The following is a 57,671-nucleotide window of genomic DNA, read 5'->3' on the forward strand; positions in this document are numbered from 1 at the left end:
AGTCAAAGAAGGCTTCAATAACCATGAGTCCGAAGACTTCGGCTTCTACGTTCAAAAAGGGTTGTTTGAAGAATACGCCGAATTTGGGCGTGGCCATGCGCACGACTTGGCTGACTTTGACGTCTACCACAAAGCGCGCGGTCTCCGCTGGCCAGTGGTTGATGGTAAGGAAACACTCTATCGCTTCCGTGAAGGTTATGATCCTTACGTTAAAAAAGGTGAGGGCGTTAAATTCTACGGTAAGCCTGATGGCAAGGCGAACATCATTTTTGCACCTTATGAGCCGCCAGCAGAAGTGCCAGACAACGAGTATGACCTCTGGCTCTGCACCGGTCGTGTGCTGGAACACTGGCATACAGGTTCCATGACGCAGCGTGTTCCAGAACTTCACCGGGCATTCCCGTCTGCTGTTCTGTTCATGCATCCGCAAGATGCACGGGAGCGTGGTCTTCGTAGAGGGCAGGAAGTCACTATCTCCACTCGTCGTGGTGAAGTGCTGACACGCCTGGAAACCAGGGGCCGGAACAAGGTTCCAAAAGGTTTGGTTTACATGCCTTTCTTCGATGCAAACCAGTTGACCAACAAGCTTACACTCGATGCCACTTGTCCGATTTCGAAAGAAACCGACTACAAAAAGTGCGCTTGTAAGGTGGAAAGCGCTTAGAGCAACCCTCTGAGCAGCAATGGATAAGAACCATGTCTGATCTCAAAAAGACAGGCCTCAGCAGTGCAAAGCGTCGCCAGTTTCTTGGCGACGCGGCCCGCACAGCGTGTGGCTGTGCTGTTGCTGCGACGTTTCTGACGGTCTATCAGGCGCAGGCTAAGGCTTTTCCTGCCGACGCCATCAGACCGCCCGGAGCTCTCTCTGAAGAAGAGTTTTTGAGTGCGTGTGTGCGATGCGGACTGTGTGTTCGCGATTGCCCATATGACACGCTGAAACTCGCCGAGCTTGGTGAAACTGGCCCGGCAACAGGAACGCCATACTTTACAGCCCGCGATGTGCCTTGTGAAATGTGTGAGGATATTCCTTGTGTTGCTGCCTGTCCGACAGGGGCACTGGATCATTCTCTCACCGATATCGACGATGCTGATATGGGTGTGGCTGTTCTGATTGACCAGGAGAACTGCCTTAACTTCCTCGGTTTGCGTTGTGAGGTTTGTTATCGGGTTTGCCCGCTGATTGATGAAGCGATCACACTCGAAATGACACCAAACACGCGGACCGGTAGTCACGCAGTCTTTTCGCCAACAGTCTATGCAGACGTCTGCACGGGTTGCGGCAAATGCGAGCAGTCGTGTGTGTTGCCGGAAGCTGCAATCAAGGTTCTTCCTCGCCGCATTGCCAGAGCTGAGAGTGCTGAGCACTACCGGCTTGGTTGGGAGGAAAAAGCCAAAGCAGGAAATGCGTTGGTTCCCGGTGTGATTGATCTGCCTGATCGTGTGCCGGATGCTGGTGGGTTTGAGCCCGTGTTCCAGCCAGGGAAGGGGCGGCCATGACCACTCATGCATTAGACGCTCATGTACCAAAAGAGAAGAAGAGAAGCTGGGTGCTGCGCAACAGATTTCTGTTGCTCAGACGGAGTTCGCAATTGCTCATTCTGGCTCTGTTCCTCGCAGGGCCGTGGGCAGGCCTTTGGATTGTCAAAGGAACACTGACCTCCAGCATGACGCTGGATATCCTTCCGCTGACAGATCCGTTCCTGCTGCTGCAGACGATGGTGACAGGACATTGGCCTGAACTGACAGGTTTGATTGGTGTTGCCATTGTGGTTGGCTTTTACGCCGTATTTGGCGGCCGGCTGTATTGCTCATGGGTTTGTCCCATGAACGTGGTGACTGATAGCGCCAACTGGTTGCACCGCAAGCTTGATCTGAAAAAAGGATGGCAACCGAAAAAGCACACCCGATATTGGGTGCTGGCCATGACACTGCTGGTTGCTGCCGGATCTGGCTCTCTTGCTTATGAGCTGGTCAATCCCGTGACCTTGCTGCACCGCGGATTGGTGTTCGGCATGGGGTTTGCCTGGGCTGCGGTGTTGATGGTGTTTTTATTCGACACCTTTGTCTCCCGGCATGGTTGGTGTGGGCACCTTTGTCCTATGGGGGCTGTCTACGGGCTGCTCAACACCAAGAGTTTGCTGCGGGTTTCTGCGAAAAATCGGGATGCCTGTGATGACTGTATGGACTGCTTCGAAGTTTGCCCCGAGATCCACGTAATCTCTCCGGCTTTGCGAGGCAAAGGGGATGATACCCCGCTGATTGTAAATCGAGACTGTACGTCTTGTGGTCGCTGTATCGACGTATGCGATCTGGATGTTTTCAGTTTCACCCATCGTTTCGATACTCAACTTATTCAACCTACTTCAATCGAACCGGGCCCCCGCGATCCGGTCACGACCAAAGCTATGGGAGGTCACAAATGAAAACGGGAGTGCCTTGGAAGGCTATCACCATTATGGCGGTTTTGCACCTTACCGGCTTTGCTGCCTTGAGCGCACATGCAGAGGGGGTAAAGTCATTGCGGGGTGTACAGGTTGATGAACCTGTCTTCGTCGAGCCGATTGCTCGCCCGCAAAACACTCGGGTGAACCGTGAGTTCCGTCAGCAACCACCATTGGTGCCACACAAGACTGAGGCTTATCAGGTCGACCTGAAAGTCAACCAGTGTCTGACGTGCCATGATTGGGCTAATGCAGGGGAGAAAAAAGCGCCAACCTTATCCATGACACATTATGCAGACCGTGAAGGACGTCAGCTGGACCGGGTTGCAGGTACACGCTGGTTCTGTACGCAATGCCATGTTCCTCAAGTCGATGCTGATCCGCTGGTGGAGAATGAATTTACTCCGTCAAGCGAACGCTAGATGGCACTTCTGACTGGAGGAAATTAATATGAGCAATCAAGGCGCAATTCCCAGTAAAGATCAGGGATCTGGCTTGTTCAAACGGATCTGGCGGTTTTTGAGACATCCTGCAACGACAATTTCTGCAGGCGCTCTGTTGCTGATTGGTGTTGTTGTCGGTGTGGTTTTTTGGGGTAGTTTCAACTGGTCCATGGAGATGACGAATACCGAAGAATTCTGCATCGGCTGCCATGAGATGGAAGCAAATGTTTATGCGGAGTATACCGAGACGGCCCACTATGCGAATGCATCTGGCGTACGGGCAACTTGCCCGGATTGCCATGTGCCGAAAGAGTGGGTGCACAAGGTGGTTCGCAAAGTACAAGCTTCCAGAGAGCTATATCATAAGGCTCTGGGCACCATTGATAGTCCGGAGAAGTTTGAGGAGAAACGTCTTCAACTGGCGACTAATGTTTGGACTGCAATGAAGAAAACTGACAGCCGCGAGTGTCGTAACTGTCATGAGTTCAACTCCATGGACTTCGTTCTTCAGGAAGGTCGTGCCTCTGCCGCTCACTCTGATGCATTCAAGGAAGGCAAGACCTGTATTGATTGCCACCAAGGCATCGCCCACAGCCTGCCAGCCAACGCGCTGGAAGCTTACAAAGAGAACGTCTCTGCTGTTTATGACTAAGCATCGCTTAGGCTAGTTGCATAGGGCGCTAGAGTAGTAACCCACCTTTGAGAGTTCTCGAAGGTGGGTTTTTCTTTACTCCTACCAAAGTAAGTGAGTCGAATCAGCCGTTGACGAAGCTGCTGATTGTCATCTGCCAGAAGCTCTTGTCTGTGTGATTGTTTGATCCAGATCAAATGAAGCAAGGAGAAGCAACATGAGATGTGTTTAAAATGACACAAATATGAGTATTATATTCATGTATTTTACTTGAGTGGCGGTTTTTACATTGATAGATATCTCAATCCAATAATATGAGTAATTAACTCATATTAAAGGTTGTAGGGATGTCCAAGGGTTTTGTCTCCGGCTTGATGACCGGAATCTGCTATCTCGCACTGCAGTCCGGTGCATATTCTCAGGAGCAAACAGAGCCACAAGAGCTCGGGCCAATTGTCGTCACAGCTTCGCGTAGTGAGCAAAGCCTGGATGAAGTAACCCGCTCCGTCGCTGTGATGGAGAGTGAGCAGATTGAGCGGGCTGTTGCAGATAGTGTAACTGAAGTTCTGCGTGATGTTCCTGGTATCAATATTATCGATAGCAACGTTGCAGGTATGAAGCGGATCAGCATTCGTGGTGAAGAATCTTCGCGAAATGTTGTGCTCGTAGATGGGCAAGAGATCTCTGATCATACTTCTTATGGTGCTGTATTTCTGATTTCTCCGTCTGATATCGAGCGTATAGAAGTGGTGAAGGGCCCGGGCTCGGTCCTGCATGGCTCGAAAGCTATCGGCGGCGTTGTAAATATTATCACTAAGAAGGGTGCCGATCGTGCCGTGCAGGTAGAGATCGGAACGGCCTTCGATTCCTCTACTGATGGTATTACGGGGTTCAGCTCAGCTGCTGGGACTATTGATCAGTGGGACTATCGGTTTTCTGCTAGCAAATCCAAACATGGTGATCGCGAAACAGCAAATGGCACGCTGGAAGGTAGTGCTTTTGAAAACCAGAGTGTAACGGCCTATGTTGGCTACACTGGTGACCAACATAAATTTAGTATCAAGGCTGAACGATTTGAGCAGGAAAGTGAGGTTTACACTGATCCTGCTGATATCGGGCTCGTGATGCGTCAGTTTGATATGGACTTGCCAAAGCGCGACCGTTCTAAAATTGGCATATTCTATGACTTTACCGATGTAAGTGAGAGCATTGCTAAGGTCCATTTGGATGGATACGTCCAGCAGATTGACCGTGTGGCTCTGGTAGACTATGAGCTGGCTCCTCCCCGTCTTGGAGCGCCAGTTATGAAGCGCGAGAATGAGACTGAGAGCAAACTGCTTACATTCGGCTTGAATGGGCAGGTTGATCTGACCCTGTTTGATAACGTATTGACCTCAATCGGCTTTCAGGCTGTCCAGGATCAGTTGGATAAAGATAGCTTCAGTACTGGTACGAATACTATCAGCGTTCCCGGACCTGTCATTCCAGTCAATATCATAGAGCGAGATGAGGCCAAACTTACGACTTTGTCTGCGTTCCTTCAGAATGAGTGGGATCTGAATGATGATCTTACGCTAACTGCTGGTGGCCGTTATTACTTCGTTGCGAGTGAGAATAAAGGCACTGCAGGTGATCGGGATGAGAGCGATCAGGCATTTGTGGGTGCTTTGGGTCTAAACTATACGGGCTTTGAGAATTTTGCGCTAAGAGCGCATGTGTCTCAGGGATATGTATATCCGACACTCCTCCAAAGCACGTTGGGCTCAGTATTCTCTCCTGCTGGAAAAATCTATGGTAACGCTGACCTTGATCCAGAGACGTCAATGACCGCAGAGATTGGTGCGCGTTTCGACAGGGGAAATTTGATTGTTGATGCGAGCGCGTTTTATACCGGTGCGAAGGACTACATCACATCGGTTGATTGTGATGCAGCAGTTCATGGTTCAAAGTGCACTGCAAACTCAGATATTTACGTGAATATTGATGCGGCTAAGACTTGGGGTCTTGAACTTGCTGCTTCCTATCAGTTTGCTGAGTTGGCGGTCACACCATATGCCAATATCACTTTGATGCGGCGCCAGTTTAGTTCCGGAGCAACCAACACCTTTGATACCGACACGCCGTTGGTATCTGGCCGTCTAGGCGTGATGAAGTCCTGGGCCTTTGATAACGGAGTTGAAGCCTATGCGGATCTTTACAGTCGCTTCTCCAGCGAGCATCGGCAGAAGGATAGCAGTGGTATCGATGAAGCGGACGGTTTTGCCACGCTTAACCTGGCAGGTGGCTTTTCCTACGATTTCGATGAAAAGCACAGGTTAAAAGTGCATGCAGCTGTCGAGAACATCTTTGACCAAGACTATAAACCGTCAGTCGAAGAACTCACTGCACCGGGCCGGGCGTTTAAAATTTCTGCGAGTGTCGTCTTCTAGTTCTCAGAGCCCTGCCGTAATTGCGGTGGGGCTGTTTTTAAAAGGATATCATCACATGAAAACCGTGCTTCTCATGTTTTTGCTGAGTTCAGCGGGGCCGAATGGTGAGGTGGGTGCTTCCTACGTTGAAAAAGATAGTGTTGGGGAATGTCAGCAAGGCATTGTCGCGTTGAAGGAAATTTTGGCGGAGCCGCGCTTTAAGATCCATTATGCGGGTTGCCATCAAAGCTCTGCTCATATCTCTGAGTTTGAACATCCGGGTGCTGATGATGAAGGCGATAAGCCGGAGCGTTTCGTTTATCTCAACAGGATTGAGAAAGGTCAGTTGCTTGTTTCTGAGGCTGATAGCCTTGCCAGTTGTGAGGCGAGTATAAACAAAAGCGAGAGCTGGTGTGCTGTGAGCACGCAGAAGTTGTTGCAGCAATAGCCAGACCTATGCTTTGCTCCTCCCACGGGAATTCTAATGTTGCTTTGGGGGGAGTGCGAATGACATCTCGAAAAAAGACTGTCTGGATTATTGGGGCAACTTCAGGGATTGGTGAAGAGCTCTGCAAGCTTTACGCAGATGATGGCTGGCAGGTTGTTGCGAGTGGCCGCCGGGTTGATCGACTTGAAGCACTGAAAGAAACATACACATCAGTGACGAGTTTACCGCTTGATGTAACGGATAATGAGCAGATAGCTCAAGCCGCCCACGATTTTGATGAAAATGCCAGCCTGCCTGATTTGACGCTTTATTGCGCCGGTGTTTTTCACATTGGTGGACTTTCTACATTGACCGAGGAAGTCTGCGTCAGTGCGATGGATACAAACTATTTTGGTGCTGTGCGGACCATACATAACTTGTTCCCATTGCTGAAAGAACGCGGCTCCGGGCACGTTGCCATCATTTCCTCGCTTAGTGGGTATGGAGGGCTGCCTTACGCTGCAAGTTATGGCCCTACAAAAGCTGCGCTCATCAATCTTTGTGAGGCGTTGAAACCGAGTTTTGATCGGGCGAACCTCTCTCTTTCAGTCATCAATCCCGGGTTTGTGAAGACCGCGATGACTGAAAGTAGCAAGTTGCCTATGCCCTTTATCGTGAGTGCAGAAGGGGCTGCCAAACGGATCAAGAAAGGCCTTGACCGTAAGAGCTTTGAGATTGCGTTTCCTTTCCCGCTTGTTACGGCTTTGAAACTGCTACGGTTTGTCCCTTATTGGGCATATTTCCGACTGGTTGGCCTTACAGCCGGGAAGCGCAGTTCTTCATAAAGATTAAATTAGGAAGGTTGGAGGTGGGACGATCTCTGACCTTCCTCAGTTTCTGTTGTATGTGTCATTGCTTGCTGCAACTCGGGTAGAAATGCCCAGATCTCACGATTGAGTTTCACAAGCTTCTCGATTGCATTTCCCATTTGGGTGATGCGCGCGTCGTCGACTGCCTTGATTTCCCCGAGCTGGATCTGTCCATTCTTGCGTTGAATGCGCATGGAATGGGTGTGGGTGATTTCGCCTTGCTGGTTCTGTTTGAAAGTTGCGTGGCTAAATTCATTTCTTAGCCGGGTACTTTCGTTGAAGATGCGAAGAATGCGGCGCAGCTTCTTTTTGAGGGCAACATCTTTTAGCTTTGCGTCTGCCAGGCGTTCTATCAGTTCCAGCCTTGCCCTCGTTGTGTTGAGAGTGCCGAAGACAAGAGTTGCGGTGAGTTCGTCGGTCTGCATGAGATGCTGCAGGATGTAGATGAACGTGCTCTCATTGTTGGACCAGCTGTAATTGATGTTCCCAATCAAAGCGAACAGGAGGTTTCGCCGCCCAGCCTTGTCGGGGGCAATTCTGTCTAGTTCGTCAAAGTCAGGTGAATGAGAGGTTTGATCGTGCATAAAGCGCGCCTGTCTGAGAATACTCGTTTTCCAGCCTATAATTACGTTTCTGACGCAAGGGTAGCAAAGCTAAAGCGTTATTTATAGAGCATGATGGACAGGTTTTGCTTGGCGACTCTTTGACTGGATGTCTGGGGAGTGTTGGTGAAGTAAATGAGGCTTAGTCTCGATGATTCCTGAGATTTAAAGGAGCATAAGCCACAGTGACTGAAGATATTCCTGAATTACCTGTGAAGAAATTTATGCGATCAGGAATGTGAGTTACTGGGCGGATTGTGTCTTTAAATTAGAGTATGGCGTTCTTTTATTAGTCGTCAAAGTTTGGTTATAAACTTATAACTTTTACACTCAAACAGTGTTTTAGCTACCTTGAGAATTCACTGCATATTACATAGGTCACCGAAAACCTATTTCTTGATCAGGTTGCTATGTGATTTAGATGACACTGTCATTATTGAGACCAATAAACACTTCCCTGTTAGGAGTGCTTAGTTGTTTTTTAGTAATATTTAAAACACTAATTTGCGAATACTAACGTTAACTCGCTATTAATATCCTAGATTGTCATAGTAATTATTATCTAGTTCAATTGAATGTATTGTTGATTATTACCAGATATTACTCTTGGTTTGTCTGTTTTTTAGGCCGTGGTATAGCTTCCGCCGCTTCCAAGAGGAATATTCTTTCTTCTTTACTGGAGGTTTTGTTTGGAGGAATGGAGTCTATTCGTTTTAGCAAGAGCATTTAGTTAGTAATTTAGCCAGAATTCCAGAACCAGCGCATATTTTATCGGTTACTTCGTTTTCTGAAGCCGACGTGTTGTTTAGCGTACAGATTTTACATTTGTGCGATCTGGAATCTTGTGTCCAAATTCGGGGTTATCCGAGTTTACAAGCCATTTGCTTGTTCTGATCTTTGATCAAAAAGCTAAATCGAAAAGACATCCTTCAAATCATGGAATGAAACATTTTTTCAATCCTCAGGAGAACCTGTGGCAACCAGCTGACGCAAATGATCGGCTTCTTGCAGGGCAGTTCTCCGAATATTTGGAGACGATATGTCTGGTTACAATCCATTTACTGATGGCACTGATACGCGTATCCGTGCGGAACAGGATAATACGCTCGGTGATAAGGATGTCGTTGAGCACAATGGTGATAGTAGCGCTGAAGTGTTTAATGACGGTTCGTTAGACCAAGAGGTCTTAGTGAACCGTGATGATCTGATTGATACAATCGCACAGGCTGGCGATGGCATTCAGGATATTAACGCTGCACTACAGATTGGCGACGACCTGACCATTGATGCGAGCTCTTCCGCTTCAGCTAATGGCCAGGGTGTTGCGCTTGCCTTTGATCAGGGTATCGCGACCGGTGCGAACCTGCAGAGCAACGATGTCTCCGGCAGTGTAACTGGCGGAAACTTTGATGCGTCGACCGTTGGTGGTGACGGCTCTGGTGTCAATGCGCATCAAGCAGGGGCGGCAGCAGCAGATAACGACACGGATACACTGGTTCGTGCAAACCAATCCAACTACGCGAATGACCTTGATACACTCAATAATGTTACCGTCACGAATGATGGTGATGCTGAGCAACGTGTAAAAGTTAAAGGTGGTGATGCTGATTCTGGTAATGGCATCATTGGTGCTGGACCAACTGATATTGCTGGCTCAAATGTTGGCGTTGGTGATGATGAAAGCATCACTGGTTCTACTGCTGCACAAGCAGATGCATCTGGTCTTGCACGTAGCTTCAACCAGACACTGCAAACTGGTAGCAATGAGCAGGGCAACAATGTTGATCTATCGATCACAGGTTCAGATGTAGATGTTTCTGGTGCTGGTGGATCTGGTGCTCAAGCTGTTGTCGGTGGGACTGACTACACTTCTGGTAACTCAGATACCAACACTCGTGGGCGTGTCACTCAGTCAAATGAACTGAATGATGGCGTTGGTGGTGGTTTTGGTGGTGGCAACATTGACGGTGCTATTGCAAATCCTGAAGTTGCCAATCTTGATGACTCTTTGCAGGTTGTTAAAGCCAAAGCAGGTAATGCATCTAGTGATGATGGCATCAATTCAATTGACCATATCGGATCTTCTGCATCTGTTGGTGGTGACGGAAGCGTAAGCGGTAGTGCTGTCGCATCTGCTTCAGCAAGTGCTGTTGGCGTTGGTTTCCAACAAGACATTTCTGCAGGCAGCAATGCCCAGGGTAACTCTGCAAGTCTTGACATTACAGGTACTGGTGTTGGCCAGGCAACCTCTGGTGAAGATGACGCGACTGCTGGTATTCAGGTCAGTGCCGATTGGAATTCATCTATTAATGAATCTGAAACAGGCACAAATGCTCGCTTTAACCAGTCTAACGAAGCTTACGATGCCGATGCAGTTCTAGAGCCAAGCCTTCATAATGACGGGCATTCCACTCAGAAGATTGAAGCCTACGGTGACGATGCGACCGCTGGTGACGGTATTGACATGAACGGTGGCCGTCTAGGTGCGGAACACGTAGTCGATGATGGTTCCATCACTGGTTCGACGCTTGCCAAGTCTGACGCTTTGGGTGTTGCCGCAAGCTTTGAACAGAAAGTCAGCACTGGTGGCAACTCACAAAGTAATGCCTCTGAGTTAGGTGTAACTGGAGCAAATCAGGTTACTGCTTCTGCTGGTGAGGACGGTGCCACTGCGTCTCTAAATGCTGACAACCCATCAGTTTACGGCGATCACAGAACTGGGACACGCACTGAAAGTAATCAGTCTAACGCGCTTGGCGATAAAGATGAGATTGATGATGCGAATGTTTGGAATGAGCATGACAGTACTCAAACTGTTGATGTAACTGGCGGCATCTCTAATGCTGGTAACGGTATCTCGTTTGATTCTGGTACTTCTGCTGCAGTGCATAGTAACTTTGACATGAGTGGATCTGCTGCGGCTTCTGCAAATGCTCAAGGTGTCGCACAGTCCTTTACGCAATCATTGACCACAGGCGGAAACGCCCAAGGTAACTCTGCTGAAGTCTCTGTGACTGGCGCAGAAATGACGGCCTCGATTGCTGGTGAAGACAATGCTGGTGCTGCTGCAGGCCCTGTTTCGCTTTTGGCTGGCAGAGGTGACACCAACACAAATACCCGATCCTTTCAGTCTCAAGAAAATGAGATGTACGAAGGTGACACTTTGTTCAGCCCTGATGTCATCAACACTGGTGGGGCAGATGCGGTGCAAACCGTCACAGTTGATGCTGGCAGTGCGACCGCAGGCAACGGTATTGAAGCTCTTGGTGGTAATCTCGGTCCTGATACCGTTGGTGATGATAGCTCCATCTCCGGCAGTGCTTCTGCAAGTGCGAATGGTGTAGGCGCTGCGATCAACTTTGGGCAAACACTCAAAACTGGTGGCAATGCTCAATCAAACTCCGTCGATGTCGATATTACTGGTGGTAACAAAGCTGTTGCAGCAGCTGGTGAGAGCGGAGCTACTGCTGGGTCTGAGCCGATTGCACCTGTCGATCATGACACCACAACAACCTCGTGGAGTGATCAGAGCAATCAGCTTGGTGATGTTGATGAAATCGAGCATGCGGACGTCACTAACTGGGGCCATAGCACTCAGAGTGTTGATGTAGACGGTGGAACTGCTTCCTCTGGAGCTGGTATTGTTCAGACTGGTGGTAGCTCAACCAACATTGATGGAAATGAGAGCATCTCAGGCTCCAGTTCAGCATCTGCTGACGCGACAGGTGTTGCTCAGTCCTTCACTCAGACGCAGTTGACAGGTGGTAATGCTCAAAGCAACTCTGCATCTGTTTCTGTCACAGGCGCAGATGTAAATGTTGCTTCTGCTGGTCAGGACGTCGCGGAAGTAAACGGTACTTGGGTTGGAACTACGAACACCGATAGTTTTTCAGGTGGCCTACAAGGTAACACTGCTTACGATGGCGATACCATCTGGGATAGTGATGTTCGTAACTTCCATGATTCCACTCAAGATGTGACTGCTACTGGTGGAACTGCAACTGCTGGTGATGGCATTGCATCCAGTGGGGATGGTCAAATTGGTGCTCAAGGTGCTCCTGGTGTTGCGGAAGACAGCAGCATAAGTGGCCTTTCCAACGCTGGTGCTGATGCTACGGCTTCTGCAGCATCGTTTGAGCAGGTTCTTAGTTCAGGTAGCAATGGACAGAGCAATTCTTACGATGCAAGCATTGTAGGTGCGAACTCTGGCGTTGCTGCATCTGGTGAAGACAATGCAACACTTGGTCAGTTTGGTCAGGCAGCAGCTGCCGGTCAGTCTGATACCGACACAGCAGCTGGTGCGTGGCAGGAAAACACGCTTGGTGACAAGGATACCATTTCTGATGCTGATGTCGTGAATCGCGATATGGTTGATCAGGATGTCTCTGCTTCAGGCGGAACAGCCACAAGTGGTGCTGGCATCAGTGTTGCCGACTGGGATGGAGATGTGGGGGCTGCGAGTGTTGGAGATGACTCTTCCATCACTGGTGTTACGCAAGCAACTGCGGATGCGTCTGCTTCTGCGTCTTCCATGAACCAGAAGCTGTTTTCTGGTGGTAATGCTCAGAGTAATGATCTTGATCTGAGCGTAACTGGTGGAAGCAGTAATGTTCAGTCTGCCGGCGAAGACTCCAACGTAGCATTTGCATCTGTAACTGGTACTGGTCCAGCTAACAACGGCGGTGTAGATTCAACCGACTCCCTCCTCGGCGGGTATCAGAGCAATACCATTTATGATGGTGACAGTATTTCTGATGCGGATGTTGTTAACTACTCTAATGTTGAGCAGGATGTTACCGCAACAGGTGGTACTGCGAGTGCTGGTGTTGGTTCCGGTGGTATTGATGGCACAGATGTGAAGGGTGCGTTGAACGTTGGTGACAATGCATCTCTCACAGGTAAAGCCTTGTCGTCTGCTGATGCTGTTGCGGAAGCCTCAGCATTCAACCAGGTAATATCTACCGGTGGCAATGCGCAGGTAAACTCTGCAGATGTCGAGATTGTTGGAGACAACAAGAATGTCATCTCCGTTGGTGATGACAGTGAGGGTGGGGCTTCGAACTCAATTCGATCCGGTACCGTTGCTGGCAATGCTGACAGCCTTGCCTTGTTCTCACAAAACAACACTGCTGGTGACAACGACCAGATTGATGAAGCCGATGTCGAAAACTTCGATGAGCTAACTCAGACTGTTACGGCAACTGGTGGTGATGCTGACTCTGGTGACGGTATTACCGATCCAGTGAGTTCGTTCGTTGCTAATGGTTCTGTTGGTGATGACTACACTGTAACTGCGGAAGCTGTTGCTTCTGCGGATGCTACGGCGAAGACATCTGCCTTCAACCAGAGCCTGTACTCAGGTGGTAACAAGCAGGTCAACTCGACTGAGCTGGATGTTACAGGTCAGAACGATACGCTTCTCTTCACAGGAGAAGATGACGGTCTGGGTGCATTGGACATCACACCTTCTGGCAGCCCAGATGTTGGTGGCGGCTTTTTTGGCAATCTGGATGCGAATGGCACTGACACCATCTTCGGTGCTGAGCAGGCAAATGCATTGTATGATCAAGATACGATCACCAATGTTGAAGTTCATAACCATGGAACGCTTGATCAGACTATCGTTGCTGATGGTGGTCAGGCCATGTCTGCGGATGGCATTCACGATGCAGAAAGTCTCTTCGACTTCGGTACTGGTGACGATTACAGCGTGACGGCTTCTACGGCTGCGACTGCTGATGCTCTGGGTGTGGCGAATGCCTTTAACCAGACAATTGTCATGGGTGCGAACGTTCAGGCCAATGCTGTTGATGTCAACGTCGTGGGTGGCTCCTCAACCGTGAACGTGGTTGGCGAAGACGACCTTGCATAATCCAAACTAAACAAGACCTGCGCGGAGTGATCCGCGCAGGTTGTTTTATATATCCATATGAAATTGTTAGGATATTTTATGCTGTCGCAGGCTATAAATGAATTGAGCTGGCACTTTATCGGCTACATGAAGATTTTTGATAGTATCGCTACAGCTGAACAGAGCTTTGACGAAGCACGGTTTGCCCAAGACACTATTGTGATTACTCCGGTGGAAGTGGTTTATTCTCGCGGAGGTACCACAGACCTTCCCTATGAAAAATTCTACAGTCTTCCATCGCTGCTGCCAGAGATTGGGACGCTGTCACAAGCCCGTCTCCCTTATTCGGTTGAGACGCTCGGTACTGCTTCTGAGTTTGCTCCACCTTCTGAAGTTGTACTGTTTGAAGAAGGTGCGGGCCCGGACTTGCCGCAAGGTGGAGATAGTGGTCAAACACTGGACTACACGTATACAATCACCTTCACTTATCGTGATATTTATGCGCCGGACATTGAAATCAACCTCGCTCAGGAAAATGCCCTGACGGATGATGATTTGCTTTTGTCCAAGAGTGAGTTCGGGAATGATATTCCTGAGTGGAACTCAGATGAACTGCTGGAGCAACTGCTTGATGTTGCAAGTGACATTGAGCTGGATACGCTCGATCAGATTTTTGATGATGGTGATGCGCAAAGTGCGGCTGATGCCATTGGTGAGATGCTGGTTCAAAGAGTGGAAAATGATGCTCCCAATCCCTCTTTTACAAGTGGCGAAAATATTGGTGAGCTGCCTAAGGATGAGCAGGCCGAAGATGATACCTCTGAGGATGAACAGAACGATAGCAGCTATGTGACGACTGGAGACAATGAGGCGGTCAATGTTGCCTCGATTGTAGACCTGAGTGAGTTGAAATGTTCGACTGTCGTGATGGGGGACTACTACGCCACAAACTCGATCATTCAGAGCAACTTATATTATGGTCCTACAGATCTGCCAGCGGACACTGTCGTCGGTCAGGGACTTGATGAAACGATTGTCTTCAATGATGCCAATGTGACTTCCGAAGGTGAGTACATTATTTCCTCCGCAGTTACCTACAACAATCCCGATTACACCATGAGTGTTGATGTTGTTAGCGGTAATTTTTATGACCTGAATATTGTCAATCAGAAGAACTTTCTTTCCGACGACGACTGCGTTTCATACCAGTTGAACAACAGTGGTTATTATGTTCAGACCGGTGATAACACCCAGGTCAACGCGGCGCAGTTGATTGATAACATTCAGAATTACGATGTGATTGTTGTTCTTGGAAACTACTATGACATCAACTACATCAGTCAGAAAAATATCCTCCTGGATGCCGATTATATTGATGCGACTGGTGCAGCTATCAGTGGGACCGGACGGCACAATGTGCTGACCAATGAAGGTACGATTAAGAATATTGGTGGCGGATCGCTGATGAAGCCGATGACCTCTGAGGTGAACGGTTTGGTGGACGCTATTGATGGTCGAGCAGGGGACTACGAGTATACCGCCTCTTCTGCCACAGGTGGTTTGCCGATCCTGCCGAGCACTGACCTGAAAGTCCTCTACATCACTGGTGATTATTACCAAATCAATGCGATTGAGCAGATCAATGTTCTCTCGGATGCGGACTATGTGAAGATCCATAAAGAACAAGAGGATGATGGTGTTCTCACGCAGGTTATTAATGGTGAGGTCGTTGAAGATGACCAAGAGGGTTATCTGGACACTTCAAGTAACAAGACGAGCAACAAAGCAACTATCATTGATTATGATAGTCAGTCGGGTTTTCAATATTTGGATGGCGAATACTCAGAGGAAGACATTGTTATAAAAGTCAATATCGTTGTCTCTGAAGAAGATGATCTCGAAACAGCATTGAATGGAAATACAGATCTGGTTTCGGAAGTTGTTGCATTTACTGGCAATGACGGTGGTAGCGAAACCGGAACGTCGCCTGCGTTTGTTCCTTATGTGGGTGAGAGTGACATGGTCTCCGATATACTTGTTTGATTTTAATAGGTTTTTATAGAGAGAATATATGTTTAAAGCTCGAGCGACAAAGAATAATAGCCGACAACGTGGGGGCCAAGCGAGCAAAACATTGCAGGTGGATGGTGTTCAACAAGCGCCTGCACATGGAGAAAAGCTTGCCAGCCAAAAGGGTAATTTCGCCTCCAAGAAGAATGGAGGACCCTATGAAGATATTGATTTTCGCAAGTTGATGCAGAATGGATTGGCGCGTGCCAAGGTAAACCTGCTTTATGTTGGTTTCTTTTCGTTTTGCGCCAGTCTTCTGATCCTGTCTGTTCCAATTTACTTATTTCAGATTTCCGACCGTGTTTTGACGAGCCGGAGTGTTGATACTTTGGTGATGCTGACAGCTATTGTTATCGGGCTTGTGCTTGCACATGTGCTGTTGGATATGTTCCGGCGCTTCATGCTCATGCGAGTTGCTGTTGATGTTGAAACACGCCTTGGTGGGCCTGTTTTGAGTGCAGCGGCGCGAGCGTCTCACAACGGCAGTAGTCAGGAATTTCAGGCTCTTTCCGATCTCCAACAACTGCGAAGTTTTCTGACAGGTTCAGTTCTTCTAACCATCATGGACGCACCGGTTGCTCCTATATACCTGTTCGTCGTTTATCTGGTTCATCCGCATCTGGGGATGATTGTGACAACGACCATTCTGTTGCTTCTTGTGCTCGCGCGGATCAACCAGAAGCTGACAGCCGTACCGTTTGGAAAGGCTAATGCATTTTCCTCGCGTGCCAATCTGCAAGCTGAAGCAATGGCGCGGAATGCGCAGGTCATGAATGCGATGGGGATGATCCCGGAAGGGGTGGTTATCTGGGGTAAAGAGACAGCAGAGTCTTTGAAAGCGCAAATAATGGGACAAGACAGAAACGTCCTGATTTCTGCGATCTCAAAATTCATCCGCCTGTCGACACAGATCACGATGTTGGGATGGGGGGCATGGCTTGCACTTTCCAATGAAATAACCGGGGGGATGATTATTGCTGCCTCTATTATTGGTGGTCGTGCGTTGGCTCCGGTTGAAGGCATTATTGATGGTTGGAAGAGCTATGTAGGAGCGAAGAGTGCGTTTGGCCGTATTCAGAAATTGCTCCATACTTCGCCCCTGAATGTACATCGGTTGCGCCTGCCGAATCCTGCTGGGCGGTTGAGTGTTGAGCGCTTGCTGTTTGTTCCGCCGCCCAACAAACGCGTGATCTTAAATGGTCTTTCATTTCAGCTTTCTCCTGGTGAATCTTTGGCAGTGGTTGGTGCCTCGGGATCAGGCAAGAGCACGCTTGGGAAGATGTTGGTTGGTTCCCTTATTCCAACGGCGGGCAATGTGCGCCTTGATATGATGGATCTGCGGAACTGGGATAGCCGGCAGCTGGGCGAAAACATTGGGTATCTGCCACAGGATGTGCAGCTTTTCCCGGGCACAATTAAAGAGAACATCGCTCGCATGAACCGTGAAGCCAAAGATGAAGATGTCTTCAAAGCGGCGCAAATGTCGGACATCCATGAGATGGTTTCTCAGTTTTCTCAAGGTTATGAGACGCAGGTTGCTATGGATGGTGCTCCGCTTTCTGGCGGGCAACGTCAACGTATTGGATTGGCGCGCGCGTTTTACAATAATCCGCGTTTGTTGGTGCTTGATGAGCCCAATTCTAACTTGGATACAATCGGGGAGCAGGCGCTTGCTCAGGCTCTTGAACGTGCAAAGCAAGATGGCATGACTGTTATTGCCATCACGCAACGGCCTGCTTTGCTGCGTTGTGTCGATAAAATCATGATGCTCAAGGATGGGACGGTTGCTGCCTTTGGCAGCCGTGATGAAGTGATGCCATTGATAACTGGTAAGCGACCCGGCATTCCACAACATCAAAATGCGCCGGGGCATAATCTGCCAGCAGCACAACCAGCTGAATAGTTTAAGCTTTTCTTATTTGGTGATTTTTATGTCTACTAGAGCTCTTATACTTGATGGAAGCTGGTATGAGGATGTGCCTCGCACAACTCGCGCGCCCATACTGGCTAGTTTTATCATTATTGCTTTCACATTTGCCGGTTTTGGGTACTGGGCTTCCAGTGCTCCAATGGCAGGGGCTGTCGTCGCCTCAGGCTCCTTTGTTGCCACTGGGCAAAACAAGATTGTTCAGCACTTTGAAGGTGGGATCATCAAGGAAATCCTTGTGAAAGAGGGGGATGTGGTGGCTGCTGGTGCAGTGCTGGTGAAACTTGATGAGACAGCAGCTAAGGCTAACCTTGAGCGCTTGTTGATCCGGCAAGCGCGTCTTCAGGCTATTCAAGCGCGTTTGACGCAAGAGGCCAAAGGCCAGAAGTCATTGGTGCTGCCGAAGGAACTCTTAAGCACTGCGCAGGATGCTAAGATCAAGAGTATCATTTTGAACCAGTTGCTGACCTTCAAAGCTCGAACCCGAAAACTTCAGAGTGAAATTGATATTTTTACTCAAGGTATCAACGCACTAAAGGAGAGGATCCAGGGTGGCCAATCGCAGCTTATTGCTGTGAAGGAGCAGATGGATCTCTTTCAGGAAGAGTTGGATTCCAAACAGAAGATCCTTGGAAAAGGCCTCATTCGGAAATCTGACGTACTTCGCATTCAACGCTCACTGGCCAATCTCAAAGGTGAGGAAGGTCGTATCCTTGCTGAGATTGGAGATGCGACTGAGCGTATCGCCAGAGCAAAGGCGCAAATTGTGAGGGCGGAGAATGAGGCCTCGCAAACTGCTGTAGGAGAGCTTCAGGTCGTTAATGCTGATTTGGATGATGTGAGTGAGCAAATACGTGCTGCGCAAGATGTTCTGCAGCGCGTTGAGATTGTAGCTCCAGTTCGCGGGATTGTTGTTCGGATGCGTTATCACACTGCAGGTGGTGTGGTTGAGAGTGGTAAGGATCTAATGGAAATCCTACCTCTGCAGGATGAGCTTATTATTGAAGCGTCGATCCAAACCACCGAGATTGACAACGTGAAAGAAGGGCAGAAGGCAATGGTTCGCCTGACGGCTTTGAACCAGCGGATTACGCCGATGTTGGACGCAAGGGTCGTATACGTATCAGCTGATGCGTTGCGAAGTGAGGATCCGATGAGCGTTTCTGCTGATGTCTATAAGGCGCGCGTGAAGCTGGATCGTGAGAAAATTCCGACATACCTCAACTTCAAAGCAACGCCGGGCATGCCAGCGGAGGTGTACATCACAACCAGAAACCGCACCTTCTTTGATTACCTTATGGAGCCTGTTCGTGACAGCATGTCGAGAGCCTTCAGGGAGCCTTGATATTGGTCGAGCTCAATAGCTTGTTGCGTTAAGCTGATTCAACCATATGAGCTTTCTGTAGTGCGATGTTTCTTGCTATCAGGTCCAATGCTCAGCAACCTCTACTAAGAATGGTTCAAAGGAGAATGGTGGGCTATACCTTCATTCTTCATGAGACTCACTTTTGTTACTGCACTCTTATTTGTTTAATTGTGCAGGTGCACTAGCTTTAAGTGAGTGTATGTGGATCTATATTCACAACTGTTTAGTGCAATTTGAAGAAAATTTTTTATTGTGTTCTCAATGTTTCAGTAACTAATTGGGCAGTCCTTTGATTTACCGTAGAAATCCCTGCAAACTGCCGCTTACGTTAGCTTTATTTTGTTGATGAAGGAAACTAAAGCGTCTGTGCACTGGCAGTGGACGACTGATGTATGCCGATAGGTAAATAGAACCACAAGTTTGATACTAGGCATTTAATGATAACTATTTGGCATTTCTTAACACTGTCTCCTTAAGCGAAGATAACCATGGGGTGAATTTGTTCAACTGCTGCGGGTGTTTGTTGCCTTCGGCAGTTAGGCTCGTGGTGGTAGCTGCATGACAACAATCGTTATTGTCGATGACAGGGCAATTAATAGAAGTATTTTTGAAAAGCTTGCTCTCGCTGTAGATGCATCTGTCAAAGTGCACTGTTTTGCTTCGCCGGTTGATGCTCTCGAATATATGGAGAGCAGGGTCCCCGACTTGATTATTACCGACTACAGTATGCCGGAAATGGACGGTGCTGATCTAACGCAAAAGGTGCGCGCGCTTGAGCATTGCAGCGATGTGCCGATTGTTGTCATCACCGTGTTTACGGATCGCTCGTTTAGAATTCGTGCGCTGGAGGCGGGTGCAACTGATTTTCTGCAAAGTCCGGTTGACCACAATGAGTTTGTCAGTCGGGCCAGAAATCTGCTTGCTCTGAGAGAAGAGCAAAATGCGGTTAAACGTCATGCTCGCTTTCTTGAACAGGAACTGGTCAACGTAGAGCAACAGAGCAAAGAAGCGCTCCGAGACTCCCGTGAGCAGCTGGCGCAAGTGATCGATAGTGTTCCGGCTATGATCACGACCAGCACACGAGATGGGCTATGCGCGTTCTCGAATGCGGCTTGGGCGCGCTTTCTGGACTCGACCACGGCAGATCTTGTTGGTGAAGATACTTACGGCAAGTTTGATAAGTTTACCCGTGAGAGAAATCGTCGTTTGGACCGCAAGGTTTTCATTACGGGCAGAGCCTTGCCGCCCTATGAAATTGAACAGCGAAACCATGTTGGTGATATCTTCCATTTCATCGTTACAAAAAGCCCTCTGCTGGACGTTGATGGGAACACAACGCATGTTGTGACGACCGCGACCAATATCTCTGATCGCAAACGTGCAGAAGCGCATTTACTTCATATTGCGCACCATGATGCGTTGACGGGTTTGCCAAACAGAACCATGCTTGGCGAGCGCATTGATGAAGAGATTTTCCAATGCCGAAACAGCGGTCGTAGCTTTGCACTGCATTTTATCGACCTGGATCGCTTTAAATCAATCAATGATGCTTTGGGTCATCGTACCGGTGATCGCCTCCTGGAGGTGCTCGCAGAGCGTTTATTGCGCTGTGTAGATGGTTCGGACCTCGTTGCGCGATTGGGTGGTGACGAGTTTGCTATTCTCCAGACTGATTTGAAGAGTTCAGAAGAGGCTCTGCGCTTTGCTCAGCATTTGGTGAGTGTGGTTGAAGAACCGTTCCATATCAGTGGGCGGGAACTTCAGACGAGTGCCAGCGTTGGGATTACCAAATACCCGGAGGATGGCCTTAACAGCGAAGAGTTGCTGCGTTGCGCAGACATGGCCATGTACCAATCCAAGGCAGATGGTGGAAACACGTTCCATCTGTTTTCGACGAAGATGGATCATCACGTCAAAGAAACCGTTGCGTTGGAAGCTGAGCTGCGGAACGCTATTGAACATGATCAGCTGGAACTGTTTTACCAGCCTCAGATTGATTTGCGGACCCAGGAGATTGTCGGTGCTGAAGCTCTGCTGAGATGGAACCGACCAGACTATGGTGTGGTTGCTCCCAACGTCTTTTTGGGAACGGCTGAAGAGGTTGGGCTTATTCTGCCAATCGGCGAGTGGGTGATTTTTGCGGCTTGTCAGCAGGCGAAGAAGTGGCTCGACTTAGGGGTGGCGACGCCTCGGATTGCCGTGAACATTTCGCCGACCCAATTCCGTAAGCAGAACGTGCCACAGCTTTTGAAAGATGCTTTGGTTTCCTGCAGTTTGCCGCCTGATAAGCTTGAGATTGAGATTACAGAGAACATCGTTTTGCATGGCTCAGAAGCAACTGTCCGCGACTTGCGCGAGATCCGCGAGATGGGAATTGCGATTTCGATTGACGATTTTGGGACGGGTTATTCCTCCCTCGCATATCTGAGCAGATACTCCGTTGATTGCCTGAAAATTGATCGGTGCTTTACGCGCGATATGATGACGGACCCGAACAACACGGTCATCATCAAGGCTATTGTTGGGTTGGGCAAGAGCCTTGATCTCTCTATCATTGCAGAAGGTGTCGAGACTCGGGAACAGGCTGAATATCTCACAGATGCCGGCTGTGAAATGGCGCAGGGTTACTTGTTTGGCAAGCCTGTACCTGCTGAGGACTTTTTACGTCTCCTTGAAGAGCAAGCGGCGAACTTGCAAGGGAACGGGCAGCAACGGGTGTTGGCTGGGGCGGAGTTTGAACTATGAACGACAACAGAAAAACGAAGCTGCAGTTGCTCCCGTTGAGCGGATTAAAGGATCTTTATAAGCGTATTATCCAGTTGGGCGGCGGTGAAGGCGAAATGTCTCTGAACCGTTTCATGTTCACCTTGCTGATCACGCCTTACCTAGCTTCCAACATCACTTTTGGATCGCATGAAAACTTCCAGACCAATGTCATCATGACCACGTTTGGTGTTGGGTCTCTGGCACTGCTCGCTCATCTGCTCTACTCGCAGAACATCAGTTCGCTTCGGCGCGTTCTCGCGATTTTTCTAGATGTCGGGGCAGTCTCTGCTGGGCTGTATGTGGGAGGGGAATACCTTTCAATCCTATTTCCGATCTATCTGTGGGTGATCTTCGGTAACGGATTCCGATTTGGGCTGGATTATCTGGCATTGGCGACAATTGCCTCTGTGAGTGGGTTCGCTGTGGTGCTGACGACCCCATACTGGCAAGGTGAGTTCATTCTTGGTCTGGGTTTGCTTGGGTGTCTCGTTGTCGTGCCACTCTATGCAAGCAAGCTCATCAGATCGATGACCGCAGCACAGCATGCTGCTGAAACCGCTAATAGAGCGAAGACCCAGTTCCTCACCGCTGTCAGTCATGAGTTGCGGACACCGCTGAATGCGATCATCGGCATGGGTGACTTGATCCAGGATACGCAGTTGGATGCTGAGCAGCGGGATATGGCGAAGACCATCAAGTATTCCGGTAGCTCGCTCCTTTCCATGATCAATGGTATTCTTGACTTTAGCCGGATTGAAAGTGGTCGAATGATCGTCAGTCGGACGGTCTTTGACATGAACTCGATCCTGCGTGAAGTGACACAGATTGTGCAGGGCCAAGCGCGCGGTAAAGGGTTGATCATTTCGCGCTACGTGGACAGCAACTTACCTCCGCTCCTCGTGGGCGATGCGCGCCATATCCGCGAAGTTTTGCTGAATATTGCTGGCAATGCTGTCAAGTTTACCGAAGAAGGCTCCGTTTCCATTCGCGCAGTTTGCAAGGAAGCAGATGGTGGCGAAGTTCGATTGCAGCTGGAAGTTAAAGATACCGGTATTGGCATTTCTGAAGATGCTCAGTCGCGCATTTTTGACCGTTTCACGCAGGCTGATGACAGCATTGTGGATCGGTTTGGCGGGACAGGTCTTGGCCTTTCCATTGTGCGCGAGGTTGTCCGTGCGATGGGCGGTGAGGTGTTTGTCACAAGCCAGCCGGGGCAGGGCAGCACCTTTGTCATTGAGCTGAAAGTAGGCCGTGCCGTAAGTGACGAGACAATTCGGCTTGAAGTGGAAGATGGGGCTGTTGCTATTGTCTCCAAACGTAAGGATCTGCGGGATGTTTGCGCTGCTTCTTTGCAGGATTGTGGCATTGAGCATGAGTGTTTTGAGACAGTTGGCAGTGCCTTCAGTGCTTTGCGTCAACAAACGTCCAGTGATGGCGGCAAGATTGTTCTCTTCGTTGGTGAAGATGTTCTGGCAGCGACGTCGGATAGCCTGCACTATGCGCTGAAATCGACTGGTCACCATCACAATGTCAACCTGATTCCAGTTTACTCAGCTGCCTCGGAAAAAGAGTGCGAAGACGTTTTCCAGCCAAGTATTGTTTCTTCGATCAAAGTTCCGGTTTCCACGCAAGCGGTTGCCTGGGCTCTAAGGGCCGCAGGTGCGGAAGATGCGAAATCTGGCATGGAGCTTAAGGAAGAGCTACAGGCTTACTTCAGTCGCTATATTGGGCTGAACATTCTTGTTGCTGAAGACAACAAGACCAACCAGCGTGTTATTGAAAAAATCCTGCAAAAAGGCGGTCATACCTGCAAACTCGTCAGCAATGGCGAGCTGGCCCTGGATGAGTTGGAAGACAACTCTTACGATCTGGCGATCATGGATATCAATATGCCGGTGCTGAACGGTATTGAAACCATCAAGTTGCATCGTATTACAGAACTTGGACCGGATCGCCTTCCGATCATAGCGCTCACAGCAGATGCAAGTCGCGCGGCTGCGCGAAATGCGCAGGAAGCTGGGGCTGATGCATGTGCCACCAAACCGATCGAGCCGCAAAAGCTTCTGACATTGGTTGATGATGTGATTGCAGAAAGTGGCGTTTACGAAAACATCACCCGCAAGAAGATTGCTAATAGTCAGGTAACGTCAATTTCTGAGCATCCTCGGTTTTCCTCTGAAGTTTCCTCTGGGATCGACTATGCAAGCCTGTCACAACTGAGAACACTTGGTGGTCTGGATTTCGTTATTGCTGTGATTGAAGATTATCTGAAAGACACCACACAGCTGCATCGCGATATTAAAGATGCATTTGAAGCTCGGGATGCAGAGCTATTTCGGGCAAGTGCGCATGCACTTCGTTCTGCTTCAGTCAACCTTGGGGCGACGGAAGTTGCGAAACTGAGTGATGACATGGAGAACTTGCCTGCGCCGCAAATGCCGATCCTGGGTGAAGACATGCTGCGTAAGCTGTCAGGCAAGATAAAGCGTGATTATGAAAACCTGACCAGGTATCTACAGCAGCTCAAGCAGGAAGGAAGTAATCCTATCAACCGCTTGAGCACACTGGATTTTTCTTAGAGCCAGTACAACTCTAGAAAGCTTGTTTACGTACAGATGGAGCACCGAGACGATCCTGAGCTTTTGTCAGGCGCTCCATCTTTTTCAAGTCCTGGTCGGACAAAGACAGAGCGGCGTCGACCCAAATCTCGACGACGTCAATCAGTTCTTCATAAGCAACAGGCTGAACGGTACGGCCTGCGCGGTAAATGGCAGAGTGAGCGGTGTGCTTGCGTGCGTTCTTGGTGATGTACTGCTGAACCGCAAACGGTGCTTGACCTTCTTCAACAACTTCATGAACAATTCCCATTTCATGAAGTTCTTCAGCTGAGTAGAGGCGTCCACTCATAAGCATTTTTTCTGCAACACGGCCATCGACCATGCGTGACAGGAAGCTGTAAGCACCCATGCCTGGGAAAAGATTGAACAGAACCTCCGGCAGGCCGAATTTGGCTTGGCGTTCTGCGATGATCACATCGCAAGAGAGTGCAGTTTCGAATCCACCACCTAATGCATCACCCTGGATCATGCCGATCGTGACGATTGGCAGGTTTGAAGAGATTGCGTTGCGGTAAACAACGTCAATGCAATCAACGGCATACTTGTGAAGCTTCTCACGGTCTTTTTCGCGGATAAGCTGGATGAACAGGTTAAGATCACCGCCAAGATTGTAAACGCCTGGAATACGAGAGGCGACGACCTTGAAGTTGATCGGGCACGGATCTGCTGGCTGATAAGTCTCAAAAAGACGCTTCATCACGGCCTGTGACTGTGCGAGTTCGCTCAGCAACTCAGGTGTAAAGCAAGGACGTCCTTCGCTTTTCATATAAAGCCAGAGAGCTTTTGTTGTTTCGTCGAATTCCAGATCAACCCAATTCAACTGAACAGACGCAAATTGCTGTGCAATTGAAACAGCGGCGACATCCACAACTGGATGCGTGCCAGACTTTAAGGATGGCTTTGTTGTTCCAATTAAGGAAGGAAAGTTGGATCTATGCCCCGTTAGATCAGACATCTCAGCCCCTACAAAATTTGCCTATGCGTTACAGTGGTTTTGGCACACCCCAGATCAGTCTATTTTTTGCTTTCGACTGTATTATGTGCAATCAAACATGGTAAATAATATATTAATACCAATATGTATGTCGAGCAAAAAAGTTATTGCACTGCATGAGTGAAGTAGTTACCCAGCGTCATTGTGACTAAAATTTTAGCTTTATTGTTAACCATGAATATTAACTGTTGGACTCTCAAAGCTTATAGATATGATTACTTAAGAGTTGGAGTGGAGGTTCCCAATAGGTAATATGAAACTAAGCTGAGGCTTGTAGTAAACAATTCAGTTATAAGTGGAAATGGATCGCACCTATACAAGCAAAAATAATCATCAGTTTTAGATCTCTCAAATTGTTACTTAAATCAAAGTATAATATTTAAAATATTAGTAATTCATACATCGCGAAAACTAACCAAAATTCGTTTGTTGCTTGATTAGCGAGTTAGTCAGGCAATTTCATCTGATTGAGAGAGCGTATTTTATCACGTAACCTTAACCTGTAAGATCGCTATTTGGACTTTACGAGAAACTCTAGGATCATATAAAAATCAATAAATACAACGATTTATGAGTTATTTTTGGGCAACCTTCAGGAATGCTCTCGTTGAGTATTGCTATCGCGCTTTGCAGTTGCAATTTTCGGGTTTAACTCGTCTTCCTAAGGTGTTCTGCCTAAAAAAACGGCACTTATACGCTTGATGAACTTTTACCATCATAAGCGTCGATTTTTTTGTACAAAACGTGGAAAACTGCTGAATTGCGCTGATTTTGAGGTGTTAGACAGCAAATCACTCGTCTGGATTAACGTAAAAAATGGTCGTTTTGAGAGCAACAAAGAGCGGACTTGAGCGTCATTGCTGTGATGGTTTGAGCTTCTCCTACCAACTTTGCGATGTCGATGAGATATGTGTTTGCGACAGTTTGCGTTCATCGGTCAGAAGCGGTGAGCGCTTTTGTAAAAGCTGCGTTGAAATGTGAAAAACACGCTCTCTTTCATCCACTCGCGCGTCTTACTGTCTAGTCACATTGAGCGACGCATTTGCTGCAGTATGGACATGGTCGAGCTATGGCACCAATGCTTCGTGCTGAGTGAAATGAGTGATCTTATCCTGAATGCTTGACTGAGCTTGTGAGTGGAGACAAGGGGCCTCAGGTGGAGGCTTGGCTTAATTGTTGGGTATAGCTTCGTTGTTGCTTGTGCTCTACCTTTTGGGGAGTTTGATGGGCTGCCTTGAGGGGAGAACTGCAGATGCGTTTGCGCCTGGTGCTTGGGGATCAGTTGAGTTTGTCTCTTTCCAGCCTGCGCGATGCCAAGCCGGGTGAAGATGTCATTGTGATGGCCGAGGTGCGTGAGGAAGCGACTTATGTTCGTCATCACAAGAAGAAGATTGCGTTTCTGTTTTCGGCAATGCGTCACTTTGCGGAGGAGTTGAGGTCTCGGGGGCATCGGGTTGTTTATGTAAATTATGATTGCGCTGAAAATACTGGTCGCTTGTTTGGCGAAGTTCTTCGATTAATCAAGAACGAGATTGTTTCTGAAGTCATTGTGACAAAGCCCGGTGAATATCGCCTGTTGGATGAGATGGAGAGCTGGCAGGAGCGGTTGGGTGTGCCGGTAGAGCTGCGTGACGATGACCGCTTTCTCTGCTCTGCTGAAGGTTTTCAAAAGTGGGCGTCCGGGCGCAAGAGCTTACGGCTGGAGTACTTTTATCGAGAGATGCGACGTGATCATGCCATCTTGATGGAGGGTGACAAACCTCTGGGCGGACAGTGGAATTATGATCATGACAACCGCAAGAGCGCACCAAAGGAGTTGGATGTTCCAGCTCCTTTTTCTGTAGAGCCAGACGAAATCACAGAGGAAGTTCTGGCGCTTGTTGCGGAGCAGTTTCCTGAGCACTTTGGTGACTTGCAGCCGTTTTCTCTTGCGGTGACGCGTGAGGATGCGCTTAAGGCGCTGGATCAGTTTGTTGCTGAGCGTCTCGGCAGGTTTGGTGATTATCAGGATGCAATGGTTCAGGGCGAACCCTGGATGTTTCATAGTCACATCAGCTTCTACCTCAATTGCGGATTGCTGCTTCCTCTTGAGTGTGTTCGTGCGGCGGAGCGAGCGTATTTTGACGGGACTGCAGCGTTGAACTCTGTTGAGGGTTTCATCCGCCAGATTGTGGGGTGGCGAGAGTTCATTCGTGGGATCTATTGGCTTTCCATGCCTGACTACGCAGGACTAAATTATTTTGAGGCCTCTCGCGATCTACCTGAGTTTTACTGGACCGGTGAGACGCAGATGAATTGTCTTCACCAGTGTATTGTGGAGACAAAAGCGAATGCTTACGCGCATCACATTCAGCGGCTGATGGTGATCGGGAATTTCTCGTTGCTTGCCGGGCTTGCTCCCAAACAAGTGAGTGAATGGTATCTCGCAGTTTATGCAGATGCTTATGAGTGGGTGGAGTTGCCCAATGTGAATGGAATGATCCTGTTTGCGGATGGTGGGTTGTTTGCTTCAAAGCCATATGCAGGCAGTGGTGCTTACATCAACAGAATGTCGAACTACTGTGAGCATTGCTCTTATTCTCACGCAACGAAGACGGGTGAGAAAGCCTGTCCCTTCAACTACCTTTATTGGAATTTTCTGGATCAGAATGAAGAGAAACTCCGAGGCAATCCCAGAGTCTCGATGATCTACCGCAGCTGGGACAAGATGAGTGACAGCAAGAAGAACGAGATCAGAAGTGATAGCCGCCGTTTTCTTGCGCTGTTGGATGGGACGCAAGCGTGATCTGAAAGTTACCTCGCTGCGTAAGAGCAAATAGAGAGGGCGTTATGGCAGAACATGAGAAGCTGGTTTGGATTATTGGAGCGAGTTCCGGCATTGGAGCAAGCCTTGCCCAGTTGTATGCGCGTTCTGGATGGCAGGTTGCTGTCAGTGCGCGAAATGAGCAGAAGCTTCAGGCTGTTGCTCAGGATGCCAGCAGTGTTGACGTGATGCCGCTTGATGTGACCGATGCAGTGCAAGTCTCTGAGGCTTTGGAGCGTTTTCAGCAGACCAGCAAACTGCCTGACCTTACGGTGTATTGCTCAGGCGTGTACTTTCCGGGTGGCATAGATGTGCTGAGTGAAGAGCATTCTGTGGCTTCCATGGATACGAATTACTTTGGTGCTGTACGTGTGATTGCGGGGCTCTTTCCGTTGCTGAAACAGCAAGGTGCAGGGCACATCGCGATCGTCAGTTCTTTAAGCGGGTATTGCGGTCTTCCCAACGCTGCCTGTTATGGACCAACCAAAGCGGCGCTGATCAACCTGTGTGAAAGTTTGAAATCTGACTTTGACAAGGCTGGGATTGACCTGTCGCTTGTAAATCCGGGCTTCGTAAAGACCCCCATGACTGACAAGAACACCTTTGAGATGCCGTTTCTTCTGGGACCAGAGCAGGCTGCCAATGATATCTATAGGGGACTTGAGAAGCGCAAGTTTGAGATTTACTTTCCATTCCGCCTTGCCGCTATCATGAAGATCCTGCGCTTGTTGCCATACGCTCTCTACTTTCCGGTTACGAGAAGGATGAGTAAACGATGACTGAGAGAGCTGATCTGGAGGCTGCTGCAAAGCTGTATGCGCTTTTCTTTGAAGAGGTTACGCCGGACCGTATCGAAGACGTTCATGAATTCATCAGTGATGATGTGCACTTCATTGATCCGTTTAATGATGTGAAAGGGCGTGCTAACTTCGAAAAGGTCTTTCACAAGATGTATGAGGATGTTCAGGAGCCACGGTTCAAGATACTCGATTTGGCCTGGTCTGGTGATCTGTGTTTCATGCGTTGGGATTTTACCTGCAAGCAAAAACTGCTTGGCAACTGGGGCGTGCGGGGGGTGACTGAGGTGCACTTTGACAAGAATGCCAAAGTTTGTGCGCACTATGATTATTGGGATGCTTCACGCCATTTCTATCGCAAGCTGCCGGTTATTGGTGCGATGATCAGGTGGATTGCTTCGCGTGCTGCGATCTAAAAGATTGGTTGGGCCTGTCTGGCCCAACTTCACCTTCGTCAAATTGGTTTTTTGATCTGAAACAGGCCAACATTGATGGTTCCCTCAGCAAAGCCAGCCTCACAATATGCCAGATAGTAATGCCACATCCGCTTGAAGCGGTTGTCGTAGCCCAGCTTGGCAATTTCTGGCCAGCTCTGGAAGAACGACTTTCTCCAGCGTATGAGTGTCTGCTCGTAGTCTGCACCAAAGAACTCACGTGTCACGAGTTGCAGTTTTTGTTGCTCAATCTGCCTTGCAAGTTCCTTCGCTGAGGGGAGCAAACCTCCCGGGAAGATGTAGCGCTGAATGAAATCAACGTTCTTGCGGTAACTATGGAACTTTTCGTCAGAGATGAGAATTGCCTGAATGACAGCAGTGCCACCGGGTTTCAGGCGAGACTTGAGCTTTTCAAAATAACCGGCCCAGTTCTCTTCACCCACCGCTTCGATCATCTCGATTGAGACAATGGCGTCGTACTGGCCTTGCGTTTCGCGATAGTCGCGCAGTTCGAAGGATGCACTTCCGTCAGTTTCTTGGGATTGAAGGCGGGATTGGGCAAATCTGAGCTGCTCCTGCGAGAGTGTGATGCCGTGCACATCACGTCCGGCAGTGCAGGCATGTTCAGCAAAGCCACCCCAACCGCAGCCAATCTCCAGAATTTGTTGGTCTGGTTGTGTATCGGTCATCTGCAAGACACGATCGTACTTTCTACGCTGGGCGTCTTCGAGTGTTTCGTGCTGTTTTAGCTTGTAGGCAGATGAGTAGGTCATCGTCTCATCGAGCCAGTGGCTGTAAAAGTCATTTCCAAGATCGTAGTGGAACGCGATGTTGCGCTTGCTACCGTTTAATGTGTTTGCATTTGCCAAATGGCGCAGGCGGGCGAAAGCGCGTGAGAGGATGCCGCGCTTGGTGACAGATTGCATGATGTGTTTGTTGGCCACCAGCAAATCGAACAGAGACCTCAGGTCGCTACATTGCCAGTCTTCTTCCAGATACCCTTCGGCCAATGCGAGAGAGTTACCGGAAAGAAGACGCCATAAAAGGCGAGTGCTTAAAATCTTGACGGTTACGACCGGGCCTTTCCCAGACGGGTTGCCATAGGAAAGCATTTGATCATTGGGAAGAATGACCCATAAATGACCTTCGGAGAGACGGCGGAGCATACGGTCCAGCAATGTCTTCCAGAGTTTTGAAGAGAGGTTAAGCTCTGTCACTTTTGTGCCGGTCAACGGACTGAGGGAGGAGTGATCTCTGAGTGTCATGGGTGTCTCCCTGAGTTTATTTTGGTCTTTTTGAGTGCTGGAGTTTGCTTGTGCATACTCGTTACGATGGATGCTGGCGGTGCTGGTCGCTTGTGAAAGCGGGCGCCTTTGATCCAGAGTTTGAGGGCTTCGAAATGAATGAGGCCCAGGATTTTTGCCGAATTCTGGAAGTACCGAAGGCCGATCTTGAGGAGACGCGTTGTTGTCGCTGCTTTTTGCTTTCCCTGAAAACTGGCGGTCAATACAGGAGCGTTGCCCTGTGTCAGCCGAATGATGAGTGAAACATGGTCTGTTGGCGGGCGCGCCACAAAATGATAATGGCCGGAGACTTCCAGAAACGGTGAAACATGGAAGTTCTTTGGGCAGGAGTGTCGGTAGGCCTGTTGAATGCCTTGATGTTCAGATGGCGTTATTTCAACGGCATAATGGTGCATGTCGCCAAAGGTGTTTCGAACCTGATAGAGAATGGCTTCCAATCTGTTTTTCGAATAGCAGTAGAACACACTGATTGGATTGAAGGCTCTTCCTAAAAATCTAGGGTAGGCGAGGAGCCGTATCTGTTCGGGAATGGCAGTGATGTCCGCTTGTTTCAACACATCCTCTACATAATCGCGCAGGGATGAATGACCTTCTTCCATGTGGTCTGATGGATGGAAGCTGAATAGGTTGAACCGGTCGACGGACAGTAAGTGCGATATCTGGTTCACGTCCTGTAATCGGTCGATGTCGATTGAAAAGGAAACGGCTTTATAGCTGAGCTTGTGTTCGATCTGATCATGACGGCAGTGCACTACATCGCCCAGGTAGATCCTGAGCGGTGCATTTGAGGCTTCCTGCTGTCGTCCTGTCAGGATCATTCCGCAGCCTCCTGATAGCTTCCGTGGGGCCAGGCTTCAGGCAGGCCGATACGTCCGTTGGGATTATCGCATGTCCATGGGCGTTGGACGTTACCAAGCGCCTCAGCGACGGCCAAGCCAGACTGCAACCCATCCTCATGGAAGCCATAGCCCAGGTAAGCGCCGCAGAACCAAGTGCGCCGTTCCCCCTGAATTTGCCAAAGTTGCCTTTGAGCGGACAGTGCAGTTTGATCGAATACCGGATGGGAATATTGGAAGGTGCGCAGTACGGAGCCTTCAGTTGGTTGATGGCTCGGGTTGAGGGTGACAAACACATCCTCAGAGGTGTTCAGTCTTTGAAGGGCATTCATCCAATACGTCACGCACGGAGCGTTGTTTCCCATTTTATTGCCAATAAAGTTCCATGCGGACCAGGTTGTTTTGCGTTTCGGCATAAGGGAAATGTCGCGATGCAGGATGGCGATGTTTCGCTGATACCGGATCGATCCGAGGATCTGACGTTCTGCCCGAGAGGCATTGCCTTCAGCATTGAGCAGGGCAAATGCTTGATCTGAGTGACACGCAAACACGATATGATCGTAGGAGGATGCGTGACCGCTTCTTGAGTAAACCGTGATCGATCCGGGTTTGCGCTGGATATCTGAAATGCCGGCATTCAAAATGACTTTGCCGGAAATCTCTGAGGCGAGTTTCTGAACATAGTTGCAAGACCCGCCAGAAACTGTGCGCCATTGCGGTCTGTCGCGTACTTGCAAAAGGCCATGATTGTTGCAAAAGCCGATGAACGTGCGGAATGGAAACTGCAGCAATTGTTGTGGAGGCATAGACCAAATGGCAGCGCCCATGGGAAGCAGATGCTCATTGATGAAGTTGGCTGAATAGTTGTTTCGAGTGAGATAACTGCCCAGTGTTGCTGACTGGAGTTTTGGATCTTCGGCGTCCTGAGGTGCGTCCTTATAAAAGCGGAGCGTTTCCGATACCATGCGCAGGAAGCTGGGGCGGAAGAGGTTTGATTTTTGAGCGAACAGGCCTTTCAGACCTGAGCCGGAATATTCGCGGGCGCCTTGTTCAAGCGAAACTGCGAAGGACATTTCGGTTGGGTCTGTTTGAATATCCAGATGATTGAAGAGTGCAGTTAGGTTGGGATAGGTTCTTTCGTTATAGACGATGAAACCGGTGTCTACAGCGACGTCTTGATCAGCGACTTTTACGTGCTGTGTGTTGGCGTGGCCGCCGAGACGATCATCTTTCTCGTAGATATCTACATCATGACTTTTAGAGAGAAGCCAGGCTGCGGAAAGACCGGAAATTCCACTCCCAATAATTGCAATTTTCATAGCTCACATCCAATCCAAAGTTTCTCTTTTTAGGAGCGTTGATTGGAAATGGATCACCTTAGGCAGGAAAAAGTGATCCAATTGACAAACTGTTTGGTAAAAAGACTATGTGACACAACCCGGCGGTTTGCAGAGTGATGGTTACGATGCAGCTTCAAAATAATGATGGCGAGAGCGAGAACAGCCTGACCTCTGCAGATTTGAGCGCTTTGCTCCAGTCTCTTGGGCGGGAGCGGTCTCGTCAAATTTTTCGCCAGCTCTTTGAGTTCTTTGCTCCTCGGCTCAAGACCTACTTTCTCAAAGGAGGAGCAACCTCTGAGCTGTCAGAGGAACTGGTTCAGGAAACCTTTGTGATTGTATGGCGAAAGGCTGAGATGTTTGATAGCCGGAAGGCTTCAGCGTCGACCTGGATTTACACGATCGCTCGTAACCTCCGCATTGATCGTTTTCGTAAAGAGCGGCGGTATCTTTACAAAGATGATCAGTTTTTTGCCAATGCGCTGGTTGGAGAAGAGACGCAGTTTGATGACCATCACCAATCACAACTCAGCGAACGGGTGAAGAAGGTTCTTCCCCTGTTGCCAGCAGAGCAATCGACCATCATCAAACTGGCGTTTTATGAAGATGCCAGTCATTCAAAAATCGCTCAGTACCTGGAATTGCCGCTTGGGACTGTTAAATCCCGGATGAGATTGGCACTTGGGCGTTTACGGAAACTTTTGGAAGGGGTGGACCTATGATCAACCATCACCTCAGCGACGAAATCGTATGGGCCTATGCAACCGGGTCTTTGCCTGCAGGGCATGCCTTGCTCGTCTCCTGTCATCTGGAGCTTTGCCAAGGATGTAAGGCTCGCTTAGCTGAAGCGGAAGCCCTTGCAGGCGCGATGCTTCAAACCACCGAACAGCAAAAGCCTTCTGACGACATGTTCGACCTTCTGATGGCTCGGGTTGAGAACGAGCCAACACTTTCGGCGGGTGCCTATCTGGCTGAACCCAAGCCTGAGAAGGGCGTGCCATCGGCGCTGTGGGATGTGCTGGGGCATGGATATAGCGGTATCAAATGGAAGATGGTTGGTCCAGGGATCCGGCAGTTCATTTTGCCGATTAAATCGAGCGAAGGCGAAAGTGCACGTTTGTTGAAACTGTCTCCGGGGTTTGTCACGCCTGAGCATTCACACCACGGATCAGAAATGACACTGGTGCTGCAAGGATCGTTCAGTGATGAGACCGGACGTTATAAGATCGGCGATGTTCAGGAAGCAGACGAACATGTGCATCACCAGCCCATTGCAGATACAGAAGAAGACTGCATCTGCCTTGCTGTGACCGACGCACCACTCGACTTCAAAGGCTTCTTTCCCAAGCTTCTGCAGCCACTCTTCCGGATTTGATCCGACGTTGTGGCTGGAGCTGCTTCGGGTTGTTTTCTGGCGTGCTGACCTGAGAAATTTTCATAAGAAAGAATAGGCATAGCGTTGTGTTTTGTCTGGGCATATGGTGTGGGGCCTGTTGCATGGAGCGCCGATGTTTTACCTCAGGTTTGTCCTCGCTTTTGTTGCTTTTTCTCCTGCTTTGTTCCTTTTGAGTTGCTCCAATGACAAGGTGGAAGAGATGCAAGCGCCGTTGAATGATGTGTCGCGGTGGGGCGTTCAGCTGCAGGATATCGAGATCAAGAAAATTCATAGGTCAGATCTCGATCTTGTGGTGATTGATTACTCCAAAGACGGCACTGCACGGGGTCGGTTTTCCAGTTATGAAATTGCCAAGGCCAAGGAAAAGCCAGATGGTTCCAGACGTCGTGTGCTTGCTTATCTCAGCATAGGTGAAGCAGAGGATTATCGGGATTACTGGAAAGATACCTGGCAGGAGACCCCTCCTGAATGGCTGGGTGATGAAAATCCCAATTGGCCCGGTAATTACACCGTCAAATTCTGGCAACCAGAATGGCAAGGCCTCATCATGGCCTATCTCAAGCACATCATTTCTGCTGGTTATGATGGTGTGTATCTGGATGGTGTTGATGTTTTCCAGCGGTATGATGAGGGGGATCAAGCGCAGGCTAGAATGGTGAAGTTTGTCGGGAAAATCTCCAGACTGGCGAAAGCGCAGGAGCCCGGCTTCATTATTGTCGCCCAAAACGGGGAAGAGCTGCTGCGGTTTCCAGAATACCGCGATGAGATTGACGGGATCAGCAAGGAAGATTTGCTTTTTGGCGCCTATCAAGATGGAGCCCGTAATAGCCCTCAACTGATTGACTGGAGTTGGGGCTTTCTGGCTGAAGCGCAAAGGGATGGTCTGTCAGTCTTCGTAATCGAGTACCTGGAGGATGGAGACAAGCGCAGGCGCGCGCGCAAGGAACTGGATGAGTTGGGCGTGATTTCTCTCTTTACCCGTAGGCCGTTGGATACGCTGGTCGCCTTCTAACGAAGAGCTTCATACCAGATGTTGGGCCTCAGGGAGAGACGCGCCTGAAAGAAGATGTGCTGGTCCAGCTTTTTAAAGGCATTTTGCAGTGTCGCCACAGCCAGGAAACTTGCTGTCAGGCAGGCGACGAAGTAGCCGAAGCCAAGATATTCCCGAGGAAGAAACAAGGTTGCGTAGGTACAACTGGCGTTGAGCAATAAAAACGCGAGCTGCAACAGCATGTTTTCCATGTTTTTATTGATGAAAATGAGTGTTGTAGAGGCTGCGAAAAACAAGAATTGAAAGAGTACACTGATTGCTGCAATTCGGATTACCGCAGCTTGTCGGTATTCGAAGTTCAGAGATTCGACCACCATTGGAGAGAACAGGACAAGCAGCGCGCAGAGTGCTAGCTGGATTAGTGTGATGCGCCCCAATGTATAGATCGCTTCTGTCTTCAGGTTTTCTGATTTCTCGCGGATCTCAACGAGAGTGCCATGTCCCGTGATCGTTTGGATGTAGGATCTGAAGTTTCGAAAAAAGTTGGTTTCGGCCTCAATCAAAAACAGCGCCAAAGGTGGGATAAGCAGTAGCTGGGCTATGAATATTGAGCTGTCATAGGCGGGTGCATGCCGCAGGCCGCTGGGCAGAAGTTGGCCCTCTGCACTTTGCCAGATGATGACTTTGTCGACCCATAGTGCGCTGATGTTGAATATTGCGGCCAATGCAAGGGGCCAATAGCGCTTCATGGCACCTGCAACATATGTCAGCGTTGTTGTGAAAGCGTAGTGCGACGCGGGGAATGTGAAGAGGACTTCTGTTGAAAGCCAGATAAAACACAACAGGAAACCCAGGCTGAAGGCGCCAAGTAAATGAAACTCGCTGGGACTATGTGCTGTGCTGTAGATGATGAGTGCAACTGTGAGAAGTAAGCCTGTTGCAAAGGATAGGCTGACGCTTCTGTAATTTTGCAGGCTTGAGCTGAAGCCGAGGGCAATCCAGAGCAGGCTGGCGATCACGCAGGAAACGATGATGCTTATCACGTCATGAAGCGGAACATTCAGGAGCATTATCAGGATTGGTGCACTGACAATTGTTGTCAGCAGGGCGCAGACATATAGCGCGCCCAGATAGATTTGCGAAATGAGATGGAATTTTCTGAAATAAATGGCGTCTGATGCCATCCTTATGGCGATGATCAAGACGGGAGCGCTTGTGAGAAGCGAAAGGCCGAGGATGTAAATCAGTTTTGTTCTGAAGCCGGTGAGTAGTGGTAAGCCCAGTTGCTGTTCTGTGAGAAGTGAGATGAACAGGACACACAAAATGAACATGAGCCAAGGGCCTGCGATGACCATGCTTGCATGGAAGACAGCCCGTACATGAGACGACAAATCACCTTTGTGAGTTAGACGTTGCAGCTCAAAGCCGATGCCTGCCATTCAAAGTCTCCGATACCGTGATGTGATCTTTGGTTTTATGCAAAAAGGTGTTTTGCTTTTGGGCGCTGTCTCTCGAAGTTCCGCTCATACAAACCCTTGTAGGATTTGAGTGCTTGATGCTCGTTGTAGTCACGTTCTATGCGTTGTCGCAGCTGCACTCCGTATTGCTGGCGAAGCTCATCATCCCTTAGCAGTTTGGCCATGGCTTGTGCTGTTGCGGATGGGGACACGAGCTCTGTGATGATGCCGCCAGACCCGAGTGGATGGGGATCATCTGCGCGTCCTTCCAAGACCTCTCTGCATGAGCCAACATCAGTTGCGACACAGGGAATTCCGGCGGCTCCAGCTTCGAGAAGAACGAGGGGTTGGGCTTCGCTCAAACTGGTGAGTGCGACGAGATCAATGGAGGGCAGGTACTCAGCGATGTTGACCGGACCTGTGAATGTGATTGTCTCTTCCAGACCCAGCTGCACTGCGAGCTTATGACATTCCTCGAAGTAGGTGGGTTCTTCGTCTGTTGGCCCCAGGATGAGTGCATTCACATCAGGAAGCTCATTTTTCAGCAAGCCGACGGCATGAATGAAGCTTTTGACGTCCTTGATTGCGACCACGCGCCCAATGAGCGCCACTGTTGGCTTGTGGTTGTCGTGCTGGGCTTGTGCAGACTTGAATTTGTCGAGGTTGATGCCGTTGGGAATGACTTGCATTTTGCTTTGGCAGGCTCCCTGAGACAGCTGCATCAACTGGTTGTCTTTGTAAAGCGTGGTGATATCCGAACAGCTGTTGTAGCAGCATCTGGCAAATGCTTCGAAGGCCGAGATCCAGAGGTCGCGCAGGTCAAGGCGAGGATCATCCAGCGAGAAACCTTTATTGATGCTGTCTTCAATCCAGTCTGCGAGCAGGATCTCTATGCGGCGTTCGTTGGTGTAGATGCCGTGCTCGGTGATGATTGCCGGTGCTTGTGTGCTCAAGGCTGCTCTTGCTGCGAACAGGCCTGCGTATCCCGTTGAAATGGTGTGGTAGGCCCTGGCTTGCGGGATGGGAGCTTTTAGGACTGCGAACAGGCCGCCGAACAATGTGTACCAAGCCCAGAAAAAGTGATGGAATGAGGTTTCCGGCAGAATCTCCTCGTACATCTGGCAGATGACGTTCCAGGTGAGATCAGAGTGGGTCAGCTGGTTTATGGACCATGGGCGGGTGGTGGAGTTCACGAGACGATCAAGATCGTATAAGCGCGCTTTGCTGCCGTTTTTCAGGAAGGCGCGGAGCTCTCTTGAGATGCCTTGTGTGCTGGAGGTGCCGTAATCTGGTACGGGCTCGGGATCATGGATATCGAAAAGAGCAAGCTCCTGATAGTGCTTCACATTTGGTGGTAACTTGTATTTGGGTGTTCCATTTTGTGAGCTGGCGAGAACTGCGACGACAGAGAAGGTGAGGTCTGGCAGGCCTGAGATAAGCCAATTGATCCAAGAGGATACGCCTCCGGCAACATAAGGGTAGCAGCCCTCAACGATCATGCAGACGTCTGTTGTTGACGAAGAACGCATACCACTCACCCTCTCAGTTGACCAAGGCCTGTTCGTGCGCAGGCTGAACCGTTCTTCGTTCAAGCCTGTTCTTTATGCGCTGGTTCATCGCGCAGGCTTCCAGATCTTTGACGCGAGTTAATTGCTTCAGGCATAGCTGTGCCTCTTTGAGAGCTTCTTTTTGAATGAGGCGGTCTGCCCGCAAGAGGGTCAGGGCTTTTTCGGCTTCGGGGCGTGCATCTGTTTTCAGGAACTTGCGTAGCGTGGATGTCACTTGCTCTCGCTGGGATGTGTCGATGAGTTGAGAGAGGGCTGCGGCCTGTAATCGTGTGATTGCCTCACGTCGTTGCTCTATTGACGCTTCTGAGGGGAGAGTGATCATCTCCGAGATATCGTTTTGAAAGCGTTGCTTGAGTTTGGTGTAAACAGCGGCTGCCTGAACGCGGATCTCAGGCTTGTCGTTTTTGAGTGCGGCCTGAAGGAACTCCAGCAACTCGGGCTTGTATTTGAGCGTTATGATGGACAGAGCTCTTTTGATGTCCTGAGTGTTTCCTGAGGCAAAGATTTTCTGGAATGGCTTCGGCGAGCCATTTGTCATGTCCAATGACCGGTTGCTTATGATCTTGCTGAATATGTTGGCTTGTTTGGTTGGCGTATCTTCAAGAGCAAGTGTTGCGTGCCATTTGGCAAGCCGGGCCGATTGTCTTCTGCCATCCAATTGCATCAGGATAGAAGCTAACAATCCTCCCAATGGGCCAAACAGTGCGAAGAGCAAGATGCCATAATCAAAAAGCGCAAAGCCAGTGCTGTGGATGTTTGTCATAAGCAAAAGGCAGAGCACGACTGCCAGACAATGAAACGCAGCAGCAAGCCCAATTACCTCAGAGTTTTGGATGATCTGCGAGAAGAACCAAGCTTCGATAAGTGTTGCGGTCACGATGATAACCGGCAGCAAGATTATTGAGAGGCTGAAAGGTTGCTTGGTGGTTGGCGCATCGGGCAACGTATCCTGAACCATCCTAGATCACCGAGTTGTCGAACCTGTTGCTCGTTTGGGGAGCGTTGACCGAATAGAAGGCGACGAGGTTATCTGGCATTGGGGCTGCGTTGTGGCTAAGGAGGTTGTTTGAGAGTGCGCTGCTGATGGCTTCTAACAGCACAGTGGAGTCTTCTTCGAGCAGGTGCGCTTCCAACTGATGGAAAATGATTGCTCCTTGCAGTGCTTCACCGTCCGTTCGCAGGCTGTTTGAACCTGGAGTTCCAAATAGAAACGCAAGGCTCCCACTGGGCGTGCGAGACCTGAACACTCTTTTATCACCAGCCAGAGAAGTTAGCTCGGTCGTATCCGGATGGTTGATCAGCCATGCTTGTTCTTGCTGCTCACGCGAAGGTTTCAGCTCAGATGATGCCGTGGTGTTGGAATGGAGGAGACCAAGGCGCTTATTTGAGCACTTGAAGAGGCTATATCTGGTCGTGCCGATCAGGTTGGCAAGAAGAGTGTCCAGCTGTTTGCTGTTGTTTTGAAGATCCAGCGTACTCAGCTTGTCGATTGCCTTGCACACACTGACCGGGCTTGTGGTTTCCATCGAAGCTATACGGCTTTGCAGGTTCTCGGCTTCAAGCGTGAGCGTGGTGCAGTAATCAGAGATTGTGTCTCGTTGTCCGAGGGCATGGGCCAACTGGCTTTGGAGTTTTTGGTTTTTGCGCAGCAGTGATGTCCTGAATTCTCCGAGTACAATGGCTGTCAGGAGCCAGAGTGTTGGTTGCAAGCCTGTGTTTGTGAAGTACTCAAAGAAACCCTGTCCGCCCATGGTTTGTGGCGGGATGTGCCAAAGAGTGATCGCCAGCGCTACCAGAACGGCGAGGATTCCGGAACGGGTTCCAAGAATAGAGCTGGCAATAATGATCGGGATCCACAACGGGCTTGGCGAAATGCTCCAGAGTGGGATTTCAGGATACATCGCAGACACTACAGGGAAGGGGAAGAACAGCAGGACGACCTCCAAAGCGTGGTAGCGCTTTTCCGGTGTGCGTTTCGCTTTCTTCTTTTTATGATGTTCAGTGGTACTTGAAAAATACTGATCCGAATACATCGCGAATAAATAGTCCTATTGTCAAAATCATCAGTATAGATTGTGTTTTAAATCTTCATTCGTGGCCGGGAATATTTACTTGCTGTTTTATTTATATTCAACTCTATGGAAAGTTAGGGTATTAAGTTCGGGGTTGGATATAAAATGATTTGTTTGCAATAAGTATACAGTCTTAAATTACTTATTGGTGACTTCAGGATGCGTGAAGTGCGTAACGATTGTTCTTTGTACTCCTTCTATATTGAAGGTGAGTGGCAATTGTTTTTAGCTGGAATTACTAGGCAGGTTCGCGCCCTTATTTTCTACTGTTTTGCGCTGTTTTGCTTTGTATGTTTCATCAATAATTCGCAGGCCACCTTGGTGAAGCGAGAGGTTATCGGTTTGTACGATAGCCTTCGTGAGGCAGAGCCATCTGCAACGGCAATACATAACCTTCTTGAGATGCCGTTGAATCACCTTGGTTATTCGATCCGGTATGTTGACGTGAATGCGGGTTTGTCTGCGATGAAATCTACGGAAAACACAGCTGCTGTTGTGAGCTGGTTCCAAGGGGCATTGGCTGATCCGCATCAATACTTTGCATGGGCCGATAAGCAGGCGAGTTCGGGATTGCAGTTTCTTGTGTTTGGTGAGACCGGAATTCGCAATCTGGAAGATGACGGGGAGGTCTTGAATCTGTTCTTGCAGCATCTGGGGCTTCGGTTTGAGGCCGGGTTCGTGATGCTCACAAGCGCCTCTTCAGATCTTCGTCTGGATTCAGAACTAACTGCCTTCGAGCGGCCCCTTTACAAGGTATTGCCGGGGTACTCACTGGTTACGCGCATATCCCCAGAGGGGCAGTCGATTGCCTCTGCTCAGCCGCCTGTGCGTGTTGCGACGGAACGAACGCAGTTGGCCTTTATCGGGGCTGGAGGAGCCTATGTTCAACCCGGCTTTGCCATTGCGACTGACGATGTGCTCAACCGCCAGAAGTGGTTGATTGATCCGATTGGATTTCTTCAACGAGCGCTTAAGCAGGAGCGCTTTCCCATTCCGGATACGTCTACGTTGATGGGGAGGAGAATTTATTTCTCGCACATTGATGGGGATGGTTGGAACAATGTCTCCTACTCCTCCAAGTATCGGGGACAAAAGGCATTGTCCGGTGAAGTGATGCTTCGAGAGCTGATTGAGCCCTACCCTGATTTACCTGTCACTTATGGTCTGGTGACAGCGGATGTTGATCGGAGTGAGGGAGGGGATGATCGCAGTGTTGGGCTGGTCAAAGAGTTGTTTGCTCTCCCGCAGGTGGAAGTGGCCAGCCATACCCACTCCCACCCATTTCATTGGGCTTTTTATCAAGATTATGACCGTGCTAAAGAGCTTGCGCTTATTCGTGAGAAGAATGTTGCAAAAGAGCCAGCAGTTGAGGGACCTGTGAGCTGGCTCTCCAAGCGTTTCTTTGGTGAAAGAGGCAAGGCTTCTTTTAAGACTTATCTGGCGCAGAATGTTTCTATGCCGCGTTATTATATGCGCAAACCGTTCTCGCTGGTGGGAGAGATCGGAGGTTCTCTTTCTCAGGCCGAAAGCTTTGCTCCGAGTGGAAAAAAAGCGAAGTTGTTCTTGTGGTCTGGTGACACGCGGCCCTTTGAGGAAGCGCTCGCGCATACTCGTAAGCTTGGTGTTTACAACATGAATGGCGGCGATACGCGGTTTGACCGTGACTGGCCTTCTCTGAGTTATGTGGCCCCCTTATCCCGCCAGGTTGGCGCGGAGCGGCAGATCTATGCTGTCTCCAGCAACGAGAACACATATACGAATGACTGGACGGGGCCATTCTACGGATTTTCGCAGTTACATCAGACCGTTGATAATACTGAGAGCCCGATCCGGCTGAGGCCCTACAATGTGTATTACCACACCTATTCTGCGGAACATGATGCATCGCTGCGAGCGGTTCGGAAGCATTTGAATCGGGCGCGTGATGGGGCTTATTTGCCGATCTTTGCCTCGCAGTATGCTGCTATTGCAAATAGCTTTTTTGGGGTGAAACTTTACCAGACGAGTGATCACAGCTGGCTTGTTTTGAAACGGGGGAGGCTTCAGTCATTCCGTTTTGATGATGCAGAGCAGTGGCAGATTGATTTAGCGAAGAGCAAAGGCGTTATTGGCTCAAAGCACCACCAGAACTCGCTGTATGTTTCGCTGGATCCGGCGGTTCGTGTTCCGGAGATTGTGTTGAAGTCATCGCACAGCACAGGCGATGAGCATGTTGCCAGCATCACGGATGCCCGGTGGCAGGTTTACGACTGGGTGCATAAGCCTTGCCGTATTGGGTTTCGTGCTTTTGGGTTTGGAGCTGGAGAGTTTCAGTTTCGTGGCCTGTCTGCAAGCCTTCATCGGGTGAAGGTGAGGAGAGAGGATGAGCTTATCTTGAGTGATGACGTTCAGCCTTTGCCGGATGGATCTTTGCGTTTGGATCTGGCTGTATCCGGGATGGAGTCGTTAGACATTTCATTGACATGTAAAAACTGGGCTTCGACGGCACGCATGGCGACGATGAGGAGGCGGCCATGATCCGCTTTCTCAAGTATTTGTCGCTTTATCTGCTGTTTCTGGGGATCGGCTATGCGCTTGTTCCGGGGCAAACAGAGAAGATTGCTGTTCAGATCAAAGAGCAAAAGTATCATGAGGCCCGGGAGCATTTGCTGGCCTCATTTGAGGAGGACGACAGCAGCCCGGAGGAGTATCTTCAGCTGGCTGAGATTGCAGAGCAACTGGGATTTGTTGAGGAGATGCACCGCATGCATGAGGCGTATATTGAGCGCTCTCCTGATGACCTTTGGGTGTTGCGCAAGATTGAGCTCTACCACCGATTGGCAGGTGACTTTCGAGGGTATGTGGAAACCTTAAAGGCGGTCGCACGATTGAGCGCAGAGCCTGAGGATCGTAACAAGCTGCTCTCCACGTTACAGTTTGAGGGGCTTTATGAGGAAGAGCTCTCAGAGCTTTCCTTCTTTGACGGTAAAGGAGTGTTGACGCCTCAACAACTTGGCCGGTTGGGCCTGTTGCACTTTCAGGGGGAGAGGATGGAAGCGGCTGCGGCTGCTCTTGCCAAGCATCACGAAAGTGCTCCTTTGACACCAAAGCACTGGCCTGCACGTCTGGCCTATTTTCATAGCCTGCTTGAAATTGGTGACTTTCTGAGGGCCGAAAATGTTGCTCTCAGTCTGCGAGAGACGAACGAGCCTTGGGCTGACTTTGATTTTCGGAGCGAGTTTTTGCGGTATGGCCGTGATGAGTACATGCGGGAGGTTGAGGTGCCTGAGGGGCTAGCTGCGATTTTATCTTGTGTCATCAGGCCCAAGGAGGGCGATCAAGACTGTCCATGATATCGTGACTTCATAGGCTCTGGCTGATGCTTTTGAAGATGCATCAGCCTCAGTTGTTGGTGTCTTGACTGCTCTCAGCTACGCACTGCCGCGGATGACGAGTTCGGGTTCTACCACGACGGACATTTCCTGCTGATCCGGGTCTGCAAGGCGGGCTTCCAGCGTGTTCATGAGGTTTTGGACAATCTCGTCGATTGGATTGGTTGCTGCAGTCAGATCAAAGCAAGGCCAGGCAGCCATTGGCATGTTGTCTGATCCTACGACGGCGACATCTTCCGGAACACGCAGGTTCAATATGGATTTTGCTGCATTCAAAACCCCAAGAGCGGCAGCATCCGAGACACAGTAAAAGGCGTCAGGCGGATTATCACTTTGCAGGAGGCTCAATGCGGCCTGCAGGCCGCTTTCGAAATCGAACCGGGTTTGTGAGACACCATGCGGTTGAAGGCCAGCTTCGCCCAGTGCTTCCAGATATCCTTCGCGTCGACCTGTGTCTGCTGTGATGCCTTCAATACCGCCGATGTAAGCGATCTTTTTGCATCCGCGTTTGATTAGGTGCCGCGTGCCAAGCAGACCGCCGCGCTTGTAGTTTAACCACACACAGTCTGCGCCTTTTACCGTTGGTCCCAGCCCTGTGTAGATCAGTGGCACGTGCATTTTCTTGCTGTTTTCGATCACTTGCAGATCAACTGTGCCTGCACGCACGATGGCAGCTGAAACCGGATACATCAGTGCTTTGCCCAGAGTCTCGGCAATGTTTTCTTCTTCCTCGGAGCGTATTTGCAGGGCCCATTTTCCGCGTTTTTGCAGAGCGGTCGACAGGCGATTGAAGAAATCTTTATCGTACATGCCATCGGTGTTTCCGAAGACGACAGCGACCAGATCTGATTCTTGTTTGATGAGGGAGCGTGCAAGTGCGTTGGGGCGATACCCCATCTCAGAAGCGACTTTTAAAATGTGATCGCGAGTCGCTTTGTTGAGGCGATTCTCTGCTGTGAACGCACGGGAAACAGCAGAGACAGAAACGCCTGCGGCACGTGCAACATCTTTACCTGTCAGTCTTTTCATCGCTTCTTACTATCTTGGATGATTGTCATTTTAACTTCAAAGAAGTCGCTTAGAAGACCTCTATTGCAATCGATTGCCAAAACTCATAGCATAATGCTTTGGTTGCTTAAAGGGGGGCAAGTTTCCGGAATGGTTGGCGTAGGAATCGAAATCGAAAAGCTTTGTGTTGGTTACGACAAGACCCGTGTTCTTCATGACATTGATCTTGAAATCAACTCTTCTGAGTTTGTTGCGCTGCTGGGTTCATCTGGCTGCGGAAAGACAACTCTTCTGAAAAGTCTCTCCGGTTTCATCAAACCCATGTCGGGGCAGATCCGCGTTAACGGGAATGATGTTGCACAGTTACCGCCCGAGCAACGCAACATGGCGATGGTGTTTCAAAGTTATGCGCTCTGGCCTCATATGACGGTTCGTCAGAACATGGGGTATGGCCTGAAGCTGCGTGGGATGTCCAAGGAGCAGATCAACCGGAAGGTTGATGAGCTGTTGACGCTGCTGGGACTTGCTGACTTTGGGGACCGCAAGGTGCCCAACCTCTCTGGTGGTCAGCGTCAACGTGTGGCGCTTGGCCGGGCACTGGCTGTCGATTCCCCGATCCTGTTGCTGGATGAGCCGCTTTCCAATCTTGATGCACGCATTCGCTTGTCCATGCGGCATGAGATCCGTTCTTTGCAACAGCGTATGGGTTTGACGGCAGTGCATGTGACCCACGACAGGGAAGAAGCGATGGTGATGGCCGATCGCATTGTTATTCTCAATGGAGGGCACGTTGCGCAGGTGGGCACACCGCTGGAAGTTTATGAGCAGCCAAAGTCCAATTTTGTTGCGACCTTTATGGGCGCTGAGAACGAAATTGCCCTCAATGTTGAGCGTGCAAATGGAACTTTGAGCATTGCAAGGCAGGAGGCCGTCAAGGCTGCCAGCTTAAGCGTTTCAAACGAGATTGGTGATGGAGGTGTGAACTGGCAGGCATCAGCTGCCGGATCTGTTCGGGGGCGTTTCCGCTCCAGTGCAGCACATTTGCGCGCCGATGAAGCCGTACCTGAGGGGCATTTGGCTCTGGCGGGTAGGGTGACACAACTCAGCTATCCGGGGGGGGTATTTCGCTACGAAATAGAAAGCGCCGGGCAGCTCTACATGATCGACGATCCTTGTCGATATGCAGTTGGCGATGTGGTGACGATCTGCGTGCCAGCTGGTGGGCTTCACCTTTATTCCGAGGCGGCCTGACACCTTTTTAAACGTGAATAGAACTTTTTTCTCAACGATCTTAACCCAGGAATTTTGAGTGATGACACTTAAGTCAGTTCTTACAGGTGCAATCTCAGGTGCTGTGATTGCTGTTGCTCTGCCTGCGTCGGCTGAAACCCAGCTGAACGTGATTACCGGCGGCTCCCAGAACATGGTTGAATATGTGACCGATTATCTGGGCCCGCTTTTTGAAGAAAAATACCCAGGCGTGAAAGTTCGCGTCACTGGGACCGGCCCGGGAGATGCTGGTTCTCAGAAAATTCTTGAAAAGCTGGAAGCACAGTCTGCTGCGGGTAAAGAGCAGTGGGACATCGACGTTATTGTTGCTGCGCAGAAGAAAACCGGCGAGATGAAAGAAAAAGGCCTTTTGGCTGATTTCCGCGACAACATCGAAACCGGCAAAATGGTGACGCGCGCGACGGCTGAAAATGCGCTTGGCGTTTATGTTGGCGGCTATGTGATGCCAATGTTCCATAGCCAGACGGCGATTGCTTACAACCCGGCTTTGGTGCCAAACCCACCTGAGTCTTATGACGAGCTGCGTGCATGGGTAGAGAAGTACCCAAAACAGTTCGGCTATAACGGCATCAAAAACGGTATGTCCGGCGTCGCGTTTGTGACTGGCTGGATGTACACCTACGCTGGCGATACTAAGACCTTGCAGAGCGGACCATACGATCCGGCGAAGAAAGACACTTGGGCACAGGCTTATGCTGATCTGAAAGCGTTCAACGAGAACGTGACTTTCACTCCGGGTAATGCTGGTACTCTGGACATGTTGAACCGTGGTGAGATCGTGATGGGTCCAGTTTGGGTCGACATGTTCTACTCCTGGCAGGGCGATGGCCGTATTCCACCAAACCTGAAGCTGAAACTGATTGCGCCGGGTATGCCTGGTCAGCCTTACTACTACGCAACCCCTGCGAAGGCTGCGAACAAAGATCTGGCTGAAAAGTTCATCGAGTTGGCAACCAGCCCTGCTGTTCAGGCAGAAGGCATTGTGAACCGCTTCAACTGGTATCCAGGCATCGATGCAGACCACGTGAAAGCAGCTTTGGATGAGGAAGTCTGGTCCAAGTTGTTCACTGACGTCACACCTCTTGAACTTGCTCAGAAAGGTAAACCGTTCCCGATTGGTCCTTACTTTGACGACATCAAAGAAGGCTACGAGCGGCAGGTTTCTAACTAAGCATATCTGAAAGAAACCGGGAGGGGCGTGCGTCTCTCCCGGCAAGTTTGGTTTTGGTGAGAGGTGGTGTCCATGAGTGGACAAAGTATGTCAGTTGGGCCGGGTCGGATGGGGGCAATATTGCTTGTTGCACCCGCACTGTTGATGATCGGCTTTTTGTTTGTTTATCCCTTTGGCTATTCTGTGGTTTCAGCCTTCACAGACAATGGCGAAGGCAGCTGGCATATCGCCAATTTTACCAAGGCTATTGAGTTCTATTCCAAAGATATTCTGTTCACGATTGTGATTGTCAGCTTGTCTACGGTTGTTATCGGCGTGCTGGCTGTTGCTATTGCGGGCTATCTGACGCTTGGCGAAAACCCGACGGCTGTCGCAGTCCTCAAGTGGCTTTATCGGTGGCCGTTGTTCATTCCGTTTATTGTAAGTGCGCAGTTGATGCGGACGTTTTTGGCAAAGAACGGGATGATGAACAACATCCTCACCAGCTCTGGCATTATCGAGCCACTGGCGGCGCAGAGTTATCTGGACTGGCGCGGGATTGTGATCACCTTTGTTTGGAAGCAGACGCCGTTTGTGGCTCTGCTTGTTGCGGGCGCTATGGCTTCCATTGACCGCACCACGATTGACGCTGGCCGGATTTTTGGGGCTTCCCGCCTGCGTATTCTGATTGAGCTTGTGGTGCCGCAGATTGCGACAACGCTGATGGTTGGGTTGATCCTGTCTTATGTGGTGATGCTCTCTGTTCTTTCTGTACCGCTTATGATCAACGCGCAGTCGCCGACCATGCTGACTGTTGATATGGCGTGGCGGATCAACTCCTACGGCGACTATGGCGTCGCTAATGCGCTGGGCATCATGTCCTATCTGTTTACCGGGGTGGTTGCGTGGTTCTATCTGCGTCAGAGCCTGAAAGATAAGGGAGCATAAGATGGTGCAAGCTGCTCTTTCTTCCACTTGGGTGCGTACAGTTACCCGCGTTCTCACCATGAGCCTGCTGGCTTTTGCGATCTTTGGCCCAATCACCAACATGCTTTTGTGGGCTGTCGCGGAAGTTTGGTACTTTCCTTACAAGCTGCCTCTGGAGTATGGCTTTTCCTTCTGGGAACGTGTTTTCCGCCCTGAGGGTAATGCCACTGAGGCCCTGTTCTCCAGCATCTGGATTGCGCTGCTGACTGTGGTGGTCAGTCTGGCAATTGCCATTCCAGCTGGATATGCTCTGGCGCGTGGGAAAATGCCGTTCCGCTATCTCATCATGCTGCTGTTTCTCCTGCCGCAGGCCTTTCCGGCGGTTGCTGTGCATATGAATGTTGCTCGCATTTTCTATGGATTGGATCTGACTGGTTCCATTGCAGGTGTTGTGCTGGTTCACGCCAGTCAAGGGCTCGTGTTTGCCGTATGGATTGCAACTGCTGCTTTTGCTGCTGTGGATGCGGAACTGGAAGCTGCTGCGCGTAACATGGGGGCAGGGCGTTGGCGCACGTTTACTGATGTGACATTGCCTCTGGCTTTGCCGGGCGTTATGGCGAGCGCGATCTTTGTGTTCCTCATCTCTATGGACGAGTTTACCGGAACCTACTTTGTTGGTGCGCCAGATGTCGTGACGCTGCCGATGTTGCTGTTTACCTCCAGCATGGAAGGCAACTACCAAATCGCGTCCATCTCCTCCCTGATCCTGCTGGTGCCATCTGTCGGCTTCATGCTGTTTATTGAGCGTTTCCTGAAGGCGGATGTACTTGCAAAGGTGGGGAACTGAGGTTGCTTTCGGCAACAAGTCTTGCACCTAGAACTCTAAGTGGCGACCCAAGGTTTTTTGGGTCGTCGCTTTTACCTCGTTTGATTGAATTTATATATTTTTCGGCTACTTACGTGATAACCGGGTCGTTACATCTGCTGTGAGATGTTCCGGAGATGTATCCTTCATAGGTGTAGTCGAATGTTTCAGCCTTTTTCACGGTTCAACCGCCTCTTAATTTTGATCGGATACGATCAGAACCTCTCCCAGGTCTCGTAATAGTGGTCAGGCAAGGCTGAGTGATGCCGATGGAAATGAATGCACTGCTTGTACTTCTCATTGAAGACGACATGGATCTGGCGGCCACTGTTGGTGATTTTTTGTCTTTCGAAAATATCGAATGTGACTTTGCCTTTAATGGTCAGGCAGGCCTCGATAGTGCACTGAAAAATCAATACGATCTTATTTTGCTTGATCTCACGCTGCCTAAGGTTGATGGGCTATCGGTTTGTCAGCAGTTGCGAGCACAGAACATCACCTGTCCGATCCTCATGCTGACTGCGCGTGATGCGGTGAGTGATCGTGTTGCCGGATTTGAAGCGGGTGCGGATGACTACCTGATCAAGCCCTTTGCCTTTCCTGAGCTGGCGGTGCGTATTCGTGCTTTGCATCGCAGGAGTAAAGGTCATTGTAATGCAGTTACAATCGGGGATCTGGAAGTCAATTTGAATGCCCGGCAGGCGGTGCGAGCTGGGCGTCAGTTAAAACTGTCACCAACTGGATGGATCTTGCTTGAGCAACTGGTTCGCAGCACCCCCAATGTTTTGAGCAAACAAGAGCTTGAGAGAGCTGTTTGGGGAGATCAGGTGCCCGCCAGCGACAGTCTCAAAGTGCACCTTTATAAACTTCGCCGTCAAGTACAGCGCCCTTTCGAGACGCAGCTATTGCATACAATTGCGGGTTCTGGCTTTGTATTGAGACCCTGAGGGAAGTACCAGATGTTTCTGTTTAGGCGAAAAAGAAAGAAGACAAAGACACTGAAGCGGGAGCTGCGCTACTGGTTACTCGCTTTCGTTGGCTTGCTTGTAATCGTCTATACGATCGGTCTGTTTTCTTACCTGGTTGCTGGGTTGAAGTTATCAAACAAGGTTGAGCTAAAGAGCTTTATACTTGCCTATGAAAAAGCGCTGGAGAAGCAGCCTGCAGATTTGCCTCCTGAAGATGCAAGGATCTTCTCGACATTCAAATATGAAGATCTACCAGAGATGGTAAAGAAGGCATTTCCAAAAGATGAAATTGAGCTTGGCCATGCTGATATCGAACCAGTTGGTGAAAGCGGGAGAGCTCCAGAATTTGTCATCTTTTTCTTGGCTGAGCGTCTTAGTGATGGTCGTACGCTCTATGTCGTTCGCATGTTGAAGTTCAATGAGGATCTGGACACTGGGGGAATTCTAGATTTTGATTTTCTTGAACGTGTGATGTTTGTTGGTGGTGCGACAATCCTTGTACTGGTGTTTTTGCTGTCGCAATTCCTCAACCGACGTATCAATCGCCGTATTGCTGCATTGCAAGAATGGGCTGATACGTTGAATGAGACGAGTGCCGTTGAGCGGCGGCCAGATTTTCACTATGACGAGCTTAATAAAATCGGCAATCACCTGAGCAATGCTGCGCGGCGGCTGGGGCGTTTTGTTGAACGAGAACACTCGTTTTTGCGCCATGCCAGCCATGAGTTGCGGACCCCGATTACGATCATTTCTGGCAGCACCAGTGTCATGGAAAAGATTGCGACAGATGACAAACAGCGTAATGTTACGGCGCGGATTAAACGTGCCAGCCATTCGATGGAGACCATTGTAGCGACATTGTTATGGCTGGGGCGAGAACAGGAACCGAACCCGGACCTTGAGAAAGTGGATCTATCGGCACTTCTGGATGAAGTGATTGAAGACCATAAATATTTGCTTTGCGGAAAGGGCGTTGTGCTGAACGTGAACCTTCCAGCTCTTACAATTGATGCCCCCAGAGTACCGCTGAGTATTATTGCAGCCAATATTATTCGAAATGCATTCCAGCACACGCAGCATGGTCAAATTGATATTTCGATCAGCCCTAATGATATCGTCATTTGCAACCAGGCTGCGGACCTTTCCGAACAGGAGAGCAAGATTGTCTTTGAGGAGAGTTATGGTGTCGGTCTTTCGCTCATTCGCCGGATTGCACGCCGTTTAAACTGGACTTTTCAGATAGAGCAAGTTGGCGATCACGTTACGACTCGTTTAACTTTCTAGTGAATGCATCTGCGATATGCATATTTTTAATTATTGTTATTTCATAGTAAGTTACGCCGTTACCCTGCGATAATCCTCATTGAGTTATTTCTCCCCTAAGAATTTATAGGGGATAGGACATGCGGTCTTTATCGCACATGCTCATTTTTGCAGCATCGGGTATTTTGCTGGCAAGTTGCACAACCGGGCTGAGCCCTCAGCGGACAACGTTTACGGAAGAAATGGCCGTGAAACAGACACCCGCTGAGTGGAATCAAGGTGTGTCGCCTCAAGCGCAAAACCTTTCGTCACTGCTTGCGTTGAGTAGTGATAAGAAGCTGAACTCACACGTGGATGCGGTGTTGGCAAACAACATCTCCCTTCGTCAGTCAGTGCTTGATTTACAAAATGCAGAGCTGGAGCGAGACAAGACATCTGGTTCACTCTGGCCAACACTAACATTCAACAGCAGCACGGATCGACAACGCTCAAAATCTGCCCAAGGGACATCTTATGCCAACTCTGTTGGCGGAGACCTGACCATCAATTGGGAAGCAGATCTTTGGGGCAAGCTTTCTGATCGTGCGCATGCATCTGGCCGGAGCCAAACCGCGAGTGAGCATGATTTGCAGGCAGCGCGGGCTTCCCTTGCAGCGCAAGCAATGCGGAACTGGGTGGAGCTCACTGCACTGGAAAAACTGGTAGATCTGGATCGTTCCCGCATTTCCAGCCTAGGTAATACTGAGCAGATTATCTCTGATCAGTTTACGCGTGGCATCGGAGAGTTGAGTGACTTAGAGGCGGCGCGTTCTGCCACTGCTAATGCGCAATCTGACCTGGCTGATCGTAAGTTGCAGATTGATCAACTCAAACGGCAAATGCAGGTTGCTGCCAGCCAGATGCCGAACACTCATTTTCGAACTGGTAGCTTGCTCCCCAACGTCAAGCTGCCTAAAGGCGCCATGCCAGCCACCACACTTGGACGGCGGCCAGATCTTTTAGCTGCTTATGAGCGGGCTGCAGCTGCGGACCTGCAACATAAGGCGGCTTATAAGGACTTGCTTCCGTCTTTTTCTGTCAACTTTACTGCAAGCGATCAATCCGCAAGTCTTGCAGATTTGTTGAATGGTGGTCCGGCATGGCGTCTCCTTGGTTCTCTGTCAGCACCAATACTTGATGGCGGCAACCGCCGGCTCACAGCAAAGCAAGCCGATCTGGATGCTGCCCGCCTTTGGCTGACTTACCGTCAGACGTTATTAACGGCTGTTATGGAGGTGGAAAATGGCCTTCAGAATGAACAAACATTACGTAGCCGCGAGCAGATTCTAGGCCGAGCGCTGAAACATTCTCAAAGCAACTATGAGCAATACGAGCGAAGGTATCGTGATGGCCTGACCGATATCGTGACCTTGCTGTCGGCGGAGCGTGATGCATTTGCTGCCCGACAGGCGGTGGTCAACATCCGCAGCAGCAGAATGCAGAATCGTGTTGATCTGGCTGTTGCTTTTGGCATCGGCCTCTAGGCGGGCACTTTTATTCCTTCTCAAACTAACAAGCAGTTCCCAATATGCGTAGTACCTTTCGACCATTTTTGGCTTTCGGAGCATATCCTTCGAAAGCACTTCAGGCTGTTTGCCTTTCGATGCTGGCTCTTCTGGCTGGGTTGGCAGCCTCACAGCCTATTATGGCACAGGAAGCCACAACACCTACGTTGCCACGGCCTTTGGTTTCAGTGGTCACGCGAGAGGCCAGCCCCGAGGCTGTTGAGTTTACAGTCTTTGGTGCTGTGAGTGCGCACTATCAGCAGCAATTGACGAGTGAGGTGACGGGCCGGGTTGTGGGTCTATCCTCGCAACTCGAACCGGGTTTGATGCTCAAAAAAGGTGATGTTCTGGCTGAGATTGAGGATAGCAGCTATCGGGCCGCACTGGCGACTGCTGAGGAAAATGTTGCTAGTTCAGAGCTCTCCTTGCTTCAGGAAGAGCAGCGCGGCAAGCAAGCGGAGCTGGATTGGGAACGGGCGAACATTAAAGGAAGAGAAGCTTCTCCGCTGGTTTTGCGAAAACCGTTTTTGAAGCAGGAGCAATTGAAGCTCAAAGCTGCTGCTGCCAATCTGGTAGAAGCACAGCGTAACCTTGCAAACACCCGCATTGTTGCTCCGTTTGATGCTGTCGTGATCTCGCGGAGCATTGCGCCTTCCAGCTACGTTACTGCAGGTACGCAAATTGCCGAGATTTATTCGACCGACACGTTGGATGTTGAGGTGGCCCTGACGCCTGTTCAATGGCAATTGCTGCTGACCGAGAAGGGTAATTCTCTCAGTGTCAATGAGATATCGGCACGCGTGTTGAATGAGGCTGGTGTGGAATGGCCCGCCAAGATCACTTCAATTGGGGCAACTGCGAATGCTCAAACACGTCAGCAATCCTTGCGATTGCAGATTGAACCTCGCAATGCACACGGCACTGTCATGCGCCCGGGTACATTTGTGCGTGTGATGCTCATAGGGCGAGAGATTCCAGGCATAGTCATGGTTCCAGCATCCGCCATAACCTCTCAAGGATATGTCTGGACAGTTTCTGATGACAGCCAGCTGGAGCGGCATCTTGTGACGCCTTTGTTTACCCGTGTTGACGAGGTGGCTCTGGATGTGAGCGCGTTCCCTTCGCGAGGGCCCTGGGAGATTGTGGTGAACCCGATCAGTCGTTATCTGCCACAGCAGATTGTAACCACTCAGGCTGCGGAGTAAGCCATGCAACAGAGTAACCACAAAGGGTGGATTGCCTGGTTTGCGCACAACCCGGTTGCGGCAAACCTGCTTATGATCTGCATTTTTGTTGCTGGTGTTTACACGGCAATGAACATTCGCACTGAGGGTTTTCCGGGATTTGAAGCCAATCAAGTCACCATCAGCGTTGAATACAAGTCAGGTGCTGCGCAGGAAACCGAACGTGGTGTGACGGAGAAGATTGAGCGTGCATTGACGGGGACCGAAGGTATTAAAAAGGTCACCAGTACCTCCACGGCGAGCAACTCTTCGATTGTAATTGAAAAGTCTTCCGGCACTGATCTGGATAAGCTTCTTTCGGACATCAAAACCAAGGTGGATGCTGTTTCTCTTCCTTCCACTGCTGAAAAGCCAGTTGTGGTGCGCGCGGAGGAGATTGAAGACGCCATTCAAATTGAGCTCTATGGTGATGCGGATCTAGACGTTCTGGATACTGTTGCACGACGTATCAAAGATCGCTTACTTGAAGATGCACTGATCCCTTCTGTCATCATCAGTGGCGAGCGGATACAGGAGATATCGATTGAAGTGCAGGAAGAAGCATTGCAGCGATATAAGCTCAGCTTCGATGAACTGGTTCGACAGGTCGGCAACTTCTCGCTTACTTCTCAGCAAGGCAGTTTGAAGAGTGAAAACGGGCGGATCCTGATTAAAGCAGACAGGCAGGGTTATTTTCTGCAAGACTTTGAAAGCATTCCGGTTGTGACACTTTCTGATGGTACCGTTGTTCAGTTGCAGGATGTTGCCCAGATTAGGGATGCCTATACGGATGATCGCTCGATCTATCGCTATCAAGGGCTGACAGCCAGAAAGCTCAGCGTGCAGTTGATCGGGAAAGCCAATCTTATTCCTGCAGCAGTGCGAGCCCGCGAAATCATTAATGAGGTTGAAGCCGAAGACAGCTTGCCCACGAACATCGAATTTGATTTTTGGGAGGACGAGAGCGAGAACATCTCAGACCGTCTTTCTCTGATGATGAAAAACGGTCTCATGGGGATGGGGCTTGTACTCGTCACTCTTGCGCTGTTTCTCAACTTACGTACGGCTTTCTGGGTTGCGATGGGGCTGCCAATCGCTTTTGCAGGCGCACTCACTTTGATGGGGGATTCCTTCTGGGGGATGACGCTCAATGAGATGACTACGTTTGGGTTCATCATTGCGCTTGGTATCGTGGTTGATGATGCGATTGTGGTTGCTGAGAGTGCGCATAGTGTGACTGAGAAAGAAGGCGATGGCGTTGATAATGTCATCAAGGGTGTCAAACTGGTTGCGACACCTGCGATCTTTGGCGTGCTGACAACAATTGCTGCTTTTTATCCCATCACGCTGGTGACTGGGCGTCTGGCGGAAATCTTCTCGGTATTTGCCTGGGTGGTGGTATTCTGCCTTGTGTTTTCGATCATTGAATCCAAGTTCATTCTGCCTGCACATCTGGCTCATCTAAAGCATAATGCAAAGCCTGCTAATCTGCTTTCTCGTGGCTGGAAGGTCATTCAGAATGGTGTAAGTGGTGCCCTGGAGCGATTTAAGCAAAGTGTCTATCGTCCATTGGTGAAGCTTAGCCTCAGAATGCGTTATCTGTCTGCCTTGTGCTTCGTGGTCCTCTTTGCTGCGGTGGTTTATATGGTGCCGTCCGGGATTGTACGTATTGTGTTTTTCCCAGAGATCCCACGTCAAATTGTGACTGCGACCTATACGGGCGAGCCAGATCTTGGTTATGGGCGGTTGTTTGCAGAGGCGAACCGGATTGAAGCGGCAGCTCATAAATTGAAAGCACAGCTGGATGCTGAAGCAGCGTCTGGTGTATCTCCAATTACAGGCATCGAAATGCAGGCCAGTGATGATGGCAATGTGACTGTGCTGGCGATTGCCACGCCGCCACGTGAGCGTGACATCACTTCAAATGAGATTGCGGAGCGGTGGCGGAAGCTGGTTGGACCTGTGGAAGGGGCGCAAACGATCAAGTTTGCAGCTGACGACTTTGATTTTGCTGATTTCCGAGTTGAACTGCTTCTTGATGATGTTGATCAGCTGATTGCGGCTAGCCAATATGTCGAGGATAGGCTCTCAACCCAGACAGGCGTTCTGTCAGTCACCAATGATTTCAGGGCTGTACGTGGGCGATTGATCATTGAACTCACCGATTACGGACGGTCCGTTGGTCTGACGACCTCTGCTATTTCTGAGCAGGTGTATCAGGCAATCGGCGGCGCGGAGATACAGGAGTTCCAACGGAACCAACAAGAGGTGAAGGTTAGGGTGCGTTACCCGGAGGCACAGCGGAGCTCTGCTGCTGCCTTGCAAACGCTTTATGTTCGTACTCCGGCTGGTGATCCTATCTTGCTGTCCTCCGTCGCAAACTTGCATTCTGATCTGACTGTAGATGAGATCTATCGCAGTTCACGCAAACGGGTTGCAACACTGGATGCGCAGATCAATAAAGACGAGATAGCAGCTGATGCGCTGGTCAGTTATTTCAATCAGGAAGTCTTGCCAGAACTACAGGCAATGTATCCTGGTGTTGCTGTTGATTTTGGGGGAGAAGTTGAACAGCAGCGGGAAGCAATTGGTGGTTTGATGACTGCCTTTGGAATTACGATCATCGCGATCTATGTTCTGCTTGCGGTGCCGCTCAAGTCTTATACGCAGCCGATTGTGGTCATGATCGCTATTCCGTTTGGTATTACGGGTGCGATTATTGGGCACTGGATTGTCGGTATCCCTGTTTCCATCCTCAGTATCAACGGGATACTTGCTCTCAGTGGTATTGTGGTGAACGACAGTCTGCTTTTGGTTTCTGCCTTTAATGACAACAGGGCTGTCGGTATGCCAATGCGTCAGGCGCTTGTCGCAGCTGGCACTCAGCGTATGCGTGCTGTAATCCTGACCTCGACAACCACATTTGCCGGGCTGGCACCAATGATCTTTGAAACCGCTGAACAGGCCCAATTCCTCATTCCTGCAGCGGTGTCCTTGGGCTTTGGAATTCTATTTGCAACCTTGATCACCTTGTTCCTGATCCCAACGTTCATGATGATCCTGGCAGATGTCGGGAGACTGAAAGAGGCTATGATGGGGCTGGTTGCACCAAAACCGAATAGGCCTAAAGTTGCTGTTGGAGGTGAGTGATTATCGTGAAGCTTGAGTCTGATCTAGGTTAGAAGATTTGGTGCAGGCAAACGGTAAAAGTTGTTTGCCTGCATTTTGTATTTCTGTCTGCGTGTGAGTGCAGGAGACACTTGTCCTGCAGGAAAACACAAAAGAATAAAGGTCTTATGCAGGGGGCGCTGCTAGGGTGAGGCTGCAATGGTGGTGGATGCGCTGGTTGGGCCGGTATGACTAAGTTAGGCGACGGCTAGAAGTGACAATACGATTGAAAGTCAGAGCGCCCCTTCTCTGTAGCTTTGGTACGGAAATTTTCAACGTACATGGCATTTCTGAAGTGCATATTTGTGAGATTAAACTTGAACATGATAATCACATTAGCATGTGTGCCACTAGATGAGATGGATATTTGACTTGTTCGTCTGTAAAACTTGTCAGGAAGGGCTAAGTGTATGGCTTGGGTTGAAAGTGATCTCTTAAGTTTTAGCGAGTGCAGAAGTTGCTGCATTTCTCCTTTCTAAGGAAAAG

The 57,671-nt window shown here is 49.7% G+C and carries 41 protein-coding genes (1 of these 41 only partly in view); 31 read left to right on the top strand and 10 right to left on the bottom strand.

The features are described 5' to 3' along the window. From napA to PsW74_RS04375, 8 genes are all read left to right on the top strand, one after another. Window positions 1-664: the 3' portion of a nitrate reductase catalytic subunit NapA gene (gene napA / locus PsW74_RS04340; protein ID WP_063290101.1), read on the top strand. Its footprint begins 1,826 nt before the window's first position; only the last 664 of its 2,490 coding nucleotides appear in the window; its start codon lies beyond the left edge, outside the window; its stop codon occupies window positions 662-664. A 32-nt stretch (window positions 665-696) separates the two neighbouring features. Then, window positions 697-1,497 (top strand): ferredoxin-type protein NapG, encoded by an 801-nt coding sequence (gene napG, locus PsW74_RS04345; RefSeq protein ID WP_057461271.1) that lies wholly within the window; start codon window positions 697-699, stop codon window positions 1,495-1,497. Next, complete coding sequence (gene napH / locus PsW74_RS04350; protein ID WP_057461272.1) at window positions 1,494-2,423, top strand: quinol dehydrogenase ferredoxin subunit NapH; 930 nt, start codon at window positions 1,494-1,496, stop codon at window positions 2,421-2,423. Before napG ends, napH begins: the two co-directional genes overlap by 4 nt. Continuing rightward, on the top strand, window positions 2,420-2,863 hold the full coding sequence (locus PsW74_RS04355; RefSeq protein WP_208980620.1) for a nitrate reductase cytochrome c-type subunit: 444 nt from the start codon (window positions 2,420-2,422) through the stop codon (window positions 2,861-2,863). Before napH ends, PsW74_RS04355 begins: the two co-directional genes overlap by 4 nt. 28 nt (window positions 2,864-2,891) lie before the next feature. Beyond that, window positions 2,892-3,536, top strand: coding sequence for a NapC/NirT family cytochrome c (locus PsW74_RS04360; protein WP_063290100.1), 645 nt, complete (start codon window positions 2,892-2,894; stop codon window positions 3,534-3,536). Between the two features lie 326 nt (window positions 3,537-3,862). Beyond that, window positions 3,863-5,944 carry a TonB-dependent receptor gene (locus PsW74_RS04365; protein WP_063290099.1) on the top strand — a complete coding sequence of 694 codons (2,082 nt, stop codon included), beginning with the start codon at window positions 3,863-3,865 and terminating at the stop codon, window positions 5,942-5,944. Between the two features lie 55 nt (window positions 5,945-5,999). Then, window positions 6,000-6,371 (top strand): hypothetical protein, encoded by a 372-nt coding sequence (locus tag PsW74_RS04370; protein WP_063290098.1) that lies wholly within the window; start codon window positions 6,000-6,002, stop codon window positions 6,369-6,371. Between the two features lie 59 nt (window positions 6,372-6,430). Beyond that, the gene (locus PsW74_RS04375; RefSeq protein ID WP_063290097.1) at window positions 6,431-7,195 is read left to right on the top strand and encodes an SDR family NAD(P)-dependent oxidoreductase; all 765 of its coding nucleotides are present in this window, start codon (window positions 6,431-6,433) and stop codon (window positions 7,193-7,195) included. Window positions 7,196-7,203: 8 nt separating this feature from the next. On the opposite strand, the gene PsW74_RS04380 is transcribed toward PsW74_RS04375, so the two are convergent. Next, window positions 7,204-7,803 (bottom strand): hypothetical protein, encoded by a 600-nt coding sequence (locus PsW74_RS04380; RefSeq protein WP_057461276.1) that lies wholly within the window; start codon window positions 7,801-7,803, stop codon window positions 7,204-7,206. A 1,057-nt stretch (window positions 7,804-8,860) separates the two neighbouring features. On the opposite strand from PsW74_RS04380, the gene PsW74_RS04385 reads away from it, so the two are divergent. From PsW74_RS04385 to PsW74_RS04410, 6 genes are all read left to right on the top strand, one after another. Beyond that, window positions 8,861-13,693 (top strand): hypothetical protein, encoded by a 4,833-nt coding sequence (locus PsW74_RS04385; protein WP_063290096.1) that lies wholly within the window; start codon window positions 8,861-8,863, stop codon window positions 13,691-13,693. Between the two features lie 78 nt (window positions 13,694-13,771). Then, window positions 13,772-15,715: a hypothetical protein gene (locus PsW74_RS04390; protein ID WP_063290095.1), complete on the top strand. Its 1,944-nt coding sequence runs from the start codon at window positions 13,772-13,774 to the stop codon at window positions 15,713-15,715. Between the two features lie 91 nt (window positions 15,716-15,806). Next, window positions 15,807-17,645, top strand: a complete 1,839-nt coding sequence (locus PsW74_RS04395; RefSeq protein WP_063290169.1) for a type I secretion system permease/ATPase — start codon at window positions 15,807-15,809, stop codon at window positions 17,643-17,645. Window positions 17,646-17,673: 28 nt separating this feature from the next. Further along, a complete protein-coding gene (locus tag PsW74_RS04400) occupies window positions 17,674-19,014 on the top strand; it encodes an HlyD family type I secretion periplasmic adaptor subunit (RefSeq protein ID WP_208987833.1) in 1,341 nt (446 codons plus the stop codon). A 579-nt stretch (window positions 19,015-19,593) separates the two neighbouring features. Next, on the top strand, window positions 19,594-21,780 hold the full coding sequence (locus tag PsW74_RS04405) for an EAL domain-containing protein (RefSeq protein ID WP_063290094.1): 2,187 nt from the start codon (window positions 19,594-19,596) through the stop codon (window positions 21,778-21,780). After that, the gene (locus PsW74_RS04410; RefSeq protein WP_063290093.1) at window positions 21,777-24,380 is read left to right on the top strand and encodes a hybrid sensor histidine kinase/response regulator; all 2,604 of its coding nucleotides are present in this window, start codon (window positions 21,777-21,779) and stop codon (window positions 24,378-24,380) included. The genes PsW74_RS04405 and PsW74_RS04410 overlap by 4 nt, the downstream gene beginning before the upstream one ends. A 13-nt stretch (window positions 24,381-24,393) precedes the next feature. Here the strand turns inward: PsW74_RS04410 and PsW74_RS04415 are convergent, their stop codons facing one another. Further along, window positions 24,394-25,374, bottom strand: coding sequence for a crotonase/enoyl-CoA hydratase family protein (locus tag PsW74_RS04415; protein ID WP_063290092.1), 981 nt, complete (start codon window positions 25,372-25,374; stop codon window positions 24,394-24,396). Between the two features lie 1,291 nt (window positions 25,375-26,665). Between PsW74_RS04415 and PsW74_RS04420 the strand changes: the two genes are divergently transcribed. The 3 genes from PsW74_RS04420 to PsW74_RS04430 are packed head-to-tail and all read left to right on the top strand — an operon-like array spanning window position 26,666 to window position 29,429. Beyond that, the gene (locus tag PsW74_RS04420) at window positions 26,666-28,198 is read left to right on the top strand and encodes a cryptochrome/photolyase family protein (protein ID WP_063290091.1); all 1,533 of its coding nucleotides are present in this window, start codon (window positions 26,666-26,668) and stop codon (window positions 28,196-28,198) included. Between the two features lie 44 nt (window positions 28,199-28,242). Next, window positions 28,243-28,995 carry an SDR family NAD(P)-dependent oxidoreductase gene (locus PsW74_RS04425; RefSeq protein ID WP_063290090.1) on the top strand — a complete coding sequence of 251 codons (753 nt, stop codon included), beginning with the start codon at window positions 28,243-28,245 and terminating at the stop codon, window positions 28,993-28,995. Then, window positions 28,992-29,429, top strand: coding sequence for a nuclear transport factor 2 family protein (locus PsW74_RS04430; protein WP_063290089.1), 438 nt, complete (start codon window positions 28,992-28,994; stop codon window positions 29,427-29,429). The genes PsW74_RS04425 and PsW74_RS04430 overlap by 4 nt, the downstream gene beginning before the upstream one ends. A gap of 38 nt (window positions 29,430-29,467) precedes the next feature. Here PsW74_RS04430 and PsW74_RS04435 read toward each other — a convergent pair whose 3' ends face one another. Genes PsW74_RS04435 through PsW74_RS04445 form a run of 3 tightly spaced genes read right to left on the bottom strand, consistent with a single transcriptional unit; the run spans window position 29,468 to window position 32,906 of the window. After that, complete coding sequence (locus tag PsW74_RS04435; protein ID WP_063290088.1) at window positions 29,468-30,712, bottom strand: cyclopropane-fatty-acyl-phospholipid synthase family protein; 1,245 nt, start codon at window positions 30,710-30,712, stop codon at window positions 29,468-29,470. Then, window positions 30,709-31,569 (bottom strand): DUF1365 domain-containing protein, encoded by an 861-nt coding sequence (locus PsW74_RS04440; protein WP_063290087.1) that lies wholly within the window; start codon window positions 31,567-31,569, stop codon window positions 30,709-30,711. The genes PsW74_RS04435 and PsW74_RS04440 overlap by 4 nt, the downstream gene beginning before the upstream one ends. After that, complete coding sequence (locus PsW74_RS04445) at window positions 31,566-32,906, bottom strand: FAD-dependent oxidoreductase (protein WP_063290086.1); 1,341 nt, start codon at window positions 32,904-32,906, stop codon at window positions 31,566-31,568. The genes PsW74_RS04440 and PsW74_RS04445 overlap by 4 nt, the downstream gene beginning before the upstream one ends. Window positions 32,907-33,052: 146 nt before the next feature. On the opposite strand from PsW74_RS04445, the gene PsW74_RS04450 reads away from it, so the two are divergent. The 3 genes from PsW74_RS04450 (at window position 33,053) to PsW74_RS04460 (ending at window position 35,332) form a co-directional block, all read left to right on the top strand. Next, the gene (locus PsW74_RS04450; RefSeq protein ID WP_063290085.1) at window positions 33,053-33,646 is read left to right on the top strand and encodes a sigma-70 family RNA polymerase sigma factor; all 594 of its coding nucleotides are present in this window, start codon (window positions 33,053-33,055) and stop codon (window positions 33,644-33,646) included. Continuing rightward, on the top strand, window positions 33,643-34,299 hold the full coding sequence (locus PsW74_RS04455) for a ChrR family anti-sigma-E factor (RefSeq protein WP_063290084.1): 657 nt from the start codon (window positions 33,643-33,645) through the stop codon (window positions 34,297-34,299). Before PsW74_RS04450 ends, PsW74_RS04455 begins: the two co-directional genes overlap by 4 nt. 133 nt (window positions 34,300-34,432) lie before the next feature. Then, complete coding sequence (locus PsW74_RS04460) at window positions 34,433-35,332, top strand: MJ1477/TM1410 family putative glycoside hydrolase (protein WP_208987834.1); 900 nt, start codon at window positions 34,433-34,435, stop codon at window positions 35,330-35,332. On the opposite strand, the gene pelG is transcribed toward PsW74_RS04460, so the two are convergent. The 4 genes from pelG to PsW74_RS04480 are packed head-to-tail and all read right to left on the bottom strand — an operon-like array spanning window position 35,329 to window position 40,369. Further along, window positions 35,329-36,750 carry an exopolysaccharide Pel transporter PelG gene (gene pelG, locus PsW74_RS04465; RefSeq protein ID WP_063290082.1) on the bottom strand — a complete coding sequence of 474 codons (1,422 nt, stop codon included), beginning with the start codon at window positions 36,748-36,750 and terminating at the stop codon, window positions 35,329-35,331. The two genes, PsW74_RS04460 and pelG, sit on opposite strands and share 4 nt — an antisense overlap. A gap of 35 nt (window positions 36,751-36,785) precedes the next feature. Continuing rightward, entirely contained in the window at window positions 36,786-38,297 is a 1,512-nt protein-coding gene (gene pelF, locus PsW74_RS04470) for a GT4 family glycosyltransferase PelF (RefSeq protein ID WP_063290081.1), read from the bottom strand. Window positions 38,298-38,310: 13 nt separating this feature from the next. Next, a complete protein-coding gene (locus PsW74_RS04475) occupies window positions 38,311-39,294 on the bottom strand; it encodes a hypothetical protein (protein ID WP_063290080.1) in 984 nt (327 codons plus the stop codon). Between the two features lies 1 nt (window position 39,295). Next, window positions 39,296-40,369 (bottom strand): hypothetical protein, encoded by a 1,074-nt coding sequence (locus tag PsW74_RS04480; protein ID WP_063290079.1) that lies wholly within the window; start codon window positions 40,367-40,369, stop codon window positions 39,296-39,298. A gap of 360 nt (window positions 40,370-40,729) precedes the next feature. On the opposite strand from PsW74_RS04480, the gene PsW74_RS04485 reads away from it, so the two are divergent. Further along, window positions 40,730-42,925 carry a hypothetical protein gene (locus PsW74_RS04485; protein WP_208987835.1) on the top strand — a complete coding sequence of 732 codons (2,196 nt, stop codon included), beginning with the start codon at window positions 40,730-40,732 and terminating at the stop codon, window positions 42,923-42,925. Next, window positions 42,922-43,740, top strand: a complete 819-nt coding sequence (locus PsW74_RS04490) for a hypothetical protein (RefSeq protein WP_063290078.1) — start codon at window positions 42,922-42,924, stop codon at window positions 43,738-43,740. The genes PsW74_RS04485 and PsW74_RS04490 overlap by 4 nt, the downstream gene beginning before the upstream one ends. Window positions 43,741-43,818: 78 nt before the next feature. Here PsW74_RS04490 and PsW74_RS04495 read toward each other — a convergent pair whose 3' ends face one another. Next, complete coding sequence (locus PsW74_RS04495) at window positions 43,819-44,808, bottom strand: LacI family DNA-binding transcriptional regulator (RefSeq protein WP_063290077.1); 990 nt, start codon at window positions 44,806-44,808, stop codon at window positions 43,819-43,821. Window positions 44,809-44,937: 129 nt separating this feature from the next. Here PsW74_RS04495 and PsW74_RS04500 point away from each other — a divergent pair, with 129 nt between their 5' ends. From PsW74_RS04500 to PsW74_RS04540, 9 genes are all read left to right on the top strand, one after another. After that, entirely contained in the window at window positions 44,938-46,038 is a 1,101-nt protein-coding gene (locus PsW74_RS04500) for an ABC transporter ATP-binding protein (protein ID WP_057463649.1), read from the top strand. Between the two features lie 61 nt (window positions 46,039-46,099). Beyond that, window positions 46,100-47,248 (top strand): extracellular solute-binding protein, encoded by a 1,149-nt coding sequence (locus PsW74_RS04505; protein WP_063290076.1) that lies wholly within the window; start codon window positions 46,100-46,102, stop codon window positions 47,246-47,248. 108 nt (window positions 47,249-47,356) lie between these two features. Then, window positions 47,357-48,175 carry a sugar ABC transporter permease gene (locus PsW74_RS04510; protein ID WP_063290166.1) on the top strand — a complete coding sequence of 273 codons (819 nt, stop codon included), beginning with the start codon at window positions 47,357-47,359 and terminating at the stop codon, window positions 48,173-48,175. Between the two features lies 1 nt (window position 48,176). Beyond that, window positions 48,177-49,001, top strand: a complete 825-nt coding sequence (locus PsW74_RS04515; RefSeq protein ID WP_063290075.1) for an ABC transporter permease subunit — start codon at window positions 48,177-48,179, stop codon at window positions 48,999-49,001. A 287-nt stretch (window positions 49,002-49,288) separates the two neighbouring features. Next, complete coding sequence (locus PsW74_RS04520) at window positions 49,289-49,966, top strand: response regulator transcription factor (protein ID WP_063290165.1); 678 nt, start codon at window positions 49,289-49,291, stop codon at window positions 49,964-49,966. Window positions 49,967-49,978: 12 nt separating this feature from the next. After that, on the top strand, window positions 49,979-51,271 hold the full coding sequence (locus PsW74_RS04525) for a HAMP domain-containing sensor histidine kinase (protein WP_063290074.1): 1,293 nt from the start codon (window positions 49,979-49,981) through the stop codon (window positions 51,269-51,271). Between the two features lie 119 nt (window positions 51,272-51,390). Beyond that, window positions 51,391-52,773: a TolC family protein gene (locus tag PsW74_RS04530; protein ID WP_063290073.1), complete on the top strand. Its 1,383-nt coding sequence runs from the start codon at window positions 51,391-51,393 to the stop codon at window positions 52,771-52,773. Window positions 52,774-52,817: 44 nt separating this feature from the next. Beyond that, window positions 52,818-53,999 (top strand): efflux RND transporter periplasmic adaptor subunit, encoded by a 1,182-nt coding sequence (locus PsW74_RS04535; protein ID WP_063290072.1) that lies wholly within the window; start codon window positions 52,818-52,820, stop codon window positions 53,997-53,999. Window positions 54,000-54,002: 3 nt separating this feature from the next. Then, complete coding sequence (locus tag PsW74_RS04540; RefSeq protein ID WP_063290071.1) at window positions 54,003-57,167, top strand: efflux RND transporter permease subunit; 3,165 nt, start codon at window positions 54,003-54,005, stop codon at window positions 57,165-57,167. Window positions 57,168-57,671: the final 504 nt, after the last annotated feature.

The organism is Pseudovibrio sp. W74, assembly GCF_001623085.1.
GTDB lineage: Bacteria > Pseudomonadota > Alphaproteobacteria > Rhizobiales > Stappiaceae > Pseudovibrio.

Excerpts from the sequence above, each read along its gene's own strand:
- pelG (WP_063290082.1), bottom strand. The coding sequence starts at position 36,750 with ATGGCAGGCATCGGCTTTGAGCTGCAACGTCTAACTCACAAAGGTGAT.
- PsW74_RS04530 (WP_063290073.1), top strand. The coding sequence starts at position 51,391 with ATGCGGTCTTTATCGCACATGCTCATTTTTGCAGCATCGGGTATTTTG.
- PsW74_RS04490 (WP_063290078.1), top strand. The coding sequence starts at position 42,922 with ATGATCCGCTTTCTCAAGTATTTGTCGCTTTATCTGCTGTTTCTGGGG.
- PsW74_RS04480 (WP_063290079.1), bottom strand. The coding sequence starts at position 40,369 with ATGTATTCGGATCAGTATTTTTCAAGTACCACTGAACATCATAAAAAG.
- PsW74_RS04520 (WP_063290165.1), top strand. The coding sequence starts at position 49,289 with ATGGAAATGAATGCACTGCTTGTACTTCTCATTGAAGACGACATGGAT.
- PsW74_RS04360 (WP_063290100.1), top strand. The coding sequence starts at position 2,892 with ATGAGCAATCAAGGCGCAATTCCCAGTAAAGATCAGGGATCTGGCTTG.
- PsW74_RS04380 (WP_057461276.1), bottom strand. The coding sequence starts at position 7,803 with ATGCACGATCAAACCTCTCATTCACCTGACTTTGACGAACTAGACAGA.
- PsW74_RS04515 (WP_063290075.1), top strand. The coding sequence starts at position 48,177 with ATGGTGCAAGCTGCTCTTTCTTCCACTTGGGTGCGTACAGTTACCCGC.
- PsW74_RS04355 (WP_208980620.1), top strand. The coding sequence starts at position 2,420 with ATGAAAACGGGAGTGCCTTGGAAGGCTATCACCATTATGGCGGTTTTG.
- PsW74_RS04365 (WP_063290099.1), top strand. The coding sequence starts at position 3,863 with ATGTCCAAGGGTTTTGTCTCCGGCTTGATGACCGGAATCTGCTATCTC.
- PsW74_RS04535 (WP_063290072.1), top strand. The coding sequence starts at position 52,818 with ATGCGTAGTACCTTTCGACCATTTTTGGCTTTCGGAGCATATCCTTCG.
- PsW74_RS04390 (WP_063290095.1), top strand. The coding sequence starts at position 13,772 with ATGCTGTCGCAGGCTATAAATGAATTGAGCTGGCACTTTATCGGCTAC.
- PsW74_RS04385 (WP_063290096.1), top strand. The coding sequence starts at position 8,861 with ATGTCTGGTTACAATCCATTTACTGATGGCACTGATACGCGTATCCGT.
- PsW74_RS04410 (WP_063290093.1), top strand. The coding sequence starts at position 21,777 with ATGAACGACAACAGAAAAACGAAGCTGCAGTTGCTCCCGTTGAGCGGA.
- napH (WP_057461272.1), top strand. The coding sequence starts at position 1,494 with ATGACCACTCATGCATTAGACGCTCATGTACCAAAAGAGAAGAAGAGA.
- PsW74_RS04460 (WP_208987834.1), top strand. The coding sequence starts at position 34,433 with ATGTTTTACCTCAGGTTTGTCCTCGCTTTTGTTGCTTTTTCTCCTGCT.
- PsW74_RS04415 (WP_063290092.1), bottom strand. The coding sequence starts at position 25,374 with ATGTCTGATCTAACGGGGCATAGATCCAACTTTCCTTCCTTAATTGGA.
- PsW74_RS04475 (WP_063290080.1), bottom strand. The coding sequence starts at position 39,294 with ATGGTTCAGGATACGTTGCCCGATGCGCCAACCACCAAGCAACCTTTC.
- PsW74_RS04525 (WP_063290074.1), top strand. The coding sequence starts at position 49,979 with ATGTTTCTGTTTAGGCGAAAAAGAAAGAAGACAAAGACACTGAAGCGG.
- PsW74_RS04450 (WP_063290085.1), top strand. The coding sequence starts at position 33,053 with ATGCAGCTTCAAAATAATGATGGCGAGAGCGAGAACAGCCTGACCTCT.
- PsW74_RS04540 (WP_063290071.1), top strand. The coding sequence starts at position 54,003 with ATGCAACAGAGTAACCACAAAGGGTGGATTGCCTGGTTTGCGCACAAC.
- PsW74_RS04430 (WP_063290089.1), top strand. The coding sequence starts at position 28,992 with ATGACTGAGAGAGCTGATCTGGAGGCTGCTGCAAAGCTGTATGCGCTT.
- PsW74_RS04425 (WP_063290090.1), top strand. The coding sequence starts at position 28,243 with ATGGCAGAACATGAGAAGCTGGTTTGGATTATTGGAGCGAGTTCCGGC.
- PsW74_RS04495 (WP_063290077.1), bottom strand. The coding sequence starts at position 44,808 with ATGAAAAGACTGACAGGTAAAGATGTTGCACGTGCCGCAGGCGTTTCT.
- PsW74_RS04435 (WP_063290088.1), bottom strand. The coding sequence starts at position 30,712 with ATGACACTCAGAGATCACTCCTCCCTCAGTCCGTTGACCGGCACAAAA.
- PsW74_RS04375 (WP_063290097.1), top strand. The coding sequence starts at position 6,431 with ATGACATCTCGAAAAAAGACTGTCTGGATTATTGGGGCAACTTCAGGG.
- PsW74_RS04420 (WP_063290091.1), top strand. The coding sequence starts at position 26,666 with ATGCGTTTGCGCCTGGTGCTTGGGGATCAGTTGAGTTTGTCTCTTTCC.
- napG (WP_057461271.1), top strand. The coding sequence starts at position 697 with ATGTCTGATCTCAAAAAGACAGGCCTCAGCAGTGCAAAGCGTCGCCAG.
- PsW74_RS04440 (WP_063290087.1), bottom strand. The coding sequence starts at position 31,569 with ATGATCCTGACAGGACGACAGCAGGAAGCCTCAAATGCACCGCTCAGG.
- PsW74_RS04370 (WP_063290098.1), top strand. The coding sequence starts at position 6,000 with ATGAAAACCGTGCTTCTCATGTTTTTGCTGAGTTCAGCGGGGCCGAAT.
- PsW74_RS04405 (WP_063290094.1), top strand. The coding sequence starts at position 19,594 with ATGACAACAATCGTTATTGTCGATGACAGGGCAATTAATAGAAGTATT.
- PsW74_RS04455 (WP_063290084.1), top strand. The coding sequence starts at position 33,643 with ATGATCAACCATCACCTCAGCGACGAAATCGTATGGGCCTATGCAACC.
- PsW74_RS04445 (WP_063290086.1), bottom strand. The coding sequence starts at position 32,906 with ATGAAAATTGCAATTATTGGGAGTGGAATTTCCGGTCTTTCCGCAGCC.
- PsW74_RS04510 (WP_063290166.1), top strand. The coding sequence starts at position 47,357 with ATGGGGGCAATATTGCTTGTTGCACCCGCACTGTTGATGATCGGCTTT.
- pelF (WP_063290081.1), bottom strand. The coding sequence starts at position 38,297 with ATGCGTTCTTCGTCAACAACAGACGTCTGCATGATCGTTGAGGGCTGC.
- PsW74_RS04500 (WP_057463649.1), top strand. The coding sequence starts at position 44,938 with ATGGTTGGCGTAGGAATCGAAATCGAAAAGCTTTGTGTTGGTTACGAC.
- PsW74_RS04505 (WP_063290076.1), top strand. The coding sequence starts at position 46,100 with ATGACACTTAAGTCAGTTCTTACAGGTGCAATCTCAGGTGCTGTGATT.
- PsW74_RS04400 (WP_208987833.1), top strand. The coding sequence starts at position 17,674 with ATGTCTACTAGAGCTCTTATACTTGATGGAAGCTGGTATGAGGATGTG.